The organism is Bradyrhizobium shewense, assembly GCF_900094605.1.
GTDB classification, from domain to species: domain Bacteria; phylum Pseudomonadota; class Alphaproteobacteria; order Rhizobiales; family Xanthobacteraceae; genus Bradyrhizobium; species Bradyrhizobium shewense.
In genome coordinates this window covers 1-54003 of the sequence record NZ_FMAI01000037.1, presented here as the reverse complement: position 1 = coordinate 54003, position 54003 = coordinate 1, and the positions used below count along the sequence as shown (strand labels likewise).

Sequence of the window (54003 nt, the reverse complement as noted above, 5' to 3'; positions counted from 1 at the left end):
CTCGGTGCCGTAGCCCGGAGGAGCCAACGGGTCGGCGCGGAGCGCCGCCCGATGATGACAGGCTCCGCGCAATCCGGGACGGTGCGAGACGCCGGGCGATCGGCCCCCGGATTACGCTTCGCTCCATCCGGGCTACAAGGGTACCGACGCATCAAAAAAAGGGCGGCGCAAAGCGCCGCCCTTTTCGCGCAACCCATTCCGGGCCGCGTTGAAAACAGCCGCTCAGTAGCCCGGATCGTAATAGAACGGACTGCCGCCGCCGTAATAGCCTTGACCGCCGTAATAGCCCTGACCGCCGTAGTAGGGACGCGAACCATAATAGCGGTTCTCGTAGTAGTCGCGGCGCCGCTGCTCGGCGATCACCCCGCCGATGATCCCCGCCGCGGCGCCCATGAAGGCGAGGCCAGCGGCGTTCGACCCGCGCCGATAATAGTGGCGACGACGGGCCGCGCTGAAATCGGTGACGTCGGATGAGCCCTGCCCTGCCGTGACGGGCTTCGCTGACACCGCCCCGGGGGACGCCGCAGCCGAGGGCGATGCGGAGGTTGCGACCAATGCCAGGCTTGCGAACGCGGCCAGCACCATGTTGCGGCCGGCTGCGGAAATCATGGGTCTCACAGTCATTTTGACCTTCCTATAATCTTGCCGATGCTCTTGCCAAACGTAGGGATCTGCAAACCGGATTCAATGCGCAAACCGTTGAGATGGTTTCATGTTCGCGGCAATCTGCCACGCTTTGAACGATTGTAAACCGAACGACCAACTCGCAGCTTGAACCATCGAACCTGAGCGGATAATGAACAGCCGCGCCGTTTTTCGGTCGCCGTAAGCGTTTCACGTGAACCAACGCATCAACCGACGCCGTCGGGATCGATGCCATTTGCAGGGTTCAACGTGATCGACGCGTCCTTTTCCAAGAGAAATCAGATGATTGTGGTTCGCAAACTGCCGGCGCGATATGCGCCGATCGTGATGCCGTTCGTGCTGTCCATCCTCATGACGGCCGTGGTGTCGGTCATTTCGACGCTCCGGAGCTTAGGGGCGACGCCGGCATTCCTCGCGACCTGGCCGGGCGCCTGGGCGCTGTCCTGGCTGGTCGCCTTTCCGACGCTGCTGCTGGTGCTGCCGATGGTGCGGCGGATCGTGACGCTCCTCGTCGCGGCCCCGCCCCAACCAGGCCGATAGCCAGGAGCGAGCGCCTACGACAGCGCCCCGAGCACGCCGCGCGTCGCCTTGTCGATCTCCTCGACATAGCGGCGGCGGGCGAAGTTTTCGGTGAGGAAGCCGACCACCTTGCGGCTGTCGGTGGAATCCACCACCGCCAGCATCTCGGCTTCGGCCTCGTCGAACACCGCCATCGCCGACTTCACGTTCATTTCCGGGATCAGCACGATGTCGATCAGGCGGGCAAGCTCGATCACCTGGATGTCGTCGGCGATGGTGTCGAGGTCGCTGGAGAACAGGTCCGGCAGCAGGACCAGGCCTACATATTCGTCGGAATTGTTGACGATGACGATACCGGGCCGCGATCCCAGCGCGAACTCGCTGCGGACGGCGGCGATCGTCGTGGTCGAGGGCACCTTGCCGACGTCGGAGCGCATCAGCCGCTCGACGGTGAGATTGCGCAGCCAGCCGACGTCATTGGCGCTGCGGATGGTCTCGCCGCGCAGATGCAGGCGCCATGTCGAGAAGGAGTGGCCGAACATGAAGCGGACGCAGATCGAGGTGACAATGCAGCCGGCCAGCACCACGGCGGTGACGTCGACATTGCGGGTCATCTCGAGCACCAGGAACGACATGGTCAGGGGGCCGCCGACGATGGCGACACCGAGCGTCGCCATGCCCGTCAGCATCGCCACCAGCGGATCGATCGCGAAGTTCGGGCTGATCAAGAGCAGCACCGCGGCAAAGAACTTTCCGATCAGGCTGCCGACGAACAGCGAGGCGAAGAACAGGCCGCCGCGGAAGCCGGAGGCCAGCGAGACCAGGCAGGCCGTCACCTTCAAGGCGATGATCAGCGCGATCAGGCCGATCGTCATGTCGTGAAAGAGATCGAGCACCATGGCGCCATGGCCGGCCGCCAGCACCTGCGGCGTCACGATGGCGAAGCCGCCGACGATGAGGCCCCCGATCACCGGCCGGAGCCAGATCGGCAGCCAGGCGAACAGGCGCTCAAACATCGGCGAGGAGCGCATCACGGCGATGCCGACGCCGCTGGTGATGAGCGCAAGCCCGATCAGGGCCAGATATTGCTCGACGCCGACGGCGCTGACCTTGGGTATCTCCAGCGAATATGGCGCGCCGCCGAGCCATTGCGCGGTCAACGCGCCGGCGAGCGAGGCCGCCAGGATCGGTGCCGCGCTGCCGACCGAATAGACGCCGACGATCAACTCACAGGCATAGAAGGCACCGGTGATCGGCGCGCCGAACGCCGCCGCGATCGCAGCCGCAGCGCCGCAGCCGACCATCAGGCGCAGATCGTTGCGGCGCAGATTGAAGAACTTGCCGAACAGCGAGGCGATCCCCGAGCCGATCTGGGTATAGCCGGCCTCGAGGCCGACCGAGGCGCCGCAGCCGTTGGAGATCAGCGTCTGGCTCGACACGATGACGCTGTCCCGCATCGACAGATTGCCGCCGCGCAGCGCGTTCGCCTCGATCGGATCGACCGCGTTCGAAATCTTCATCCGACGCCGCGACCACTCCATGATGCCAAGCGAAAGCCCACCCAGCGCCGGCGCGATCAGTGCCGCCCACGGGCTGACGCTCGCGTGGGCCGACAAGTGGACATCGACGGGAATTCCATAGATCACCACGTGCGCGATCTGCGCGATATGCGCCATCAGCGTCACCACCGCGCCGGCCAGCGTACCGATCACCAGCGACAGCGGGATCAGGTAGAACTCGTTGCTGCGCAAGAGGGCGCGCAGCCGAACCATGGTGCGGTTCGTCCCCTTGCGATCCACGAGATGCCTGATCCGCACGAACACCCTTCTGCCTGCCCTACCCTTCCGACAGGCCGTAGCCAGCCATGCGCTGGCGGACCCGCTCGATCTCGGCACTGGCGAGCAGCGGCGGCTGTCCGATCTGGAGGCAGCCGTGATATTGCCGTGCCAGCGTTTCGACCTCGACGGCGAGCCACATCGCCTTGTCCAGCGTCTTGCCGATCGCGATCATGCCGTGATGGTCCAGCAGGCAGGCAAGCCGCCCCTCCAGCGCCCGCACCGCATGTTCGGACAGCTCCGCGGTTCCGAACGTCGCATAGGGCGCACAGCGGATGCTGTCGCCGCCGGCCGCCGCGATCATGTAGTGCACCGGCGGAATCTCCATGCCCATGATCGCCAGGATGGTGCAATAGGTCGGATGGGCGTGCACGACGGCGTTGACGTCATCCCGCGACTTCAGGATGTCGCGATGGAAGCGCCACTCGCTCGACGGCTTCTGATCGGGCGCATGTGTGCCGTCCATGGCCATGAAGACGATCTGGTCCGGCGTCATGGCCTCATAGGGCACGCTGGTCGGCGTGACCAGGAGCCCGTCCACATGCCGGACAGAGATGTTGCCCGAGGTGCCCTGATTGATGCCGAGCGCGTTCATGCGCCGGCAGGCGTCGATGATGGCCTGTCTCTTGGCGAGCTCTTCCGCTGTCGTCGACATCCCGATTTCCTGACGATGGGCTTGTTAGACCGGGAGTACGTCAAAGCAATATGGCAGTGCAAGCGAAAGCGGCCCGGATCGGGTGCCACCTTGTCGCCCCTCCCGCCAAACCACGAAATCGACGGCAAAATCAACGAATTCACGGATTGTCGCAGCCCTATGGCAGACTGGTCCTGACCGCCGCAATCCCGTTGATCACGAACTGCACGGAATAGGCGGCGAGCAGCATGCCGAGGACGCGCGACAGCACCGCATTTCCGGTGCGTCCGAGGGTCTTCGCGATCAGGTGAGCCGAGACGAAGCACAGCATGCAGAGCAGGCAGACCGAGAGCACGACTGCGATGATGACCGCAAGCCTCGCCCCATAGCCGGCATCGCCCGAAAGCAGCAGCGTGGTCGCAATCGCACCGGGGCCGGCCATCATGGGGATGGCCAGGGGAAACACCGCGACATCGGAGGCGTGCTCGGACGTCGCCTTGTCGGCCTCGCGGGCCTCGCGATGCGGACGATCGCCGAAGATCATCTGGTACGACACGCCGAACAGCAGCAGCCCGCCGGCGATCTGGAAGGCGGGGACGCCGATCCCGAGCTGGCGCAGCAGCCAGTTTCCGACCAGCGCAATCACCACCAGGATCGAGGCCGCGATCAGCGGCGCGCGCAACGCGATAGTTCGTTTGACCTTGTCGGGCATGCCCCCGGTCGCGGCCAGGAAGGCCGGCGCAAGGCCGACCGGATCGACCACCAGCAGCAGCGTCACGAAGGCGGACAGGGCGAAGTCGAGCATGTGTCGGTGCGGTCCTTGGAGGCTGGAACGATGGCTGCCGGCCTGACTTAGCCCAGCAAAGCCGCTTTGGAAATCACTGGAGGCGACAATGAGCGACAGTGGAATCGGAATGCTTCTCGGCCAGCTCTCGGCCAACCTGCTCTGGCTCTGGTTCATCGGAGCCTTCGTGCTCGGCGGGGTCCTCGTCTATGGCGTGATGAAGGCCGGCCACCTCAAGCGCAGCGAGCGGGCGCAGCTCGATCGCAACACCGAGGCCCGACAGCGCCAGGAAGATCCCTACAAGCGCCCGACCTGAACGGTCGCCGCGCGCGCCGGTTGCAGTTTGGAACTTTCGTTCTCCAACCGGCTTTGATCGCCTGAGGATTGGGGAAGGAGATGCCTTCCCGTGTCACCTCAAGAGGAGGACATATGGCTAAACGAGCGAAGAAACGCGCACCCAAGAAGACCGCAGCGCGCCGACCGCGTCAGGCGCCGAAAATGCTCAGCGACCTGTTTCTGGAAACGCTGAAGGACATCTATTTCGCCGAGAACAAGATCATCAAGACGCTGCCGAAGATGGCCAAGGCCGCAAACTCGAAAGAGCTCGCGGCCGCTTTCAACAAGCACCTGCGTGAGACCCAGGGCCAGGTCAAGCGTCTGGACCAGATCTTCAAGATGCTGGGCAAGCCTGCACGCGGCAAGCCCTGCGAAGCCATCAACGGCATTACCGACGAGGGCGCCGAGATCATGAAGGAGTTCAAGGGCGCACCGGCGCTCGATGCGGGTCTGCTCGCGGCCGCGCAGGCGGTCGAGCACTACGAGATCTCCCGCTATGGCACCTTGCGCACATGGGCCGAGGAGCTCGGCATGCAGGACGCAGCAAGGCTGCTTCAGGCGACGCTGGAGGAAGAAGAGGCGACCGACCATACGCTGACCGAGCTCGCCACCTCGGTGATCAACCTCGAGGCAGAAGAAGATTACCGCGCCGCGGCCTGATGCGGTGCCCGCTCCATGACAGAACGCCGCGGCCAAAGCCGCGGCGTTTGCTTTTTGGGCCAAAGCCGCGGCGTTTGCTTTTGCGATCGCACGACGGCGCATGGCACGTCAGCGCCACTGCACTGGATTTCCCGGGAACCAGCCCCATATGCAGGCTTTCCCACCCCTGAGCCCGCATCATGCAACCGAAAAATCCCCTCGACTGGATGCTGTCCGAAGCCCTGGACCAGTTGACGCGCGCCGAGCGGCTGCGCCAGCAGTTCGGCCGCCAGGAAGCCTGCTGGGAGCCGCCGATCGATGTGCTCGAAACCGAGCACGAGCTGCTGATCCTGGTCGCGCTTCCCGGCGTCAATCCGGACAATGTCGAGACGGTCATTCATGACGGCGTGCTCGTCGTCTCCGGCCAGCGCACGCTTCCGCCGGAGCTTCGCAACGCCCGCATCCACCGGCTCGAACTGCCGCAGGGGCGTTTTGAGCGCCGCATTGCGCTTCCACTCGGCCGCTACGCCATCAGCCGCTTCGTGATGGACGGCTGCGTCGCGCTACGCCTCGCCAAATCCTGAGGTCGATCATGGCCACCGAACAGATGAACAACGAACAGACCAATAACGACGTGAAGATCCCCGACGACGCGCTGATCATCATCGCGGTACGCGACATGGTGCTGTTTCCCGGCGCGATCGGGCCGATCGCGATCGCGCGGCCGAAATCGATCGCGGCGGCGCAGCAGGCGCTGCGCGAGCAGCGGCCGATCGGCATCGTCCTGCAGCGCAATCCCGAAGTCGACGATCCCACGCCGGACGATCTCTATCGGGTCGCGACCATCGCCAACATCGTGCGCTACATCACCGCGCCCGACGGCACCCATCACATCGTCTGCCAGGGCGTGCAGCGCGCGCGCATCCTCGACTTCCTGCCGGGGACGCCGTTCCCGGCCGCGCGGATCCAGCAGATTCCGGAGCCGACCACCACTTCGCCGGAGATCGAGGCGCGCGCGCTGAATCTGCAGCGCCAGGCGATCGAGGCGATCGAGCTGCTGCCGCAGGCGCCGCCTGAGCTCGCCGCGATGTTCCAGGGCACCACCGCGCCCGGCGCGCTGGCGGATCTGGCGACCTCGTTCATGGACATCAAGCCGCTGGACAAGCAGGAGGTGCTAGAGACCATCGACCTCGCCTTGCGCGTCGAGAAGGTGTCCAAGCATCTGGCCGAGCGGCTGGAGGTGCTGCGCATCAGCAATGAGATCGGCCAGAAGACCCGCGCCAGCTTCGACGAGCGACAGCGCGAGGCGATCCTGCGCGAGCAGATGGCAACCATCCAGCGCCAGCTCGGCGAAGGCGACGGCAAGGCGGCCGAGGTCGCCGAGCTGACGTCTGCCATCGCCAAGGCCAACATGCCGCCGGAGGCGGACGCGCACGCCAAGAAGGAGCTACGCCGCTACGAGCGCATGCCGGAGGCCGCCGGCGAAGCCGGCATGGTCCGCACCTATCTCGACTGGCTGATCGAGCTGCCCTGGGCGCTGCCCGCGGAGAAGCCGATCGACATCAAGGAGGCGCGAGCCATCCTCGACGCTGATCATTTCGGCCTGGAGAAGATCAAGGGCCGGATCATCGAATATCTGGCGGTGCGCAAGCTCGCCCCGCAGGGCAAGGCGCCGATCCTGTGCTTCGTCGGCCCGCCCGGCGTCGGCAAGACCTCGCTCGGCCAGTCCATCGCGCGTGCGATGGACCGCCCCTTCGTGCGCGTCAGCCTTGGCGGCGTGCATGACGAGGCCGAGATCCGCGGTCACCGCCGCACCTATATCGGTGCGCTGCCCGGCAACATCATCCAGGGCATCAAGAAGGCTGGCAGCCGCAACTGCGTCATGATGCTGGACGAGATCGACAAGATGGGTCGTGGCGTGCAGGGCGATCCGTCAGCCGCCATGCTGGAGGTGCTCGACCCCGAGCAGAACGGGACGTTCCGGGACAATTACCTGGGCGTGCCCTTCGACCTGTCGCGGGTGGTGTTCATCGCGACCGCCAACATGCTGGACCAGATCCCGGGTCCGCTGCTGGACCGCATGGAGCTGATCAGCCTCGCCGGCTACACCGAAGAGGAGAAGCTGGAGATCGCGAAGCGCTATCTGGTGCGGCGACAATTGGAGGCCAACGGCCTTTCGGCCGAGCAGGCCGAGATCGAGCCGGAGGCGCTGAAGCTGGTGGTCAAGGGCTACACCCGCGAAGCCGGCGTGCGTAACCTCGAGCGCGAGATCGGCAAGCTGTTCCGGCATGCCGCGGTGCAGGTCGCCGAGGGCACGGCCACGAAGGTCGTGGTGGGGGCGAAGGACATCGCCACCGTGCTCGGCCAGCCGCGCTTCGAAGGCGAGATCGCGCAGCGCACCAGCATTCCGGGCGTGGCCACCGGCCTTGCCTGGACGCCTGTCGGCGGCGACATCCTGTTCATCGAGGCGTCGCGTGTGCCCGGCCGGGGCGGCATGATCCTGACCGGCCAGCTCGGCGAGGTCATGCGCGAGAGCGTGCAGGCTGCGCTGACGCTGGTGAAGAGCAAGGCCACGCAGCTCGGCATCGATCAGTCGGTGTTCGAGAAGAGCGACATCCACGTTCACGTTCCGGCGGGCGCAACCCCGAAGGACGGACCGAGCGCGGGCGTTGCGATGTTCACGGCGCTGACGTCCCTGCTCACCAACCGCACGGTGCGCAGCGACACCGCCATGACCGGCGAGATCTCGCTGCGCGGCCTAGTGCTGCCGGTCGGCGGCATCAAGGAGAAGGTGGTGGCGGCTGCGGCCGCCGGCCTGAAGCGGGTGATGCTGCCGGCGCGCAACAAGCGGGACTATGACGACATCCCGAAGAGCGCTCGGGACAGCCTCGAATTCATCTGGCTGGAGCGCGTCGACGAAGCCATCGCCGCGGGGCTCGAGCCGGCCGAGGTCAAGGTCGAAGCGGCGGAGTGAAGGCCATGAAGAAACTTCTGGAGAAGGCGAAGAGATCGCGGACGGCGCAGCGGCTGCGCCAGTTGCTCGATCGCGCGATCGACCGGGTTCGCGATCGGATGCCGGCGCCAGGACTAGGTTCATGGCCGCAGCTTCAACCCATTCCGGTCCGGGTGAAGCGCCGCAAGGGTTGAGCCCTCCGTCTCAGGCCCTCGCGGCTGCCCCAATCAAAAGGCCCCCTCCGACCGAGGGGGCCTTTGCGTTGTTAGCCCACGGCGTCCTTGGCCGCCTTGACCGGGCGGGCGCGGACGATCTTGCGGGCCGGCTTGGCCTTGAACATCATCTCTTCACCCGTGAACGGGTTGGTGCCCTTGCGCGCCTTGGTCGCGGGCTTCTTGATGACCACGAACTTGGCGAAGCCCGGCACCAGGAACAGGCCGTTCTTCTTGAGCTCCTTGTGACCGACGTCGGTCAGCGTCTCCATGACGTTCTTGACGTCGCGCTTGGAAAGCTCGGTGGCGGTCGCAATCTTTTCGATCAACTGCGATTTGGACATTTGGGTTGGCATCGTGTCTCCTCTGATTCGTTGCCGGTTGCATATTAGACCAACCGGCGAAGGCCTATAGCCTTCTGCACAGTTTTGTCGCGGTTTTACGGGCTTTTTTGGCCCTCAGCGGCAAAAAACCCTGCTTTTTAGCTACTTCCGGAGCGGGAGAAGCCTCGGGCAGCGGATTTTACCTTGTTTCAAAGGCCCGCACGCAACCTTGCTAAAGCTGATTCGCCGCTTTCGACAAGCGACGAGGTGCCTCTTTGTGCGCGGAGAAGCGCGTTTCGCCCTAGAAAATAAGGCTAGATCGTCGCGTTGTGGCGTCTCACCTGCTCCCTCACCCTATTCCCACAGGGGGCGCGGCGAGCTTCGCCCGCGCTAGATACGCTCGATGATGATGGCCGGAGCCATGCCGCCCGCGGCGCACATGGTGACGAGACCACGCTTGAGGTCGCGCCGTTCGAGCTCGTCGAGCACGGTGCCGATCAGGATCGAGCCGGTGGCACCGATGGGATGGCCGAGCGCGATCGAGCCGCCATTGACGTTGACCCTGGCGCGATCGAGCTTGAGGTCGCGGATATATTTTTCCGCAACCACTGCAAACGCCTCATTGATCTCGAACAGGTCTATGTCGTCGACGGTCAGGCCGGCCTTCGCCAGCACCTTGCGCGTGGCCGGCACCGGCGCGTTCAGCATCAGGGTCGGCGAGTCCCCCATGTTCGCCATCGCGACGACACGGGCGCGGGCTTTAAGGCCATGCGCCCTGGCGTAGGCGGGCGAGGCCAAGAGGATCGCGGCGGCGCCGTCGACAACGCCGGACGAGTTGCCGGCGTGATGCATGAAGTCGATCTCGAGATCAGGATATTTCTGCAGGATCAGGCCGCGATAGGTCGTGCCCTTGTCGTCGAGCGCATAGTCGGCGATCGCCGGGAAGGCCGGCTTCAGGCTGCCGAGGCCCTCCATCGTGGTCTGCGGCCGCGGATACTCCTCGTGGTCGAGCGCGAGGCTGCCGTCTTCGCGATGGACGGGCACGAGGCTCTTATTGAAGTGGCCGTTCGCCATAGCATGCGCTGCGCGCTTCTGGCTCTCCAGCCCGAGCGCGTCGACGTCCCTTCGCGTGATGCCTTCCAGCGTCGCAATCGCATCCGCGCAGACGCCCTGATGCGATTGCGGATGCCGCGCGCGCAGGCGCAGATTGCCGCCGTCCATCATCATCGGGCCGCCGCCGCGGCGTCCTTCCATCGACATCATCTCGCAGCCGCCGGCAATGACGAGGTCTTCCGCGCCCGCCATGATCGAGGATGCCGCCATGTTGACGCTGGTGATGCCGCTTCCGCAGAACCGGTCGAGCGTCACGGCGCTGGCGCGCACGTCATAGCCGGCATCGAGCGCCGACATCCGCCCGAGATCGCCGCTTTGGGTCGCGACCTGCGCGCTGCAGCCCCAGACGATGTCGTCGACATCGGCGGTGTCGATGCCGGTGCGCGTCGCGAGCGCGCGCAGCACGGTGGCGCCGAGCTGCTGCGGATGAATTCCCGAAAGTGCGCCCTTGCCGGCCTTGCCGACGCCGCGCGGGGTCCGGCAGGCATCGATGATCAGCGCGTCAGCCATTGGCGTTGTCCTCTTGTTGTGGGTTGTTGAGGACGGTTCTGAATAAGGGGAAGAGGAGAGTCAATGCGCGGCTGCTGCACTCCCTCTCCCCGTTCTTACGGGGTCGGGACGAGCTACGCTCGCCCTGAGAGGGTTGGGGTGAGGGGCTGCCTCGGCAAAAACGGTAACAGACGGACTCGCGGAGGCTCCCCCTCACCCGGATTTTCCGCTCCGCGTAAAATCCGGCCTCTCCCCGCACGCGGGGGAGAGGCGAGGACATCACGCCCCCGCCGCGTTCTTCGCGATCACGTTGCGATAGAAGCTGGCGCTGAGTTTCGGCGTGCGGACCTGGGTGTCGAAATTAACGTGGTACAGCCCGAAACGCTTGTTGAGCCCATACACCCACTCGAAATTGTCCATCAGGCTCCAGAGGAAATAGCCGCGCACCGGCACGCCCTCGGCGGTCGCCCGCTGGAGCTGGGCGAGATAGTTGCGCAGGTACATGATGCGGTCGGTGTCGTAGATCTTGCCGTCCGGCGTGACGACGTCGTCGCCGGAGGCGCCGTTCTCGCTGATATAGATCGCATCCGTTTTCCAGATCTTTGCCGCCAGCTTCGGCACCCAATAGAGCGTCTCCGGCCCGACGCGCAGCCAGTCCGAGTTCATGTGCGGGAACGATTTCGGGATCGGCAGCGGCATGAAGCCCGCGCCCTGGTCGGAGGCCACCACATAGTTCTGCGGTGCGTAGATGTTGAGGCCGAGGAAATCGACCGGCGAGGAGATGATCTTCAGCTCCGCATCGGTGTATTTCGGTGCGTTGGGGCCGGCGAATTTCAGGAAGGCGTCGGTGTAGCGGCCCGTCATGATGACGTTGAGATAGCCGGCATTCATCTCGCGCAGCGCGATCTCCGCGGCACGGACGTTCTCCGGCGTGTCGATCGCGGGCGCGCAGGCATCGATGTTCTCGGCCGGCCCCACTCTGGTGCCGCGGCGGCCGTGGGCGCGCACCGCCTGCACCGCGAGCCCGTGCGCCAGCGCGCTGTTGTGCCTGATCTGGTTGACCTCGGCTTGCGGCAGCGTCTCACCCGGCGCGTCGATGCCGATGCCATAACCGAAATAGACGAAGCGGCCGCTCTCGTTCAGCGTGAACACGTTTTTGACGCGGTCGGTCAGATGCTCGGCGACGTAGGCGGCGTAGTCGCCGAAGATCTTGCAGGTTTCGGTCGAGCGCCAGCCGCCGAAGCGATCCTGCAGCGATTGCGGCAGGTCCCAATGATAGAGCGTCAGCCACGGCTCGATGCCGTTCTTCAGGAGTTCGTCGATGAGACGGTTGTAGAAGTCGAGCCCTTTCGGATTAGGCTTGCCGTCGCCGTCCGGAAACAAGCGCGGCCAGGCCACCGAGAAGCGGTAGGCCTTGCAGCCGAGCGCCTTGATGAGCGCGATATCCTCCTTGTAGCGGTGATAGTGCTCATTGGCGCGGTCACCATTGGTGCCGTCCTCGATCTTGCCGGGGATGCGCACGAACTTGTCCCAGATCGAGGCCCCTCGCCCGTCCTCGTTGACCGCGCCCTCGACCTGATAGGACGAGGTCGCCGTGCCCCAGACAAAGCCCGCCGGGAAACCGCTGCCGCTGCGCGGCGGCGATGCCGGCCTGGCGTCGACGAGATCAAGCGGGCTTGTCACCCCCGCTGCGGACAACCCCGCGAGCTTCGCGAACCGGCGACGCGAGACCTTGTCCGACATTGATGCTGCTCCTGAGATGATTGCTGCGGCCGCACAATGGCGGGTGGCGAGCGGTTTGAGAAGCGAGGTTTCAGGGTAGCAGAATGCGGAATTGCGGTGTCAAACCCGTCGAACGACCGGACACCTGCAATTGGGCTTCGCAGCCGAAAGGGCGTGGCCACATCCAGTATCGATATGCCTGAAGAGGCACGGAAAGGCCCACCCCGATCTACAGGCCGGCGCGTGCTGCGTCATGCCGCGTCCAGCGCCTTCAACTCGTCAGCCGCAGCGATGATCGCACCCCGAATCTTGACGAAATATTCCGCATCGATCCGCGACGCGAGCCAGTCCAGCTCGCCCGTATGGCCGTGCTCATTCACCTTGCGGACCACGCCTTCGCTGATCAGCACGTTGAGGCAGCGCCGGACGTTCGAGCGCGGGAGCCCGAGATATTTGGAAACGTCGGAAGCCGTACGCGGCGGTGCGCCGAGCTCGTCGCTCACGCGAATCATCATCGCGACCAGCAGCTCTTCAAACACCGCGCCGAGGTGCTTGCGAGGATAGCCGCTGCGCATCGCCACGAAGCACGTCACCAACAACCTGCCGACAATCGCCGATTGCTTCTCGCGCTTCGTCACTGCTGCATCTGAATTGCTTGGGATTTCTCCGGCCATTTTCGCCACCATTGTCTTCGCTCGCGATTGTGTTTAGCTGGCGCATGCTTCGGTCGCAAATGAAGCTCTGTTAAGCTGGGAGCACATGGCTCATGCGTCGGCGTCTCAGACAGACTTTCGCGAACGAAACGGTCTTTACGGTTATTGTGACCTGTTTCGGGCTTTTGCCGGTCGCCGTATTGCTGGTCGCTCTCTTCGTTAGGTAATCCTCCAATCCTACTCTTCGGTAAGGCGCGGATCGGCAGACACAATAGCGTCACTTTCGGCGTCGGATGAAACCCTTTCGGGCTTTAGGGCCGACCTGCTCCGATTGCGCTGACCACGACCTGCATGAGCCACGCGATGCCGGCGTCTCTCATCGCCGCCTTGGTTGCGATCGCGCGGATCGCATCCGGTTTACGCGCAAAAGGCAGCTCGACGAACACCAAGCCGAAACGGCCGGCGTGGTGCTCCACCAATCGGCGCGGCAATGCTGCGATCAGATCAGATCCTGAAAGCTGGACGAGCGCCATCATGAAATTCGGGACGGTCAAGGCGATGCGGCGCTCGAGGCCCCGCTTTGCCAACATCTCATCGACAAAGCCGCGCGCCTCGCCGCTGAGAGACACCAGCAGGTGCTGTGAGTGCGAGAATGCAGCACGGGTGGGCGCTTTTGCGAGGGGATGTCCCTTGCGCATGGCCAGCACGAAATCCTCGTCGTAGAGCCTGCGCGCCTCGAATCGCGGCGATACCGCCGGCAGCGGCAGCATTGCGACATCGAGCTCGCGTCTTTCGAGCATATCGAGGCTTTGGTGCCAGGGCTCCCCGATCGCGCCGCCGCGCGGCGCAGGCATCAGGTGGATCAGGGCGAGGTCGATATGGGGGGCCGCAGTCGCGATCGATCGCAGGAGCTGAACGGATGTCGAGACCAGTACGGCATCGGGGGCGCCAATCGTGAACCGGCGGCGGCTCTTCGCGGGGTCGAACGGTGCAGCCGAGCCGATCAGCTGTTCGATGCGCGCGATGATCTCGGTCACGGGCTCCTCGAGCTCCAAGGCCCGCGCCGTTGGAACGACGCCCTTGGGTGTCCGCAGAAACAGCGGATCGTTCAGCAGGAGACGGAGCCGGCCAAGCGCATGGCTGACAGCCGACGGCGTCAGGCTCAGCCGGCCCGCAGCACGCGCGACATGACGTTCTTCCAGAACCACGCGGAAGAGCACGAGGAGATTCAGATCGATTCTGGATAGATCAATTTGGTTCAGCATGATGCTGAAATCATATCGCTGGATTCATCAAGTTCAAGGTCTCATGGATGGGTCGCTCGTCGTTCGATCAGGAGACCTGAAATGACCAAGAGACCGCCCGGTGTGAACAATTGGCCAGACCGGCAGGAGAAGATGTCGCGGCGCTCGATGATGGCCGCCACGGCTGCAATTCCGCTGTCCGTTCAGCTTTCAGGCGATGAGGCCGTCGCAAACGACGCGATAGCCAGCCTCGTCGAACGCGCTCGCGCGAAGAATGCCGCGTTCATGCGTGGCGACATGGATCGCTGGCTCCGGCTCGTCCGCATCGCGCCGGATTTCACGTTGATGCAGCCCTTCGGCGGGCCTGCCAGTCGCGGATTCGACGCGAGCCCCAAACGCCTGGCCGACCTGTCACGATACTTCAGGGAAGGCGAAACCGAGCTCGAAGTCTTGCAAACCTATGCATCGGACGCGCTCGTCGTTCTCGTCATGATCGAACACCAGCGGGCCGAAGTGGGCGGATTGCCGGCTCAAGACTGGTCGCTGCGCGTGACCGAGGTCTACCGCAAGGATGGCACGGATTGGCAACTCGTGCACCGTCATGCCGATCCGCTGGTCCGAAGCATCACCTTGCAACAAGCCGCGATACTCGCCCGGGGCTGGCTGGAGGACAAATGATGTCCCTCGCTTCGCTGGAGCCAGCCGGCCAGCTGGCTCGTGACGTCACGCATCGCGATCCAAAATTTTCAGCGCGAACGCTTCGGCAGCTTTGGCAGCTTGTCGGGATTGAATGCCGGGAACTGCTCGGCTCGTTCACTTGCCGGCGGCTGCTGTTCGGTCAGAATGAGCGTGCCCTTGAGGATCATTCCCGGCACTTGTTGGGCCGTCGCGGTGTAAGTCGCGATCTTGCCGGGGCAGTTTCCCTCGATGTCCAGGGTGAGTTCGTCTTCCACGCCGAAGACCGTTGCACGTCCGTCGGTGTGACGCTTCGTTGATACGGTGGCGGTGAAGCGATCTCCGTCGACCCGGCACGAGCCGTGATAAGTCATCAGGCTGTCACGGCCCCAGATCTGCCCGTCTGCGACATGGACGATCCCAGTGCCTTGGTCGATCGGCGTCTTGTACCACGCCGCATATGTGCCGTCCTTCAGCATGGGAGCAGTCTCCTAGACATTCCCACGCAACAATCCGCATGATTAGCGCTAAGAAACCGTTAATCACGCGGCCCGTGCCAATCCGGCCTTTCCTTGCGCAGCTCGGCTTCAAGCTCCTCGACGATGCCGTGAAGCAGGCACGCGGCAAGCGGATCCGTCACCTCCCGCTCCAAGCGCCGATAACGTGCGATCTGGCACTCCTGCTCCATCAATTGGCGCTCTGTCATCACACGGGCCCTCCGACGAACTGACGCGGAGACAGCCAAGCAGTTGCATTAAAATTTTCAGATCATTTGACATGGTTTCCGGTTGGTAAAGACGACGCAGCCGCGGGCCAACCTCGCAACGGCGGCCCTCCTCTAGGAGACCAGACGAAGCCAGACGTCTCTGCTTGCCAGCGTGCCGTTCGGCGTGGCGATCTCCATATCCACGACGTGGAGGGAGCCGGGCTCGTCTCCATAGATGTACCTGAGGTGCCACACGGGACCCAGGTCTGGTGAAATGACAAAATCGTCCAATCCGTCGGTGATATCTCGAACGGCCTCGCGATGCGTCAAAGGCCCAGAAAACATCGCATCGATCAGGTCGGCGAGGCTCATGCCCTCGACGAGCATAAGTCGCGCGACCTCGTCACCGTAGACGTGCCGAAGCGCTGAAACGATAGCAGCGACGGCATCCGGATTCTTCAACGCCACAGCAAAGCGAGCCTCCGAGCCCATCATGCCGGAGGCGGGATATTCTGCAAGCTCAGCGTGCGCTATCGCGGAACAGGAGGCGCTGCCTCCGGCCGCGGCGCTCGGAGCCGATGCTTCAGCCGCTGGCCTTGCACGGCGCCCGTGCCTAGAACGTCACCCGCATCCCCGCGTAGAACGCACGGGGCCTTGCCGGGCTCAGCGAGCGCGGGTCGGTAAACTCGGCACCGCCGTTGGTGAAGTTGGGCAGGGCGTCACGGTCGAAGAACTGTCCGTAGGTCGCGTAGCGCTTGTCGAAGATGTTGTCGATCTTGCCGTAGAGCTGGATGTTCTTCGCCACCTGGTAGGAGGTGTGGAGGTTGAACACCGTATAGGACGGCAGCTTCGCGAACTGGTTCGACTCGTCGCCGACCAGGTATTGGCTGGAGACGAACAGCGCGTTGCCGCCGACCTTCCAGACGTCGGTCACGGCATAGTCGATGCCGACCTTGATGCGGTGGCGCGGGATCGCGGGAAGCTGGTTGCCGGGTGAGACCCGGATGGTCTCGGTGGTCGGATCGGCAAACGGGCTTTCGGAGCCAAGCTCGAGCGGGTCGAGGAAGCGCGCGTCGACGAACGCATAGCTCGCCTGGAACTGGAGCGTGGGCGACTTGATGTTGACTTCGGCCTCGAGGCCCTGCCGCCTGGTACGGCCGACATTGGAGAAATAGCCGAAGCCGGTCCGTCCGACCGCGGGTATCGCGACGATGTCGTCGTTATTGGTGGCGCGGAAGCCGCCGATCTTCCAGCCGAGCGTGCCGATGTTCAGTTCCTTGGTGCCGCGCAGGCCGGCTTCAACGGTCCTGGATATGACCTGCTTCAATGGCGGATCGGAGACCAGAAACGCCGCGATGAGACAGGGGCGGGCTGGATCGGAGCAGCCGAGCTCGAGCGGCGTCGGCACGCGGTTGGCCTCGGAATAGCCGGCATAGGCGGTCAGCCCCGGCGTGATCCTGTAAGTGCCCCCGATCACCGGATTGAAGCGGGTGAAGGTGTGATCGCCGTTGAGATCGGTTCCGAGCTGATCCTCCAGCGTGATGCGCGCGACATTGAAACGGCCGCCGCCGGTGATGGCGAAGGCGTCCGTGACGTTGAACGTGTCCATCGCATACAAGCCGTTATATTGGTTGACGGTCCGCAGCGAGACCGGACCGGCAACTGTTTCCGGCTGACCGGTCGGCCCCAGGAAGAGGCCGCTGCCGCTGACGACGTAGTTTTCACCGATCGAGCCGATCTCGGCGGTGGCGTTGTAGCGCGTCACGCTGGCGTCGTAAGTCGCGCCCATCACGAAGCGATTGTCATGCCCGAACAGTTGATCGGTGTTGGTGGCCTGGCCTGACACACCGAAACTGGTCGAACGGATCGTGCTGCGGTCGATCTCGCCGAGGATGGTCCCCAACGGATACGGATTGACGAGCTGCGCGCCGTTGGTGCCATTCGCCGGCGTCGTATCGTCGCCGAAGCACAACAGCCCCAAGGCGGCGCATTCCTGCACGTCGGTCGGATTGCCGTCGACGAGCTTCTGCTCGTACCTGCGCACATGCGCGGTGCCTTCGAGCGTCCAGGTCGGCGTCGGATCGGCCTTTCCGGTCAGGTTGAGATAGCCGACGCGGTTGGAGGTGGTCTGCGGCGTGGTGTAGGTCGCGCCCCAATATTTGTCGAGCAGCTCGGCTGGAACGGTGGCGCTGGCGCCGAAATCGTTCTTGGCGACGCCCATATTGGCGTGAAATTCGCTGTCGCCTGCCTTGTAGCCGACATCGCCATAGAAGCGCCGCACGGTTGATTGCGAAAAATTGCGGAAACCGTTGTCGCGCAAGCCTTCGAGCGCGGCATAGACGCCGTAGTTCTTGTCGACCTGCTTGCCCCATTGCGCCGAGCCCTGGACGCGGCCGAACGAGCCGCCCATCACGTCGATCTCGGCGCCCTGATAGGTGAAGCCGTCCTTCATTTGCAGGTTGATGGCGCCGCCCAGCGCGTTGAGGCCGAAGGCGGGATTGTTGGTCACCAGCGTCACCGACCTGATGGCGGCGGTCGGGATCAGGTCCCAATTGACGGCGTCCGAGAAGGCTTCGTTGATGCGGACGCCGTTCTGGTACACGGCAAGGCCTTGCGGCGTGCCGGTCACGGGCGAAGCCACAAAGCCGCGGAATTCGACATCGGGCTGGAACGGATTGCCGGTGACCTCGGTGATGTTGACGCCGGCGATGTTGTCGCGCAGCGCGTCGGTGACGTTCAGCGAGCCGGTGCGCTTGATCTGGCTGGCATCGACGGCGTTGATCGCCGACGGGACCTTGTCGACATCGAGACCCCTGCCGGTGCCCGGCGCGGTCGGATAGACATAGATGCGGGTCCGGGGACTGGCGGACGAGGCTGCCCCGATATGCGCAACCGGTCGCACCGGCGCAGTACGTCTCGCCACCGACGGCGGCGGCGCCGCCACTTCGACCGGCGGCAGATTCTGGACGTTGGTCTCCTCGTCCTGCGCGGCCCCGGCGGGGCTCGCCAAGACCACCCCGGACACCAGACCGGTCGACACCGAGGCCATCAACAAACGACGCTTGAACGAAAGAACCTTGCCCATCCCCGCCTTCCCATCCGTGACCACCGGCTGTTTTGATTTTCGCCGATTGGTCGGAACGAGTGTATTCGGCAGTCGCAATCCCGCCAGCCACAAAAGGTCGGGCAATATCGGCTCCCGTTTTCCCGACCAAATCGGGAATTATTCCCGATCGCTTCGGGAGCGGTCAGGCGGCCGCGGTCGGAACCAGCGCTTCCACGGTCAATCCGCCGTCGCCGGAGACAACGTTGAGCGTGCCGCCCAGCGCCAGAATCCGCTCGCGCATGCCGACGAGGCCGAAGCCGAGCTTCTGGCCCGGCTCCATGCCACGGCCATTGTCGCTGACCCGCACCCGGGCGCAAAAGCGACCGTCCTGCGCCATCTGCTGCGCCGGCTCGATGACGACATTGACCGAGGTCGCGCCGGCGTGGCGGAACACGTTGGTGAGCGCCTCCTGCACGATGCGATAGATGGTGAGATCGGCGGTCTCCCCGGTGACCCCCAGCGACGGCGAGATCACGGTCTCGATGGCGACATCGGGATGCGACTCCCGCCACAGCCGCGACAGCGATTCGAGCGCCTGGCGCAGCCCGAGCTCGGCAAGGCCGACGGGGCGGAGGCGCTCCAGCACGCGGCGGTTAAACTGCTGCAGCGCGTTGATCTGCTCCAGCATGGCGCTGCCATGTTTTCGCACCGCCTCCGCATTCGGGACGCGTCCATCCGCCTGCTTCGCCAGCGCGCCGGCATGCGCCCGCAGCGAGAACAGATACGGCCCGAACTCGTCGTGGAGCTCGCGCGCGATCTCCTTGCGCTCGATGTCCTGGAGCGACACCGCCCGCTCGGCGAGGCGCCGCTTGTCCTCGACCGCCTCACCGAGGGTTGCGGCAAGGTGGTTGAGCTTGGTGCAGATTGCAGCGAGCTCCGGCGCGCCGCCCGGTGCGACGCGGGCCTCGTAATGTCCGCCTTCGAGCTTCCCCATTGCCTCGGCCAGAGACTGGAGCGGGGCCAGCGCCCGGCCGACCACTTTCATCATCAGGAAAAACAGCGCCAGCGCGATCGCCGTGCCGACCTCGAGCTGAGTCACGATGCCGTCCCAGATCTCCGCGATCTCGTCATCGGGATGCGAGGTGATCAGGAGCGAGCCGGGCTTGCCACGGATCGAGACCGGCACGCTCACCGCGGTCTGCTCGGGATGGACCAGGCTGACGAACCAGGCCGGCGGCCCGCTTGTGTCGCTATCGGCATCAAGCCGGGGCGGCGCCTGCGCATTGCCGCCGGTGTCCCGAAGCGTGATGCTGACATGGCGCAGGCGGCTGAGATCGCGCGCGATCTGGTTCAGCCTCGCATCCGGATCTGGCGCCTCGTTGAGATCGGCAACGATCATCTCGATGAATTCGCGCGCGAGCCGGATCACGCTCTGGTCCTCGGCCTGCACGCGGGGACCTGCCTCCGCGACCTGGCGGCCGATATTGACCGCGAGCCCCAGCGCCAGCAGCAGTGCCAGCAGAAGGTTGATGCGCCCGCGCAAGGATAGATTTTGCCACATTGGTGTCGCCCGTGCCTCGCGAAGCCTCGCCCGCCGCTGTCCGATGACGTTGACAGCGGCGAAGCGGCGGATATCTAATCGGAAGCGTACAGCAATCCCGGCCGGGCGCGAAACAGGCCGGTGCTGTCACAAGGAAACGCCTATGCGCATTCTGATCGTCGACGATCATCCCATTGTCGCCTCCGGCTGCCGTGCCGTGCTGGCCGACGAGGGCGAGATCGAGATTCTCGAGGCCGCCGACGCCGAGGACGGCGAGTGCGTCTTCATCGTCGAGCGCCCCGACCTCTGCATCATCGACATCAACCTGCCGACCGTCTCCGGCTTCGAGCTCGCACGCCGCATCCTCGAGCGCGCGCCCGAGGCCCGCATCATCATGTTCAGCATGAACGACGATCCGGCCTTTGCCGCGCGCGCGATCGAGTGCGGCGCCAAGGGCTACGTCTCCAAGACCGGCGACCCCGACGACCTCGTCGAGGCGATCCGTGCTGTCGGCGGCGGCGGCACCTACCTGCCGAGCGCGATCGCGCGCAGCATCGCCTTCGCAGGACCGACGCTGGCGCAAAGCCCGCTGTCGAAGCTGAATGCGCGCGAGATGGAGATCCTGCGGCTGCTCAGCGCCGGCAAGAGCCTGTCCGAGATCGCCTGGCTGGTGCAATCGTCCTATAAGACGGTCGCCAACACCTCGTCCATCATGCGCCAGAAGCTCGGGGTGAAGACCTCGGTCGAGCTGGTGCGGCTGGCGATCGACAGCGGTGTTGCCTGACGCAGGCAGCTGCCACAAATTCGGTCACACAAGCGTTGCAATATTGATGTGGTGAGATGCCACGGAGTGAAGGCATGACGATTCAGACTGTCTCGACCAACAAATCCTACGGCGGCGTGCAGGGCGTGTATCGCCATGCGAGCCAGGCGACCGGAACCGACATGGTGTTCTCGGTCTATGTTCCGCCCCATGCCGACGGCGCCAAGCTGCCGGTGGTCTGGTATCTGTCCGGGCTCACCTGCACCCATGCGAACGTCACCGAGAAGGGCGAATTCCGCAAAGCCTGCGCCGAGCTCGGCCTGATCTTCGTCGCGCCCGACACCTCACCGCGCGGCGCCGACGTGCCGGGTGATGCCAACAACGCCTATGATTTCGGCTTAGGGGCCGGCTTCTATGTCGACGCCACGCAGGAGCCGTTCGCGCGCAATTATCGGATGTGGAGCTATGTGACCGAGGAGCTGCCAAAGCTCGTGGCGGGAAATTTTCCCGTCGACGCCAAGCGGCAATCGATCATGGGCCATTCGATGGGCGGCCATGGCGCGCTGACGGTGGCGCTGCGCAACCCGCACCGTTTTCGCGCCGCGAGCGCGTTCGCGCCGATCGTGGCGCCCTCGCTCGTGCCCTGGGGCACCAAGGCGCTGACCGGCTATCTCGGACCGAACAAGGACGCCTGGCGCGGCCACGACACGGTGGCGCTGATCGAGGACGGCGCGAAGTTTTCCGGCTTCCTGGTCGACGTCGGCGAGGCCGACAATTTCCTGAAAGAACAGCTCAAGCCGGAGCTGCTCGAAGCCGCCTGCACCAAGGCGGGCATCCCGCTGACGCTGCGGCGGCAGGCGGGTTATGACCACAGCTATTATTTCATCTCGACCTTCATGGGCGATCATCTGCACTGGCATGCGGAGAAGCTGAAGGGGTGATCTCCCTTCTTCCTTCTCCCCTTGGAGAAGGTGGCGCGAAGCGCCGGATGAGGGGTATCTATCCGCTCGCGCGACTGTTCGTGAGGACAGTATCGTAGGGTGGGCAAAGCGAAGCGTGCCCACGATTTCTCTCGAATCATTGATTGATCGTGGGCACGGCGCAAGTGCGCCTTTGCCCACCCCACGATTCCCAACTCGCTGAGAGAATATCCTACTCCCGCTTGCCGTAATTCGGCGCCAATAGCCGGTTGCGGATCAGGTAGCTCATCGTGCGGGTCCAGGCTTCATCCGTGTTGCCGCGCATGTCGGCGCTGGCGGCGGCGATCATGTTGCCGGTCTTCACGTCGCGCAAATAGATGTTGAGATTGATGATCAGGTTCGAGACCTTCTGCACCATGCCGGTGATCTCGAGGTCAGCGCCCAATTCGCCCGCGAGCTTGAGATCGCAGCCGCCGCAGGCCTGTAAGTTGGCGTGACGGGCGGCATCCCTGACCGGCGCGATGTCAAGCACCTGGAACCTGCCGGACTCCGTCAATTCCTTGCGCAGTTGCTCGCTGATAAGCACGAGCCGCGCCTCTTCGGGCCTGGAGCCGTAGAACTCCCCGGGCAGGCTGGTATCGATCAGCTCGAAATCGAACACGGCAAGCTTCGGTGGATCGGCGCGCGCGAGCGAAGGCGTCAACAGCAAAGCGGCGATCATCATCAATGCTCGCATGATCGTGATTCCAGGCCTCGCGCGCGCAGGGACGAAATGCGGGGTTGCATGCCCTGCCAAATCGGTCATGTTTGAAGCAGAGACAATTCTCCACCTGCGGTCAAGCCGGGGAGATCGTTCGGAGGAAACATGATCCGATGGTTGGTCGGCCTGATTGGCTTAGGTCTTGCTGCGACGAGCGCGCTCGCGGCGGAGCCTGCCCTGATCGGCGTCGGCTATCTCGGCCTCGCCGGCACCAGATCCACACTGTCGCTGGTCGAGCAGCCCGCGGAGAATGACGGCGTCGCCGGCGCGCGCCTCGCGATCGAGGACAACAACACCACCGGTAAATTCCTGGGCCAGCGGTTCGCGCTGGAAGAGCGCCGGATCAAGGAAGGCGAGGACGTCGTCCAGGCTGCGACCGCGCTCGCGGAGAAGAACGGCTTCATCATCACCGACCTGCCGGCCGACGCGCTGCTGAAAATCTCGGACGCCTTGCGCGACCGTGGCACGCTTCTGTTCAACGCAGGGGCGATCGACGAGCGGCTGCGCGAGGCCGATTGCCGTGCCAACGTGATCCACACCGCGCCGACACGGGCGATGCTGGCGGATGCGCTCGGGCAATATCTGGTCTGGAAAAAGTGGTCGCGCTGGCTGCTCGTGGTCGGCTCGCATGACGAGGACAAGCTGTTCGCGGACGCGCTCCGGCGCACCGCCACGCGGTTCGGCGCCAAGATCGTCCAGGAGAAAACCTTCGAGGACAAGGGCGGCGCGCGCCGCACCGATAGCGGCGTGACGCTGATCCAGCGCCAGATGCCGGTGTTCACGCAAGGCGCGCCTGCCTATGACGTGCTGGTCGCCGCCGACGAGAGCGAGGTGTTCGGCGCCTACCTGCCCTACCGCACCTGGGATCCCCGCCCCGTCGCAGGCTCGGCCGGCCTCGTGCCGCGCAGCTGGGACGCCGCGCAGGACCAATGGGGCGCGATCCAGATGCAGAACCGCTTCATGAAGCTGAATTCGCGGCGCATGACCGCGCTCGACATGCAGGCCTGGACCGCGGCCCGCATGATCGGCGAGGCCACCTCGCGCACCAATTCCAGCGACGTCAAGAAGGTGACTGATTTCATCAAGGGCCCGGACTTCTCGGTCGCCGCCTTCAAGGGCACGCGATTGACCTTGCGCGACTGGAATCTGCAGCTGCGCCAGCCGATCCTGCTGGTCGATGGCCGCATGGTGGTGTCGGTCTCGCCGCAGGAGGGTTTCCTGCACCAGGTCTCCGAGCTCGATACGCTCGGCTACGACCGCCCGGAGAGCAAATGCAAGCTGAAGTGAGAACGCAAATGTTGCGCATGTGGCGTGTGGGGCTCTTGTCCGGACTGGCGCTGGCGGCGGCACCCGCGCATGCGTTCATCGCCTATGTCTCGAACGAGAAGAGCAATACGGTCACGGTGATCGACACCGAGAGCTGGACCGTGACCAAGACCATCAAGGTCGGCCAGCGCCCGCGCGGCATCGATTTCACGCGCGACGGCAAGTTCGTGATGGTCGCCGTCGGCGACGACGACACCATCCAGGTGATCGACGCCAAGACGCAAGCCGTGGTGGACAGCCTGCCCTCCGGCCCCGACCCGGAATTGTTCGCGCAGGATGCCGCCGGCAAGTTCCTCTATGTCGCCAACGAGAACGACAATACAGTGACCGTGATCGACCTCGAGAAGCGCGCCCGGCTCGGCGACATCCAGGTCGGCGTCGAGCCCGAGGGCATGACCATCAGCCCCGACGGCAAGACGCTGATCAACACGTCGGAAACGACCAACATGGCGCACTTCATCGACACGGCGTCGCGCCAGATCGTCGCCAACGTGCTGGTCGATGCGCGGCCGCGCTTTGCCGAGTTCAAGCACGATGCTTCCGAAGTGTGGGTCTCCTCCGAGATCGGCGGCACGGTCTCGGTGATCGACCCGAAAAAGCATGAGGTGATTGGCAAGGTCACGTTCGAGATCCCGGGCCTGCGGAAAGAGGCGATCCAGCCGGTCGGGATCGGCATGACCAAGGACGACAAGACCGCCTTCGTCGCGCTCGGCCCCGCCAATCGCATCGCCGTCGTCGACGTCGCCTCGCGCAAGGTGACGAAATATCTGCTGGTCGGTCAGCGGGTCTGGCACATGGCGTTCACGCCCGATGAAAAATACCTGCTCACCACCAACGGCGTGTCGAACGACGTCTCCGTCATCGACGTCGCCGCGCAAAAGGTGATCAAGACGATTCAGGTGGGCGAACTGCCCTGGGGCATCACGATCGCGCCATGACCAGCTCTGCCCCGAGTCCCGAACCACAGGAGGCGCCGAAGCCCAACACGGCGGCGGTGCCGGCGCTGTCGATCGACGGCGTCAGTCATTCCTATGGGCAGCGGCGTGCGTTGATCGACGTTTCCTTCAACGTGCAGCCGGCGAGCTTTACCGCCCTGCTCGGCCTCAACGGCGCCGGAAAGAGCACGCTGTTCTCGCTGATCACGCGCCTGTTCGGCATCCAAAGCGGCCGGGTCGGCATTTTCGGCCATGACATCAGCAAAAGCCCCGGCGAGGCGCTGCGGCTACTCGGCGTTGTGTTCCAGCCGCGCACGCTCGATCTCGACCTGTCGCTGACGCAGAACCTGCTCTATCACGCCGCGCTCCACGGCATCAGCCGGAGCGAAGCCGCCGCACGCAGCGCCGAGCTGCTCGGCCGCATCGGGCTCGCTGATCGCGCCGGCAGCAAGGTGCGCGATCTCTCCGGCGGACAGATGCGGCGGCTGGAAATCGCCCGTGCGCTGCTGCACCGGCCGCGGCTGCTTTTGCTGGACGAGCCGACCGTCGGGTTGGACGTCAAGGCGCGCGCCGACATCATCAGCCAGGTCCGCCAGCTCGTGACGGAGCAAGGCATCGGCGTGCTCTGGGCCACGCATCTGTTCGACGAGATCATGCCCAGTGACGACCTCGTGGTGCTGCACCAGGGCAAGGTGCTGGCGCAGGGGCCGATGAACCGCGTCGTCACCGCAACAGGCGCGCAGGATGTCAACACCGCCTTCATGCGCCTGACCGGCGCGCAAACCCTGCCGGGAGGCGGCGCATGAGCAGCATCACCACGCGTGACGCCCCGCGCGGCTTCTCGGCCCAGCAGTACCTGACCTGCCTCACCGGAATCGTCTGGCGCGAGGGGTTGCGCTTCCTGCATCAGCGCGAACGCTTCGTCTCGGCGCTTGTGCGGCCACTGGTGTGGCTGTTCATCTTCGCCGCCGGCTTCCGTCAGGTGCTCGGCATCTCCATCATCCCGCCCTACGAGACCTACATCCTCTACGAGGTCTATATCGCGCCCGGGCTGATGGCGATGATCCAGCTCTTCAACGGTATGCAGTCCTCGCTCTCGATGGTCTACGACCGCGAGATGGGCAACATGCGCACGCTGTTGGTGAGCCCGCTGCCGCGCGGGTTCCTGCTGTTCTGCAAGCTGCTGGCGGGCACGGCGGTGTCGCTGCTCCAGGTCTATGCGTTCCTGCTGATCGCCTGGTTCTGGGACATCACCCCGCCGTCATCGGGCTATCTGACCGTGCTGCCGGCGCTGATCCTGTCCGGGCTGATGCTGGGCTCGCTCGGTATGCTGATCTCCTCCGGCATCAAGCAACTCGAGAACTTCGCCGGGGTAATGAATTTTGTCATTTTCCCGATGTTCTTCGCCTCGTCCGCGCTCTACCCGCTGTGGCGGGTGCAGGAGGGCAGCCCTTATCTGTACTATCTCTGCGAGGCCAATCCGTTCACCCATGCGGTCGAGCTGATACGCTTTGCACTCTACGGGCAAATCAACTGGATCTCGCTGGCGGTGGTCGCAGCTTGCACAATCGTCTTCATGATCGGCGCGATTTTGGCCTATGATCCCTCGCGTGGGCTGGCGCGACGGGGGCCCGCAGGAGGCGAAGGATGAAGGTTCTGGCGATGGCTGTAGTGGCGCTGGCGCTGTCGGGCACGGCCGCGCGCGCGGCCGATCCGCGCTATCCCGACTGGCCCTGCACGCAAGCCAAGGTGCCGGAGATTTCGCTTGCCGCCGTCTGGGCCGGCCCGGCGCTCGACGACGTCCAGAACAAGTGGAAGGACGACGCCAAGGTCAGCGCGCTGGTCGCAAAATTGTCGGCGCGCAAAACGCCGCTCGATGAGGCCGAAAAGTCCGTGAAGGAATTTCTGGCCGCCTCCGCCACTGACAAGACCGCGAAGGCAAAGCTCCTGTTCGCCGGCCTGTTCGACACGCTCAATGCCCAGCGCTCCCAGGTGATGGCCGGGCTCGAACGCGTCAGCCGCAAGCAGCGCGAGTCCGCCGACAAGATTCGCGAGGAGACGATCGCCCTTCACGAGCTGCAGGGCGCGACGCCGCGCGACGAGGCCAAGGTCGAAGCGCTCGGCAACGAACTGATCTGGAAGACCCGCATTTTCGAGGACCGTCACAAGGTCGTGCGATTCGTCTGCGAGGTTCCAACCACGATCGACCAGCGTCTGTTCGCGCTTGGCCGCGTGATCCAGCAGGAAATGGAATAGCGCCCGCCTCGCTGGCGGGCCAGGACAGGTTCCCGGATCGGCCCGGTTAACCTTTGGCCTGCTATCTGCCGGAACCAAATCGATCTAGGATGGCTTGTCGAAGTGAACTCCAAGACGTCGGGAGGCCTCGATGGGAACCACAAGATTCATATTTGCGGGCGCTGCGGCCCTCAGCATGCTCGCAACCAGCGCTCTTGCTGACGACATGACCGGAATGGTCATGCGGATCGATCGGCTCAATGGCACGATCTCGATCCAGCAGACGCAGAAAGGCACCGTCGGTGGCAGCGCTGGCGGCGCCGGCGCGCTCCAGGAGTACAAAACCAAGGACGCCGCGATGCTGGAGGCCGTTCATGCCGGCGACAGGGTGAACTATTCTGCAACGGACAACAACGGCACGGGCACGCTGACGAAGCTGCAGAAGCAGTAGGGCTGAGTCTCACCTCGTCATTGCGAGGAGCTCTTGCGACGAAGCAATCCAGTCCCTCCGGGGAAAGATTCTGGATCGCTTCGCGGAGCCTGTCATCGGGCCGCGCTTCGCGCGGACCCGTTGGCTCGCAATGGCGAGGGGAGGCTGTGCGCCTCTCATCGAGACAGCTACTGCTCCGGCCGCGGCTCCGGCTGGGATTCGTCGGTGGGAAGCTTGGCGCGCTCCCAGCCGTCGGTGCCGTCGGGGTACCAGGCGATGTTGGAATAGCCATACGCCAGCGCGCGCTTGGCGGCGTTCCAGGACATCCAGCAGTCGGCGAGGCAATAGATCACCAGTAGCGCGGCCTTGTCGCCACGCGAGGCCTGTGCGAGGCCACGCTGGAGATAATCGTCCATGGCCGGGGGCAAACTGCCGTAGCCGGTATCCGGCAGCCAGATGCTGCCCGGAATGTTCTTGCGCGGCGCATCGCGCCACACCGTGCCTGCGGGAAGGTTCTTCGGCTTCGGCGGGCGCGGCAGCACGTCGACGAACGCACCGCTCTTGGCGCGCCAGATCGCTTCGGCTTCCACCGTGTTAAGCACGCGCGCGCCGACGAGCGTCGCCGGCACCGGTGCGCGATAATTGTCGGCGCGATAACCCTCGGGCTCGAACGGCTCCTGCTGCTGCGCGGATGCCGGCACCGCCAACGCGGCAACGACGAGCGCAGCGGCAAGACGCCGCCTCATGGTGACTTCTTGGCCGTCTCCGCGCTGAGCGGCCGATCGCTCTCGTCGAGCAGCGGTATACCGAAGTCGACCAGGATCTTGTTGATCTCGCCCTGGTTCTCCTGGATCAGCTTGTTGAGCTGTCGCTTCCAGTTCTGGTCGGCGGGGCGCACGCCCATGCCGATGCGATAGACCAGCTTCGGTCCCGTGGTTTCCTTCACCAGCGGCGTGACGTGAAGCGAGCCGACCTTCTTCGCGTAGTAGCCGGCCATGGGTCCCCACAGCACCCCGGCGTCGATCTTGCCGGCGGCGAGGTCGTCGATCATCGCTTGCGCCGAATTGTCGTAGCGCGTGTCGATCATCAGCGGATAGGGTTTTGCATCGCTCATCAGGCCGGCAATGGCCATGTTGGTCGCCGGCGGCGTTCCGGCGACGATGCCGACGTGCTTGCCCTTCAGCTTCGGGTCCTCGAGCGTATCGACCTCCTCGAGCCCGCTGCCGGCCTTGGCGACCAGCGCGTAGGACGTGCGGTAATAGGGGTTGGTGCCCTGCACGACGTCATCGCCTTGCGGAAAGCCCATGATGACGTCGCAGCGATGCGCGCCCAGCGTCATCCGCACGAAGCCGGTGGCCTGCGGGAAGAAGACGTAGTCGAGTTTCTTCTTGAGCTTGTCGGCAAACAGCTCGGCCAGCTTGTTCTCGAACCCCTCGCCCTTCTCGTTCGAGAACGGCAGATTGCGCGGATCGGCGCAGACGCGCAGCACGTTCGGGTCGACCAGCTCGAACGAGAGGTCGCCGCTGTCATTGGTCTGCGCGATGGCGACATCGCCGAACGCACAGGACGCAACCAGGACCCCCAGTGAAAACAACCAGCGACGATGTCGTCCGGCCTCCGTCATCGCGCTTCCTCCTCGTTTTGTTTGAATGCTATCCATGCAACGCATGACGCGCCATGTTTTGCCAGACTTTGCTGGCTTTGCTTTGTTGCAGTGCAATGCAGCAACCCTTTGAACTGAGGCGGAAAAGTGTCTCGCATCGCTCGAGTGATCGCAGCCTTGTCCCTGCTGGGGATCGTAACGCTAGCACGGGCCGGGGCGGCCGAATTGCCTGTGAGCGAAGTCGCACCGGGAATCTTCGTACACTCCGGGACCATTGCCCTGATGACCCGCGAGAACGAGGGTGACATTGCCAATGTCGGCTTCATCGTGGGCGATGATGCCGTGGCCGTCATCGACACCGGCGGCAGCCTCCGCGAAGGCGAGGCCCTGCTAGCCGCGGTGCGGGCCCACACGCCCAAGCCGATTCGCTACGTCATCAACACCCACGGCCATCCCGACCATGTCTTCGGCAACGCGGCCTTCGCCGCCGGAGACACCAGCTTCGTCGGTCACAGCAAGCTGCCGCAGGCACTCGCGACGCGCGGCCCCTACTATCTCGATAATTTTCGCCGCATCATGGGCAGCGCGTTGATCGATCCCGTGAAGATCGTTGCCCCGACCCTCTTGGTTTCGGACACGATGACGCTCGATCTCGGGTCGCGCCGCCTCGTCTTGCGCGCCTGGCGGACCGGGCACAGCGACAGCGACGTCACCGTGTACGACGAGACGACGAAAACCCTGTTCGCGGGCGACCTCGTCTTTCTTCGCCACATTCCGGTCATGGACGGCAGCATTCGCGGCTGGCTCGACACGTTGAAGGAATTGGAGACCGTCCCGGCGCAACGCGTCGTTCCCGGTCACGGCCCCGTGAGCGACTGGCCTGCCGCGCTGGCCGATGAGCGGCGTTACTTGTCAACGCTGCTGTCTGACGTCCGCACGCTGAACAAGAACGGCGAGCCGATCCGAGCCGCGGCCGACAAGGCGGCTGCGCAGGAGCGGCCGCGCTGGGAGTTGTTCGGCGATTACAACGCCCGGAACGCAACTGCAGCATTTTCGGAAATTGAATGGGAGTAGCAGGCGCGCTACGATAGGTGAAGGAGATCAGCTTCGCTGACTCCGGGGACCATGACCATGACCCGATGGACACGCCACCTGCCCTTGATCGCCCTACTGCTCGGCATCGCCTTCGCCGCGCCGGCGCGGGCTGAAGAGGCTGACGATCCCTGGCCGGGCCTGGTGCAGGACATCTTCAATAGCCGTGCGATGAACGACGGCAGCGCCGTCATCGGCATCGAGATGCCGTATCGCGCAGAGGACGCGGCGATCGTGCCGGTGACCCTGCGCAGCAAGCTGTCACCCGCAGATAGCCGCCGTATCCGTTCGATCACGCTCGTGATCGACCGTAACCCGGCGCCGATGGCGGCGAAGTTCGAGCTCGGCTCCGACGCCAATGTCACCGAGATCTCGACGCGCGTGCGTGTCAACAATTACACCGATGTGCACGCGGTGGCCGAGCTCAGCGATGGCCAGCTCTATGTCTCGAAAGTCTATGTGAAAGCCTCCGGCGGCTGCTCGGCACCGGCAGGAAAGAACGCCGAGGAAGCGCAAAACCGGCTCGGCCAGATGCGCTACCGGCAGTTCGCGCGCGAGGAAGCGCCCGCGAGCCGCATCCGCGAAGCGCAGATCATGATCGGCCATCCCAACAATTCCGGCCTGCAGATGGACCAGGTCACGCAGCTCTACATTCCCGCCTTCTTCGTCAACCAGCTGAAGCTGACGCAGGACGACAGCCCCGTGCTGTCGATGGAAGGCGGCATCTCGATCTCGGAAGATCCCAATCTGCGCTTCACCTATGTCTCCAACGGCGCCAAGCGTTTCCGCGCGGAAGCAAAGGACACGGATGGGCACGTGTTCCGGAATGAGTGGGATGTAGAGAAGCCGGGGACGTAATAGTCAGGCCGCCGTTCCGGGCCGGTCCGCAGGACCGAGCTATTGTGCGCAATTGCGCACCTGAGAATCTCGAGATTCCGGGTCTGGTCCTTCGGACCATCCCGGAATGACAGCACTAAATCAAAAACACCTCACCTCGGCTTCCGCCTGCGCGCGCCGCAAATCGTTCACTGCCGTGTTCGCCTGCTCGGAGGTGCGGAACTGGACGCCGAGATTGCCGCGGACCTGGGACATGCTGAGCGCGGTCTCGGCGGTCACGTAGCGCTCATAGGTGACGATCGAGGCGACCACGTCGATCGAGCAGGAACATTGCTCGATCGACTGCCGACTCTCGCCATTGGCCTTCATGCAGCCATAGACGTACTCCGCGCGCGCCGACGTCGGATAATCATTGGCCTCCTCGGCCCGCGCCACGCACGCGGTCGCCGCCAGCACCGTCAATGCGGCGACAATCGGTCGTAGCTGTCCGGCCAGTTTCATGCGCATCCTCCCGCGGGTTGCGACCAAAGCTATGCTATGCGTATTGTCCTGAAAAGCACTCTGTCAGAGGAAACGGCTCACAAGGTGATGAGAGCATTTGGCGTGATAAGGGCATTTGGTCGGACATTTGCGCTCGCGACGACGCTGGCGCTGACATTGGCCGCGCCCGGCCGCGCCGCGGATACGATCCGCCTTGCGGTGCAGAAAACCGGGACATTTTCCTGGGAGCTGGCCGCGATCCGCGCGAGCGGCCTCGACAAGGAGGCGGGCCTTTCGCTCGAGGTCACCGAGCTCGCGAGCACCGAGGCCGGCAAGATCGCGATGCGCGCAGGCAGTGCCGACATCATCCTGTCAGACTGGCTGTGGGTGTCGCGCGAGCGCGCGCTCGGTGCCAAGCTCACCTTCTATCCCTATTCCAGCGCGCTCGGCGCAGTGATGGTACCCGCATCCTCTCCGATCAAGACGCTCGCCGACCTGAAGGGGCGCAAGCTCGCGGTCGCCGGCGGGGCGATCGACAAGAGCTGGCTGCTGCTCCAGGCGAGCATGAAGCAGGATGGCATCGACCTGAAGTCGGAGGCGACCATTGCCTACGGCGCCCCACCCCTGATCGCCGCCAAGGCGCTCGACGGCGAGATGGAGGCGAGCCTCAATTTCTGGAATTTCTGTGCCCAGCTCGAGGCCAAGGGATTTCGCCGCCTCGCCGGCATCGAGGACATTCTGCCGAAGCTCGGTGCCAAAGGCGCGGTCTCCGCCGTCGGCTACGTCTTCGACGAGAATTGGGCCGCGAGCCATCGCGACGCCGTGGCGCGCTTCATCGCAATGACGCGCAAGGCCAAGGAGCTGCTGGTGACCTCGGATGCGGCCTGGGACAAGATCGCGCCGCTCACCGGCACGAGCGATGCAGCCATGCTCAAGACCTATCGCGACCGCTATCGCGACGGCATTCCGCGCCGGAGCATCGACGACGAGGAGAAAGACGCGCGCGTGCTCTACCGCGTCCTGGCCGAGATCGGCGGCCGCGACCTCGTCGGCCCGGCGGCCGAGCTCGATCCGGGCACGTTCTATCACGCGGTCCCCGGAGATTGAGGTGCTGCGTCTTCTGTCGTTCGCCCTGTTTCTCGCGACCTGGTGGATTGCCGCGCTGTTCGTCGGCGGCGCGAAGCTGCCCCCCCCGCCGGCCGTGCTCGAGGTGATGATCGCGGAAGCCTCATCCGGCGCGCTGTTCCTGCATCTCGGCGCCACGCTGGCGCGCGTCACCCTCGCCTTCGTGCTGGCGATGTCGCTCGGCAGTGCCATCGGCTACCTGATGGGACGGGTCAGGCTCGCGGATAAGCTCGGCGATCCCTGGCTGATCCTGCTACTCAATTTGCCGGCGCTGGTCGTGATCGTGCTGGCCTATATCTGGGCCGGTCTGACCGAGGCCGCCGCGATCGCGGCGATCGCCATCAACAAGCTGCCGACCGCGGTCGTAACCTTGCGCGAGGGCACCCGCGCGCTCGACCGCTCGCTCGACGAAATGGCGAGCGTGTTCGCGATGCCGCGCTGGCGCGCGTTCCGCCATGTCGTGCTGCCGCAGCTTGCGCCCTATATCGCGGCGGCCGCCCGCTCCGGACTGTCGCTGGTGTGGAAGATCGTGCTGGTCGCCGAGCTCTTGGGACGTCCGAACGGCGTCGGCTTCGAAATCGGCGTCGCCTTCCAGCTGTTCGACACGCCGCGGCTGCTGGCCTATTCGCTGACCTTCGCCGCGGTCGTGCTCGTGATCGAAACCTTGCTGGTGCAGCCGTTCGAAGCCCGCGCAACAAGGTGGCGGCCCCGTGCGGCTTGAGGTCGAGATCACAGGCAAGACCTTCAGGAGTGCCGCGGGCGGAACGCACGAGGTGCTGGCGCCGGTCAGATTCGCGCTTCAATCCGGCGAGGTCGGCGTGCTGATCGGCCCGTCCGGCTGCGGCAAGAGCACGATGCTGCGCATCATCCTGGGATTGGACCACGACTTTGCAGGCCGTGTCGCGCGGCCGCCGGAGGCGCGGATCGGCATGGTGTTCCAGGAGCCACGACTGCTGCCGTGGCGCTCGGTCGAGCAGAATGTGCGGCTGGCTGCGCCCGACGTGGCTGATGCCAAGCTCGCCGAGCTGTTCAAAATCCTGGAGCTGGAAGCGCATCGCAATCACTATCCCGGTGAGCTCTCGCTGGGTTTGGCCCGGCGCGTGGCGCTCGCCCGCGCCTTTGCCGTCGAGCCGGATATTCTGGTGCTCGACGAGCCCCTCGCCTCGCTCGATGACGCTCTCGCCGGACGCCTGCGCGATGAGATTGCAACGCTCGTCGCGAGCCGGCCGGTGATGACGCTTTTGGTGACACACAGCCTGGACGATGCAGTGCGCCTCGGCGACCGGCTGTTGTTCCTGTCGCCGCGGCCAGCGCGGATCGTGGCCGAGGTGCCTATCGGCATCCCGCGCGACAGACGCGGCGAAGCCGAGATTGCGGCGATCAAGGCCGGCCTCGCCCAACGAACTCAAGGCGACCGCACTGAGCGAGATGTCTCATAGCCGGTCGCCTGGCGGACGTGCTAGACTGGGCCGGCGGCGGAGTCGATGATGACGCGGACGGTCGCCCTCTCAACGCTGGCAACGCTTGGTCTTGCACTCGTCACGATGACGGCGGGCGCGCAGGACATGATGCGCGACGTCGACCTCACCTCCCCCGCGATGGTCTCGTCCGAAATGACCAGGCCAGAGGTCGAGGCCGTGCTGGCCAAAGCGAGCGCCGCGCAGCCTGCCGATTTCACCGGCAAACGCCTGTCGGGCCTCGATCTCTCGGGGCTGGACCTGTCCAACGCGGTCTTCCGCGCCGCGCGGCTCAACAAGACAATACTCCGAGACGCCAGGCTTGACCGTGCAATCCTCGATCAGGCGTGGCTGCTAGATGCGGATCTTACCGGCGCAAGCCTGAAGGGCGCCAATCTGTTCGCCTCGCAAATGGCCCGCGCGCGTCTCGACGGCGCGAACCTGTCAGGAGCGCGCATCGCTGCCGATCTCACCGGCGCAAGCCTGGTCGGCGCTTCGATCGCGGACGCGCATCTGGGCGCCGATATGCGCAACCAGTCGATGGGGCTGATGCGCGCGGTGCTGAGATCCGCCAATCTGGAACGGCTGAACGCGCGCAACGCCGATTTGTCGCGCGTCGACCTCGAATTCGCAGTCCTCAGGGGCGCCGATCTGAGCGGCGCATCACTGAAAAACGCCCAACTCGGCGGAGCCGATCTGACGGGCGCCAACGTCATCGACGCTGATTTCGACGGCGCCGATCTCGCCTCGGCGAAGCTGATCGCACTGAACGGCCTTGACCGCGCCAAAAATTTCGACAAGGCAAAGAACCGCGAGCGCCTGATCAGGGAATGATGGCCCGCCTTTGGGAGGACTGGCTGATGCGTTGGGTTCTAGCTTTGATCGCGTCGTTGACGCTTGCCGGCGATGCCGCCGCGCAGGCCAAGGGCAAGGGCATCCGGCTCTGGAATCTGACGACGGAGACGATCTCCGGATTCCAGCTCTCACCCGCCGGCAAGACCGATTGGGGACCGAACCAGTGCTTGAACGACAAGGACAAGGAGGTCGACCACGACGAGCGGCTGCGCATCACCGGCGTCGAGCCGGGCCGCTACGATGCCAAGGTGAGCTATCCCAATGCGAGGCAATGCGTCGTTCGCGACATCGAGATCAGAGCGGATGCGGTATTCTCGATCGCCGACAAGGATCTGAAAGACTGCAGCAAGTAGCGAGACGCCTTACGCCTTGTCGTTCGGGTGCGGATATTCGCAGCGCCACCGCACCGCCTGCCACTTCGGATGATCGCCGACCCATTGCGCGATATAGGGGGGCGCGGCCATCGCGCATTGCCGCGGCGACCCACCATAGTTGAACATCAGATGCTGTTCCTCGCAGGTCGCAGGCGAGAGCACCGCACACACAGTCACCACCAGGTCAATCGGGTTCATGCCGGGATCCTCTCGCAAGGGGCGGTCAAGATTAGCACGAAAGGTTACGTACCACGGAAGCGGAAGTTTCAAATCCGGGCGAGAAATGGGGCCGGAACTGGGTTCTTCCCGTGCTCCTAGGCAAGGCAAAGCCCGGGCATGACGACGCTCTCTGCTAAAAATTAACGCCGAACACCATCCGGGCCTGGTGGCGCTCGAAATTGACGAGGTCGAGATTGCCGCCCGCTCCGGCCGGCCGGCCCCAGGCCTGCATGCTCCAGCTCAAGGTCAGCCGCGAGCGCTCGGAGAGCTGGAAATAGGCGGTCGGGCCGACGAACAGGGCCTGGCCTGAAAACTCGCCGAGGCCGATGCCTTCGTATTGCCGGAAATAGCGCAGCTCGCCGCCGAGCAGCATGTTGGGCCGCACGCGCACCATGCCGGCGAACGCCGCACCGATCGTCGAACTCTTCTCGGACTGCCCCGCCACCTCGAAGCGCGCCCATTCCGGCTGATAGATCAGGTTGAGGGCGCCGATGGCAAAGTTCGGGATGAGCTCGCGGTCGATGGCGAGGGTGAATTCCGTGCCGTACATCCGCCCCTTCGCGCCGCTGGTCTCGTCGATGCGGTCGCCGTGGAGCTCGGCGGCGATGGTGAGGCCGAACGGCGCGTGCTCGCGGTCGAGCAGGCGGTAACGCAGGTCGAGCGAAGCGCCCTGGAAGTTGAGCTGGCGGCGGTCGTCGATGTCGGGGACGCCGGTGATGTCGTGCAAGCTGGCCGCGGCGCCGACCTCGATGCGGAAGTTCGGCAGCGGCACGATCTCGATCTCGACCTCTTTCTCAAGAGCGCGATAGGTCCCGCCGCCCTTGCCGAAGCGCCCCGTCGTCTGGCTCTGGAATTCGCGCTCGCCGGGATTGCCGACATCGGTGCCGATCATGAAGCCGAAGATGTGCTCGGTATCGAAGCCCTCCTCGGCGTGCCCATGCGTCGGTGTCAGCGCGACCGCGCCTGCAATCACCATCAGAAATCTGCGAACTCCGCCGCGCATCCCCGTGCCCCGAAGGCGCGCGCCGCTTTGATGCGGCAGCAGCGCTGACCGGCCATCAGCGTAACACACTGCAGCAAGAGCGTGGTCTAGATTTTGATGGAAGATGATTGAAGCCTGCGCAGGTGCTTCATCGCGTCGATGGCAAAAGCACGAAGCAAGCGATACCCGGCTCGAGATCCGACACTGCCACGGCTTCGACGGGATTCACCGTCAAAGCCGTGGCAGGTCGTCAGTCTTACTTGCGCGCAGCGCAGGCGTACATGTTGATTTCCATGCCGACCGGCACTTCCACGATCTTCGGAGCTTTCCAAGCCATTCGGGGTCTCCCCAAGGTATTGAGCGCGACATCGCGCGGCGCAAAACCTAGGGCTGCGTCAGTTGCAGTTCAAGCCTCGATTCGCCTGCCGAGCGCGTCCGTGTCGATTCTTCGCGGCTGCATTTCTCTCTCGGACAAAGCCAGTTCCCTCTTGGTCAAACACGACCTGCGAGACACCGTCTTGTGCGACGCACCGCACGTCGAATCGACACGAATGGCACCGTCGCCGTCAGCAGCCCTTGTCGGCCATTGCAGCGTCCGGCTTGGCACCTTCGGCGCGCTGAGCCGCCGTCGGCTGGCTCTGCATCTGCCGCTGCGCATCTTCGGCTGAAGCCGGCGTTTCGCCACTTGCACGATTCATCGTGCTGGTCGGTGGATGCTGGCTGGTGTCGCCCGCTGAACTGGACGAGTGCGACTGCGCTGCGCCCACCGTCACGGGACCAGAACCAGCATCCTTGTCAGTGCTGGCGCTGCCCGTGTTGCACGGGCCGGCGACCGCGACGCCGGCGCTCAACGCCAGGATCGCGCAGGCAGCAAGAACGGAACGTTTCGTGTTCATCTGAATCTCCTCTTCTCCCGCGGCGCTGCCCCGGCGCCGAGCAGGACATCGCGAAGAGAACAGGCCGAACAGCCTGATGTTCCGAGTGTTCGGAGCGGAACTGCTCGCAAACGCCACCTCGTCACGTCTGTTCCGATCGCACCGCTCACCGCAACAATCGCAGCAGCAACCGGCCGGCGCGCGAGTTCAGCTCCTTCGCATCCAGCGTTCCGTCCTTGTCGGGATTGGCCGCGTTGAAGCGCTGCTCGACCACGGAGAGATATTCGTCGAGCGTAAGAGTCCCGTCGCGATCGGGATCGGCCGCGGCGAGCTCTTTCGCCGTCAACCGTCCGCGCAATTCGCGCGCATCGAGCGTGCCGTCATGATCGGGATCGAGCTTTGCGAATAATACCGCGGCCGCCTTCTTCACCTCGGCAAGATCGAGCGTGCCGTCATTGTCGGTGTCGAACAACTTGACCGCGTTGCCGGAGGCCGACCACGCCGGACCGGACAACAATGCAATGGTGAGCGCAAGCGCAACTGAGCGACGCGAAATCATTAAGACCTCCCAGATGAAGAGCCCCGGTTCGGGCGGGACACAACGACATAAATCCACAAGTGGTCCCAGGTTCAAGTCCGGAATTGCAACTTGCGCGCGCGACAACCCCGGGGACCCCCGCTTGCGCCCTCGAACGACCGAGGCCCGGAGCAGCTTCGCGTTGCGGGAATTTTTTTAGCGTCTCCACGCAAGTGGGAGTCTACGGCCGTCAGGTTTCCGTAAGGTGACCGGCGCCTGTTCAACGATATCGACACGACACTTGCGACTTTCGTATTGACGCGTTTTGGTTTCCGACGGAGTGTTGCTCCCGCAGCGTCAAAAGGCGCGCATATTGGGAGGAACGGATGAAACGCTTTGCGATGGCCGCGAGCCTCGTCATGCTTGCATCGACTTGTGCAAGCGCACAGACCACCGAGCAACTGGTCAAGGGCGCGACTGATACATCGAACGTTCTCAATTACGGGATGGGCTACAATCTGCAGCGCTTCTCGACGCTGAACCAGATCAACAAGGACAGCGTCAAGAACCTCGTCCCGGTCTGGAATTACTCTTTCAACGACGATCGCAGCGAGGAATCGCAGCCGCTGGTGTACCAGGGCGTGATCTACGTAACCTCGCACAACGCGACCATGGCGGTCGACGCCAAGACCGGCAAGCAGATCTGGAAGACCAAGGTCGAATATCCCGCCGAGACGCCGCGCATCGTCTGCTGCGGCATCATCAACCGCGGTGCGGCGCTCTATGACGGCAAGGTGTTCCGCACCACGCTCGACGCCAACGTGATCGCGCTCGACGCCAAGAACGGCAAGGAGCTGTGGCGGCAGAAGGCGGCCGACATCAAGGAAGGCTATTCGATGACGGTGGCCCCGCTGGTTGCCGACGGCGTCGTCATCACCGGCATCTCCGGCGCCGAGTTCGGCACCAGGGGATTCATCGACGGCTGGGATCCCGCGACGGGCAAGCATCTCTGGCGCACCCATTCTATCCCCTCGCCGGAAGAGCCCGGCGGCGACACCTGGAAGGGCGATACCTGGAAGCTCGGCGGCGGCTCGACCTGGATCACGGGGTCTTATGACCCCGAGCTGAACACCGTGTATTGGGGCATTGGCAATCCCGGACCGTTCAATTCGGCGGTGCGTCCCGGCGACAATCTCTACACCTGCTCCGTGCTGGCGATGGATCCCAAGACCGGCAAGATCAAATGGCACTACCAGTTCTCGCCGAACAACCCGTTCGACTATGACAGCGTGGCCGAGATGGTCCTCGCCGACATGAATGTCGAGGGCAAGCCGACCAAGGTGCTGATGGACGCCAACCGCAACGGCTTCTTCTACGTGCTCGACCGAACCAACGGCAAGCTGCTCGCGGCCAACCCTTACGTGAAGGTCAACTGGGCGACCGGCATCGACATGAAGACGGGACGTCCGATCGAGACCGACGTGTCGAAGGACGCACGCGAGGGCAAGAAGGTCACGGTCTATCCGTCGATCCTCGGCGGCAAGAACTGGGAGCCGATGTCCTTCAACCCGCAGACCGGCCTTGCCTATGCCAACACGCTCGCCTTCGGCGGCAGGTACAAGACGGAGCCCGTCACCTTCAAGCAGGGTGAATGGTATCTCGGGATGGACCTGACCGACCTCTGGGAGTACGGCGACGGGCCACGCGGTCATCTCAAGGCGATCGATCCCATGACCGGCAAGTCGAAATGGGAAGCGCCGAGCGACATTCCACGCTTCTCGGGCGTGCTGTCGACCGCGGGCGGCGTCGTGTTCTCGGGTGCCCTAACCGGCGAGTTCGAGGCCTTCGATGCCGACACCGGCAAGAAGCTCTGGCAGTTCCAGACCGGGTCCGGCATCGAGGGCCAGCCGGTGACCTGGCAGCAGGATGGCGTGCAGTATGTCGCGGTGACCAGCGGCTATGGCGGCGTCTACTCGCTGTTCTCGGGTGACGAGCGGCTTGCCAACGTGCCGCCCGGCGGCTCGCTGTGGGTCTTTGCGGTCAAGCAGTAATCCACGGCATGATGCTGAGAAAACCATCTCACAAGACGGCGGCGGTCCTCGCCGCCGTCGCGGGGCTGACGGTCGCGCTTGCGGCGACCGTTCGCGCCGCGGACGATGCAACCGGCAATCCCATGCAGGCACAGATCGACCACGGCAAGTCGACCTATGCTTCGAAATGCTCGCACTGCCATGGCCCCAATCTGATGAACTCCGGCACGATCACGCCGGACCTGCGCGCCATCCCCGACGACAAGACCCGCTTCGTCACCACGGTGAAGAACGGCAAGAACAACAAGATGCCGCCGTGGGGCGATATCCTCAACGACGAGGAGATCGGCTCCCTCTGGGCCTTCATCTCCAGCCGGAGGAAGCCATGAGGGGCCGGCGTGCTGCATGGAGCATTGCGGCCGTTCTTTCGACGATGGCGACGGTCGCTGTTGCGGCCGACGATCCCCTGAAGATCTGTCTCGACGAGGACCGGCCACCGTTCTCGATGCACCACCGCGGCAAGCCGGATGCCGGCTTCGACGTGCTGCTTGCGCAGGCAATGGCGGAGCGGCTCGGACGGAAGCTGACGATCCAGTGGTTCGAGAGCAAGCTGGACGAGGATTCGAGCCCCCAGCTCGAAGCCAACGCGTTGCTCTCGGATGGCCGCTGCTCGCTCGTCGGCGGCTACGCGCTGACGCAGGATTCGCTCGTCGCCCCCGGGATGAAGACGGCGCGCTTGCCTGACTTCGCCGGGGCCACGCGCGACGATCGGAGGCGCCGCGTCGCACTCGGCGTGCTCGCGCCGAGCCAGCCTTACGTCTATTCGCCGATGACGGTCGTGCTCGGGCCGAAGGCAAGCGGGCGCAAGATCGGCGACATCGGCGATCTCGCAGGCCTTCGTCTCGTCATCGAAAGCGGCTCGCTCGGCGACGCCATCCTGATGACCTTCGACAAGGGACGGCTGATCGACAACATCACCCATCTCGTCCCCGGCCGCGACGATCTGCTGGGCGCACTCCAGCGCGGCGACCATGACGCGACGCTGATCGACCTCGGCCGCTTCGACGCCCATCGCGCCGCGCATCCGGACACGGCGATCGCCGCGTCGGGCTACTACTACCCGATCGGCGCCAATCGCGGCTATGTCGGACTGGCCAGCGATGGCGCGCTGATCGACGCCGTCAACAAGGCGCTGACGGGGCTCGCGGCCGAAGGCAAGATCGCAGAATTCGGCAAGGAGGCTGGGCTCACCTACCTGCCACCGCGCGAGCCTGCGATCCTGGGCGATGTCTGGATGAAGATCATTCAGCGGTGAGGGCTCTCGTGTCCCGGACGCGCTGCAACGCGCGAGCGTTGCTGCGCAGAGCCGGGACCCAGCAGGCTACGCAACTCGCGGCTACATGGGCCCCGGCTCTGCAGCGCACCGCTGAAGTAGCGCTGCGCCGCGTCCGGGGCATGAGACCAGGTTCGCACGCAATTGCATCGTCATTGCGAGCGCAGCGAAGCAATCCAGGGTTTTTCCGCAAGTAGCAGTCTGGATTGCTCCGCTGCGCTCGCAATGACGGAGTGCGGAACGTATACTGCTCGCATTTTCCTTCGCCCCTTTGGTGCCCCCGTGAATCCTCCCACGATCACCGCCACCAGCCTGCGTGACGTCCTCTCCCGCGAGGTCAAGACCGCCGAGCTGCTCCGCGCGCTGATCGTCGTCGGCCCGATGGTGGCCGCCTATTTCATCGCGCGCGAAACGGCGCTGCTCAATCTCGGGCTGGTCGCGGTCTCGTTGCTCATTCCCGCGCTCAGGCAGCACTTTCCGCCGAAAGTCATCGTCTGGCACTACCTCGCCATCCTCGTGACCTTTGCCGCACTCTTCCTGGCAGCCCCGATCAAGCCGCTATTCGCAGTGCTGACGGCGCTTGCCGGATTCCTTGCAGTGGCCGGGACCCGCTATGGCGAGCATTTCCGCACGCTGGGCAATTGGGTGTTCATCCCAGCCGTCTATCTCGCCTGCGAGGTGTGGGAGGGCGTGAGCGCCGCCGAAGCGCTACGCCATGCCGGCGTGATCATCGCCTCCTCGCCGGTCGCGCTGGCGCTGGTCTGCGCCATCCGGATTTACGACCAGCGAGGGCAAGACGATACCGCGACCTCGTTCGGACCGCCCGCGGCCGAATGGTTCCTGCCCGCGCTGGCAACCGCCATGGCGGTGTTCGCCGCGGCGGCGCTGGTCGAAATCCTGAACCTTGCGCAGGGGCAATGGGTGATGTGGTCGGCCGCCAGCGTCGTGGTCGGCGATCTCTCGTCGTCCACCGACAAGCTGAAGCAGCGTGCGATCGGCGCCTTCGTCGGCGTGCCGCTGGGCTTCCTCGCCGGCATCGTATTGCCGCAGAGCCGCGTCGGCTACGCGCTCGCGGTGCTGGCGGCCACCCTCACGCTGATCTCGTTTTCCCGCTACATCCTCGGCTTCGGCCTGCGCTGCTTCTTCATCGCGCTGGCGGCCTCCTTTGCCGGCGGCGCCAGCGGCATCGCCGAGGAGCGCATCGTCAACGTGCTGATCGGCGGGAGCTTTGGCCTGATTGCCGTGGCCCTGACCGAGATCGTCTGGCTGCGCGTCATGCGTAAGGCGCGCTCACCCGGGTGAGGCGCGAATGGGCACCTCGCCGCTCTGTCGAATGCGCCAATCTGTCTCGCTCGCCGGCCATGGCGGCGCCAGCCTGATGCGGTAGGTTCGGCCAAAATCAGGAGGGAATCATGACCGCCAAATTCGATCGCCGCCACTTCGTCGCCGCCGGTACCACCGCACTTGCGATGCCCTTCGTCATGCGCAGCGCCTCGGCGCAAGCCGCGTGGCCGTCGCGGCAGATTCGCATGATTTGCAGCTATCCCGCCGGCGGGCAGACCGACCTGCTCGCGCGCGCCTATGGTGAGTTCATCTCCAAGCAGGTCGGCAAGACCGTCGTCGTCGAGAACAAGCCCGGCGCCTCCGGCGCGATCGGCACGGCCGAGGTCGCCCGCGCCGAGCCCGACGGCCACACCATGCTGTGCTCGATCTCGACCACCTACATCATGAACCGGGTGGTGATGAAGAATCCCGGCTACGACATGGACAAGGATTTGGCGCTCGTCAGCGTCATTCCGGGTGCCGGCCTGTTGCTGGTCGCGAACCCCAAGACCGGGGTCAAGACGTTGGAGGATTTCGTCGCGTTCGCGCGCAAGAGCGGCAAGGTGAATTTCGGCACCTATAGCGCGGGCTCGGCCCCGCACATGACGATCAACGAGCTCAACAAGCAGTATGGCCTGTCCATCGAGCCGGTCCATTACCGCGGCGAGGCACCAATGTGGACGGGGATGCTCGAAGGCACGCTGGATGCCGCGATGGGCAGCTACACGGCGGCGCAGTCGGTCCTGCAAAGCGACCGCGGCACCGTGTTCGCGGTGCATTCGAAGAAGGTCGACGCGATCCCTGCTATCAAGACCCTCCCGGAGCAGGGCGCGACCTCGAAATTCTTCACCGTGAGCGGCTTCTCCGGTTGGGCCGTGCCGAAGGCGACGCCGCAAGCGGTCGTCGACCGCCTGGCTGAGCTCTGCGTTGCCGCCAACAACGATCCGAAAGTGAAGGAAGTTCTCACGACCTTCGTGCTCGAACCCGCAATCGGCTTCAAGGAGAGCAACGCCCTGTATCAGCGCGAACTGCCGATCTGGATCGAGAGCGCGAAGTCACTGGGCCTCGAGCCGGCTTGAGCCTCGAAGCGCGGCGCAGCGCCCACCGCCCTTCCCGGCCCGGCTTCCGACCAAAGCCTAGTGTCGGAAACGCAATTTCACGCTATGATTGTGCGCCACCGCTGAAAGCCTTCATCGGGGCGGACAAGAAGGGCCGATTGCATGACACCGGATGGAGTCGCTGTCGCCGTCATGGTCATCCTGCTCTTTCCGATGGGCTATTTCACGCTGGCATCGCCCGCCTTCCTCCTGGTGAAGCTCGATATCCAGCCCGTCGGCCAGCTGCTGCGCGGAATGTTCAACGCCCATTTTCTGGTGATGCGGGTCGCCGCCGTGATCGGAACGGTGGCCTTCCTCCTCGACGGCCGCCTGGCGGCTGCGATGGGCGTCGGCATGCTCGCTGCCCTGGCAATCTGGGGGCGCAGCTGGTTCATGCGGCGGATGGACGACCAGCTCAGCGCGAGGGACGCCGGCGATGCCGAAGCCCCGCGTCGATTGCGCAGGCTACATTGGAGCGGAATGCTAGGTAACGCGGTGCTGCTCGTCGCTCTCGTGGTCAGCATTCCCTACATTGCGACGTCGGCGTGAGCGGGATCGCAATCGCTGGAAGCCCCTTGCGCCCGGCCTAGTGCTCGCCCGAACTCGCGGCGCCCTGCTGCGCCTTGTGGATCGAGGACGGCACCACGCCGAAATATTTCCGGAACACCCGGCTGAAATGCGATGAGCTGGAGAAGCCCCAGGAGAACGCGACGTCGGTGATGGTCTTGCCGGCGTGGGCCTCGAGCTCCTGGCGGCAGTTCTGCAGGCGCGCCTGCCAGATGTAGTCGCTCACCGTGGTGCCGCGCTCCGAGAACAGCATGTGCAGATAGCGCTTGGAGCAGCCGAGCTCGGTCGAAATCTGGTCAATGCACAGATCCGGATCGCGCAGGTGCTCGCGGATGAAGAACTGCGCGCGCACATACATCGCTTCCGGTCCGACACGGTCGAACATCGTGTCGGCTTCGCGCAGCGGCAGCAGCAACAGGTCGATCAGCGAATCGGCGACGCCGACCGCGCTGTTTGCCGACAGCTTTGCCGCCTCGTCGAAGGTCGCATGAACGAAATCGTGGGCGATCCGCCCCGTCCCTGTCTTCGACGACAGCTTGCAGGCGGGCATCCGCTGCGACGGGAATCCGCGGTCGCGCAACAGCGCCTTCGGCACGATCACGACGTCGTGACGGGTGAAGGCCGGGCTGATGATCGAATGCGGGCAGGAGACGTCATAGGCGATGATGTCGCCCGGGTTGATCTCGATGTGGCGGCCTTCTTGTTCGAAATAGGACACGCCGTAAGTCTGGAAGTGAATCTTGATGTACGGATGCTCGTTGGCCTTGGCGCGCGCCAGCGTGTGGGCAATGCGATGCTGACTGACTTCGATCTGGCAGAGCTTCAGGCGCGAGACGCTGGTGTAGTCGATGCGGCCCTCGAGCGAGGACGCCTCCAGCGGATCGACGTCGAAATGCCCACACAGACTCGTCAGCCCGTCGATCCAGCTCTGGATCTGGCGCTTCGGCGTCATGCCGGTCGTCGAGAGCGTGTGAATGGTGTCGGACATTAATCCAGCCACTGGTTTGATCCGGAGAGACGCGAATCGCGACCAGCGCTGCCGGAGCCCTCAGCCGTGATTGCGTGACGTTTACCTCGAATTTGAGCGGTCTTTTGGTACGAGCGCCATCGTTCCATTGCCACCCTTGAAACTTAATCCTCCGCCTTAGTTGCAGCGCCGTCAAGGGGAACCTGAGTGTTGAAAGCGCTGTCAAAGCGATGCGAAGCCGCTGAATTCGCTACTGCAAAATCAAAATCTTCGCGTCCGTGCGCTATCAAGCAAACCGGCTTCTCTCTTGGGCAAGTTTCCCGATGACGAAGTCGTTAGGGATTGCGGCAGGAACAACAAGAACGGGCCGCTCCTGCACGTGGACCCGTGGCTCTCATCAGGAGGAGGAAACAGCACAGCATCGTTTCTGGTCCCAATCGTGACCGCCCTGCACGAGCAGACGCCGGACGAGAAGCCCGGTGAATCAGTATTGCTTCGGAAACAATAAACGAGACCAACGGAGGAATAACTATGCGCAAGGTGCTACTGGCGACCTTTCTTGGCTCCGCGGCGGCGCTCGCCGTCGGGGGCGCCTCAGCCAATGACGAGCTGGTCAAGATGTCGCAGAACCCGAAAGACTGGGTGATGCCGACCGGCGACTACGCCAATTCCCGCTATTCCAAGCTCAACCAGATCAACGCACAGAACGTAGGCAAGCTCCAGGTGGCCTGGACCTTCTCGACCGGCGTGCTGCGTGGCCATGAAGGCGGCCCGCTGATCATCGGCAACATGATGTACGTCCACACGCCGTTCCCGAACAAGGTCTATGCCATTGACCTTTCCAACGAGAACAAGATCGTATGGAAGTACGAGCCAAAGCAGGATCCGAACGTCATCCCGGTGATGTGCTGCGACACCGTCAACCGCGGCCTGGCCTTCGGCGACGGCAAGATCTTCCTGCATCAGGCCGACACCACCCTCGTCGCGCTCGATGTCAAGACCGGTCAAGTTGCATGGACCGTCAAGAATGGCGATCCGAGCAAGGGCGAGACCGGCACGTCGGCCCCCATGGTCGTCAAGGACAAGGTGCTGATCGGCATCTCCGGCGGCGAGTTCGGCGTCCAGGCCCATATGTCGGCTTACGATATCAAAACCGGCAAGCTGGCATGGCGCGGATATTCGGAAGGACCGGACAACCAACTCCTGGTCGACGACAAGACCACCGCGCTCGGCAAGCCGATCGGCAAGGATTCCAGCCTGAAGACCTGGCAAGGCGATCAGTGGAAGATCGGCGGCGGTGCCACCTGGGGCTGGATCTCCTACGATCCCGAGCTGAACCTCGTCTACTACGGATCGGGCAACCCCTCGACCTGGAATCCGAAGCAGCGTCCCGGCGACAACAAATGGTCGATGACGATCTGGGCGCGCAACCCGGATACCGGCGTCGCCAAGTGGGTCTATCAGATGACGCCCCACGACGAATGGGACTATGACGGCGTCAACGAGATGATCCTCTCGGACCAGTCGATCAACGGCCAGCCGCGCAAGCTGCTGACGCATTTCGACCGTAACGGCCTCGCCTACACCATGGACCGCACCAACGGCGAACTGCTGGTCGCCGAAAAGTACGATCCGAAGGTGAACTGGACCTCCGGCGTCGACATGGACAAGAACTCGCCGACCTACGGCCGTCCGAAGGTGCTCGACGCAGCTTCGACCGACAAGGCGGGCGAGGACGTCAACGTGAAGGGCATCTGCCCGGCCGCGCTCGGCACCAAGGACGAGCAGCCGGCAGCCTACTCGCCGGACACGCAGCTGTTCTACGTTCCGACCAACCACGTCTGCATGGACTACGAGCCGTTCAAGGTGAGCTACACCGCGGGCCAGCCCTATGTGGGTGCGACGCTCTCGATGTATCCACCGGCGGGTGAAACCCACATGGGCAACTTCATCGCCTGGGACGGCAAGACCGGCAAGATCGTCTGGTCGAACAAGGAGCAGTTCTCGGTCTGGTCGGGTGCGCTCGCAACCGCCGGCGGCGTGGTGTTCTACGGCACGCTCGAAGGCTACCTGAAGGCGGTCGACGCCAAGTCCGGCAAGGAGCTCTACAAGTTCAAGACTCCCTCCGGCATCATCGGCAACGTCACCACCTATGAGAACGGCGGCAAGCAGTATGTCGCAGTGCTCTCCGGCGTCGGCGGCTGGGCTGGCATCGGTCTGGCGGCAGGCCTGACCGATCCGACCGCAGGTCTCGGCGCGGTCGGTGGCTATGCGGCCCTCAGCAACTACACGGCACTCGGCGGTACGCTGACCGTGTTCGCGCTGCCGAACTAGGCCCATCAGCATCGCTCCGGCGCGTGGAATAAACTCCACGCGCCGGCTCGTCTCCCCCGGGCTCCTTCGAGGATGAATCTCTTGCGTAAAATCTGCTCTGTCATTGCTGCGATGATCTTGGTTGCGTCCGGAGGAATTGCGGTCGCGGACGGTCCGGGCGATCCGACCGCCGTGAAGAAGGAAGACGATGGAAAGTGGCTCGATAAGGAAGGCACTCCGACCTACAAGATTTCCGACGGCACCGTGGACTGGTTCACCTATTCCGGATACCGCCGCTATCACTCTGACTGCCACGTCTGCCATGGGCCTGACGGCATGGGCTCCACCTACGCGCCGGCGCTCAAGGATTCCGTCAAGTCCATGAGCTATGGCGACTTCCTCGGCGTGGTCGCCTCCGGTCGCAAGAACATCTCGACCGCGCAGGAGAACGTCATGCCCGCCTTCGGCGATAATCCGAACGTCGCCTGCTACATGGACGATCTGTACGTCTATCTGCGCGCCCGCTCCACCGAAGCATGGGGCCGGCAGCGTCCCTCCAAGAAGGAGGAGAAAACGGAGGCCTACACCAAGGCGGAAGACGCCTGCATGGGCCATAAATGAACGTTGCTGAGGCTGCCGAGACCACCTCTTGGCATCTTGCGAGAATTTGAGGAGCTACCAATGAAGACACGTGCCGCCGTCGCTTTCGAAGCCAAGAAGCCGCTCGAGATCGTCGAGCTCGATCTGGAAGGACCGAAGGCCGGCGAGGTCCTGGTCGAGATCAAGGCGACGGGCATCTGCCATACCGACGCCTATACGCTCGACGGCTTCGACAGCGAGGGAATTTTCCCGTCGGTCCTGGGGCATGAGGGCGCGGGCATCATCCGCGAGATCGGTCCTGGCGTGACCTCGGTGAAGCCGGGTGACCACGTCATCCCGCTCTACACGCCGGAATGCCGGCAGTGCAAAAGCTGCCTCAGCCAGAAGACCAATCTCTGCACCGCGATCCGCGCGACGCAAGGCAAGGGCGTGATGCCCGACGGCACCAGCCGCTTTTCCTACAAGGGCAAGCCGGTCTATCACTACATGGGCTGCTCGACCTTCTCGAACTTCACCGTGCTGCCGGAGATCGCGGTCGCCAAGATCCGCGAGGACGCCCCCTTCGACAAGAGCTGCTACATCGGCTGCGGCGTCACCACCGGCGTCGGCGCCGTCGTCAACACCGCGAAGGTCACGCCGGGCTCCAACGTGGTCGTGTTCGGCCTCGGCGGCATCGGCCTCAACGTGATCCAGGGCGCCAAGATGGCCGGCGCCGACAAGATCATCGGTGTCGACATCAACGACTCCAAGGAGGATTGGGGCCGCAGGTTCGGCATGACCGAGTTCGTCAACCCCAAGAAGATCACGGGCGACATCGTCCAGCACCTCGTCGGCCTCACCGATGGCGGCGCCGACTACACTTTCGATTGCACCGGCAACACCACGGTGATGCGCCAGGCGCTGGAAGCCTGCCATCGCGGCTGGGGCACCTCGATCATCATCGGCGTTGCCGAATCCGGCAAGGAGATCGCCACCCGCCCGTTCCAGCTCGTCACCGGGCGCAACTGGCGGGGCACGGCCTTCGGTGGCGCCCGCGGCCGCACCGACGTGCCGAAGATCGTCGACTGGTACATGAACGGAAAGATCCAGATCGATCCGATGATCACCCACGTGCTCAAGCTCGAGGAGATCAACAAGGGCTTTGACCTCATGCACGAGGGCAAATCCATCCGTTCAGTCGTCGTGTTCTAGCTCGAAAGCGTCACCCCAAGGAGGATCGACCCATGACTGTTGCACTCCATCCATCGATCGACAACGGCCTCAAACAAGGCAGCGGCAGCTTTGCCGGCGGCACGCTGGCCTGCAAATGCAAGGACCACCAGGTCAAGGTCGGCATCAAGGGCGACGTCGCCCACAATCACGCCTGTGGCTGCACCAAATGCTGGAAGCCGCAGGGCGCGACGTTCTCCGTCGTCGCCGTGGTGCCGCGCCAGAACGTCACCGTGCTCGAGAACGGCGACAAGCTCCAGATCGTCGATCCCTCCGCAGTGATCCAGCGCTATGCCTGCAAGGCGTGCGGCACCCACATGTACGGCCGCATCGAGAACAAGGGCCACCCGTTCTACGGTCTCGACTTCATTCATCCCGAGCTGTTCCAGGAGCAGGGCTCGCAGGCGCCGCAATTCGCCGCCTTCGTCTCCTCGGTGATCGAAGCGGGCGTGAAGCCGGAGCAGATGGCGGGCATCCGTTCGCGGCTGAAGGAAATTGGGCTCGAGCCCTATGATTGCCTGTCACCGGCGCTGATGGACGCGATCGCGACCCACGTCGCCAAAGCCAAGGCCGCCTAACAGGGCCGCCTGAGCAAGGCCGCCTGACCAAGGCGGTCGGACGTTCGCCGTGCCCTATCCGCTCGCTGGCCTCGATCAGCGCCAGCGAGCCGGACGGGCCCGGCCCCGGGACAGTCGCGGCGATGCCGCCGCCTCTGCAAGCTACGCGTATGCGAGCGTGATTGGCTCCCTCAGTCCTGGTCTCTGAATGACTGCGCAGCGCCGCCAACTTCCGTCTTGAAGTTCCCGGCCCCTGCGTTTCTCCCTCCCTCGACTGAGGCACCTTGCTTCGTCCGCGCAGTCTTTCTGGCGGACGAAGCTTTTTTCATCGCAACCTCTGTTTGCGAACGCGCGGTCCACGCGGCGCGATGACGCGCCCTGCTTTTGACAAACCATCGATGCAATCTTTTCCCGGTGAGAACACCCGGCTGTGAACGCCGGGCCGGCGCGACCTCTGCTACGATCGCGCCGGTCACGATGCCGCACGACGTTCGATCAATTAAAAACAAAAACGGGAGGTATCGAGCACATCCAGACATCGCCATCGGCGTTCCTGCTCCCTCCGGGATTTGCCCGCGCGGGACGAGGGCGGGATGTGGCGCGACCAGGCACGAACCGGCGCCGACCGGCGTCTGCAAGTTTTGAATTTGGCATGCTTATGAAGAGCGAGGGACGATCATGATCAAGGTGAAGATCAACGGCCAGGAACAGAACTGGGACGGCGACCCGGATCTCCCACTACTCTGGTTCCTGCGTGACGAGGCCGGACTGACCGGCACCAAGTACGGCTGCGGCCAGGCCCTGTGCGGCGCCTGCACCGTCATCGTCGACAAGCAGGCCGTGCGCGCCTGCATCACGTCGGTCAATGACGTCGCCGGACGCGAGGTCACCACGATCGAAGGGCTGCATCCAACTGGCGATCATCCGGTGCAGAAGGCCTGGCGGCAGGTCAACGTGCCGCAATGCGGCTTCTGCCAAGCCGGCCAGATCATGCAGGCTGCGGCCCTGCTGATGGACAATCCGAAACCCTCGCACGACCAGATCCGCGAAGGGATGGCGGGCAACATCTGCCGCTGCGGCTGCTACCAGCGCATCGAGAACGCGGTCCATCTCGCATCGACGGGGGTGTGACATGAATTTCATCGACAATCCCGGCAAGCTCCGTGGCTTCGAAAAGAACATCAAGGTCGAGAAGGTCTCACGCCGCAGCATCCTGAAAGGGCTCGGCATCACCGGCGGCTTCGTGCTCGCCGCACCCGTGATGTCGCGCCAGGCATTGGCCTACGAGACCGGTGCCGGCAAGATGCCGCACGGTGTCGTGGTCGATCCGCGCGTGTTCGTTTCGGTGGGCTCGGACGGCATCGTGACCATCGTGGGTCACCGTTCAGAAATGGGCACCGGCGTCCGCACCAGCCTGCCGCTGATCGTGGCCGAGGAGATGGAGGCCGACTGGTCTAGGGTCAAGGTGCAGCAGGCCCATGGCGACGAGGTCAAGTTCGGCAACCAGGACACCGACGGCTCGCGCAGCACGCGGCATTATCTGATCCCGATGCGCCAGATCGGCGCCTCGGCCCGCACCATGCTGGAGCAGGCCGCGGCGAAGCGCTGGGGCGTTCCGGCCACCGAGGTCAAGGCCGTCAATCACGAGGTCGTCCACAGCGCCAGCGGCCGCAAGCGCGGTTTCGGCGAGCTCGCCGCTGATGCGGCCAAGGAATCGGTGCCCAGCATCGAAGGCCTCAAGCTGAAGGACCCCAAGGATTTCCGGTATCTCGGCAAGGGCCAGGTCGGCATCGTCGATCTCCACGACATCACCACCGGCAAGGCGCGTTACGGCGCCGATGTGCGGCTGCCCGGCATGAAATATGCCGTGATCGCCCGCCCGCCCGTGACCGGCGGCAAGCTGGTCTCGTTCGATCCCGATGCGGCGCTGAAGGTCCCCGGCGTCGAGAAGGTGCTGAAGGTTCAAGGCTGGCCGTGGCCGTCCAAATTCCAGCCGCTCGGCGGGGTCGCGGTGATCGCCCGCAACACCGGCGCGGCGATCAAGGGCCGCGACGCGCTGAAGCTGGTCTGGGACGATGGTCCCAACGGCAAATACGACTCCGTCGCCTACCGCAAGGAGCTCGAGGAGGCCTCGCGCAAGCCGGGCCTCGTCTTGCGCAAGGAGGGCGATGCGGACGCTGCCCTGAAGGGCGCGGACAAAGTGATCGTCGGCGAGTACTACGTCCCGCATCTTGCTCATGTCAGCATGGAGCCGCCGGTGGCGGTCGCCGACGTCAAGGGCGACAAGGCGGAGATCTGGGCGCCGGTGCAGAGCCCCGGCGGCACCCGCGAGGACGTCGCCAAGACACTCGGCATTCCCGAGGGCAACGTCACCGTCAACGTCACGCTTCTTGGCGGCGGTTTCGGACGCAAGTCGAAATGCGACTTTGCGCTCGAGGCCGCGCTGCTCTCGAAAGAGCTCAGCGCACCGGTGAAGGTGCAGTGGACGCGCGAGGACGACATCCACAACGGCTTCCTGCACACGGTCTCGGTCGAGCGGATCGAGGCCGGCCTCGACAAGAGCGGCAAGGTGGTTGCCTGGCGCCATCGCAGCGTGGCCCCCAGCATCGCCTCGACGTTCGCTGCCGGGACCGTGCACCAGGCCCCGTTCGAGATCGGCATGGGCCTCGTCGACATGCCGTTCGAGATCGCCAACATCTCGTGTGAGAATCCGGAAGCCGCGGCGTTCACCCGCATCGGCTGGTTCCGCTCGGTCTCGAACATCCCGCGCGCCTTCGCGGTGCAATCAATGGTCGGCGAGATCGCGCAAGCGACCGGCCGCGACCAGAAGGAGACGCTGCTCGCGCTGATCGGAAGCCCGCGCATCGTCAAACCGGAGGTGAAAGACCTCTGGAACTACGGCGAGCCCCAGGACAGCTACCCGATCGACACCGCGCGCTTGCGCAAGGTGGTCGAACTGGTCGCCGAGAAGGGTGAGTGGGGACGCAAGGTACCGAAGGGTCGCGGCCTTGGCATCGCAGTGCACCGCAGCTTCGTCAGCTACATCGCGACCATCGTCGAGGTCGCCATCGACGACAAGGGCAAGCTGACGGTGCCACGGGTCGACACCGCGATCGATTGCGGCACCTATGTCAACCCCGAACGTATCGCCTCGCAGATCGAAGGCGCGGCGATCATGGGGCTGAGCCTCGCCAAATACGGCGAGATCACCTTCAAGGACGGCAAGGTGCAGCAGAAGAACTTTGACGACTTCCAGGTCGTCAGGATGGATGACTCTCCTGTGGTGACCAACGTCTACATCGTGCCGCCAGGACCCGACACGCCGCCGAGCGGCGTCGGCGAGCCCGGTGTTCCGCCGTTCGCACCGGCGCTGATCAATGCGATCTTTGCGGCGACCGGAAAACGCATCCGCTCGCTTCCGATCGGCAAACAATTGGAGGCGTGAGACGGAACAGAGGCGCGAGACGGAACACAAGCGGTCTCGCGCCGTTTCCATCGATCTGACAGGAGCAGATCGATGACAAATATCTCAAAGGCGCTCGCAGTCTCGTTGCTGTCGGGCGCCTTTCTTGTGACGGCCTCCGGCGCATTCGCCCAGAGCAACACGACGCCGCCCGCCACCGCGACACGCCCCACCGCGCCGGACCAGAACTCACTGCCCAACGCCAACGCCCCGCCCGCCTCCACCACCCAGACCACCGGACAGCACAATCCGGATCCCAAGGTTCGCGAGATGAACCAGAAGGAAAAGGATAAGGTGGAGCGTCAGGGGAAGTAGCCTTCGCGTCTGCGCATTGATGCGCCCTCTCCCCTTGTGGGCCTGTTGCGTTATCGGCTTTTGAAGTTGAGGACGGCAGGAGAAGGGCCGTGGTTACGGCAATTGCCAGCCAAGTCTGTAGTGGTCGCCCTCGGCGGGCGGCTCAGGCCGCGATCGTGGCCCACCGCCTCATGTTGAAGGCGATCGAGGCGAGCAGGACCTGCCCGCTTGCCTTCATCAGACCAACGTAGCGGATGCAAGTCAGTCGCATGCGGCGTTTGAGAGTGGCGAAGGTGGTCTCAACCTGGGCTCGTCGGCGCGCGATGAGGCGGTTGTAGCGTTTGAGCCTTGGCGGCAGTTCCGGATGATGTCTGTTGGGACGGAACGCGATGCGGGG

60 protein-coding genes and 1 pseudogene are annotated in these 54003 nt (G+C 64.3%); 35 read left to right on the top strand and 26 right to left on the bottom strand.

The genetic code is table 11. The features are described 5' to 3' along the window. Window positions 1–222: 222 nt before the first annotated feature. Window positions 223–624: a hypothetical protein gene (locus GA0061098_RS38670; protein WP_091966683.1), complete on the bottom strand. Its 402-nt coding sequence runs from the start codon at window positions 622–624 to the stop codon at window positions 223–225. Between the two features lie 303 nt (window positions 625–927). On the opposite strand from GA0061098_RS38670, the gene GA0061098_RS38665 reads away from it, so the two are divergent. Next, window positions 928–1185 carry a DUF2798 domain-containing protein gene (locus tag GA0061098_RS38665; protein WP_038949196.1) on the top strand — a complete coding sequence of 86 codons (258 nt, stop codon included), beginning with the start codon at window positions 928–930 and terminating at the stop codon, window positions 1183–1185. 14 nt (window positions 1186–1199) lie between these two features. On the opposite strand, the gene GA0061098_RS38660 is transcribed toward GA0061098_RS38665, so the two are convergent. From GA0061098_RS38660 to GA0061098_RS38650, 3 genes are all read right to left on the bottom strand, one after another. After that, entirely contained in the window at window positions 1200–2987 is a 1788-nt protein-coding gene (locus GA0061098_RS38660; protein WP_091966681.1) for a chloride channel protein, read from the bottom strand. A 13-nt stretch (window positions 2988–3000) separates the two neighbouring features. Beyond that, window positions 3001–3654 carry an L-fuculose-phosphate aldolase gene (locus tag GA0061098_RS38655; RefSeq protein WP_091966679.1) on the bottom strand — a complete coding sequence of 218 codons (654 nt, stop codon included), beginning with the start codon at window positions 3652–3654 and terminating at the stop codon, window positions 3001–3003. A 157-nt stretch (window positions 3655–3811) separates the two neighbouring features. Then, a complete protein-coding gene (locus GA0061098_RS38650; RefSeq protein ID WP_091966677.1) occupies window positions 3812–4438 on the bottom strand; it encodes a MarC family protein in 627 nt (208 codons plus the stop codon). An 88-nt stretch (window positions 4439–4526) separates the two neighbouring features. Here GA0061098_RS38650 and GA0061098_RS38645 point away from each other — a divergent pair, with 88 nt between their 5' ends. From GA0061098_RS38645 to GA0061098_RS45435, 5 genes are all read left to right on the top strand, one after another. Next, complete coding sequence (locus tag GA0061098_RS38645) at window positions 4527–4733, top strand: hypothetical protein (RefSeq protein ID WP_091966675.1); 207 nt, start codon at window positions 4527–4529, stop codon at window positions 4731–4733. Between the two features lie 113 nt (window positions 4734–4846). After that, entirely contained in the window at window positions 4847–5413 is a 567-nt protein-coding gene (locus tag GA0061098_RS38640; protein WP_091966673.1) for a YciE/YciF ferroxidase family protein, read from the top strand. 179 nt (window positions 5414–5592) lie between these two features. Further along, window positions 5593–5976 (top strand): Hsp20/alpha crystallin family protein, encoded by a 384-nt coding sequence (locus tag GA0061098_RS38635; RefSeq protein WP_028142669.1) that lies wholly within the window; start codon window positions 5593–5595, stop codon window positions 5974–5976. 8 nt (window positions 5977–5984) lie between these two features. After that, window positions 5985–8366 carry an endopeptidase La gene (lon, locus tag GA0061098_RS38630; protein ID WP_091966671.1) on the top strand — a complete coding sequence of 794 codons (2382 nt, stop codon included), beginning with the start codon at window positions 5985–5987 and terminating at the stop codon, window positions 8364–8366. A gap of 5 nt (window positions 8367–8371) precedes the next feature. Further along, on the top strand, window positions 8372–8539 hold the full coding sequence (locus GA0061098_RS45435; RefSeq protein WP_165637888.1) for a hypothetical protein: 168 nt from the start codon (window positions 8372–8374) through the stop codon (window positions 8537–8539). A gap of 71 nt (window positions 8540–8610) precedes the next feature. Here GA0061098_RS45435 and GA0061098_RS38625 read toward each other — a convergent pair whose 3' ends face one another. The 6 genes and pseudogenes from GA0061098_RS38625 to GA0061098_RS47310 form a co-directional block, all read right to left on the bottom strand. Next, a complete protein-coding gene (locus GA0061098_RS38625; RefSeq protein ID WP_018320691.1) occupies window positions 8611–8913 on the bottom strand; it encodes an HU family DNA-binding protein in 303 nt (100 codons plus the stop codon). A 357-nt stretch (window positions 8914–9270) separates the two neighbouring features. Next, a complete protein-coding gene (locus tag GA0061098_RS38620; protein WP_091966669.1) occupies window positions 9271–10503 on the bottom strand; it encodes an acetyl-CoA C-acetyltransferase in 1233 nt (410 codons plus the stop codon). Window positions 10504–10761: 258 nt separating this feature from the next. Next, on the bottom strand, window positions 10762–12225 hold the full coding sequence (locus tag GA0061098_RS38615; protein ID WP_091966667.1) for a GH1 family beta-glucosidase: 1464 nt from the start codon (window positions 12223–12225) through the stop codon (window positions 10762–10764). A gap of 230 nt (window positions 12226–12455) precedes the next feature. After that, window positions 12456–12890: a helix-turn-helix domain-containing protein gene (locus GA0061098_RS38610; protein ID WP_091966665.1), complete on the bottom strand. Its 435-nt coding sequence runs from the start codon at window positions 12888–12890 to the stop codon at window positions 12456–12458. A gap of 278 nt (window positions 12891–13168) precedes the next feature. Further along, window positions 13169–13894, bottom strand: coding sequence for a LysR substrate-binding domain-containing protein (locus GA0061098_RS38605; RefSeq protein WP_347337557.1), 726 nt, complete (start codon window positions 13892–13894; stop codon window positions 13169–13171). A 78-nt stretch (window positions 13895–13972) separates the two neighbouring features. After that, a pseudogene (locus GA0061098_RS47310) lies at window positions 13973–14122 on the bottom strand (LysR family transcriptional regulator); the annotation flags it as partial. 81 nt (window positions 14123–14203) lie between these two features. Between GA0061098_RS47310 and GA0061098_RS38600 the strand changes: the two are divergent. After that, window positions 14204–14779 carry a YybH family protein gene (locus tag GA0061098_RS38600; protein ID WP_091966661.1) on the top strand — a complete coding sequence of 192 codons (576 nt, stop codon included), beginning with the start codon at window positions 14204–14206 and terminating at the stop codon, window positions 14777–14779. Between the two features lie 68 nt (window positions 14780–14847). On the opposite strand, the gene GA0061098_RS38595 is transcribed toward GA0061098_RS38600, so the two are convergent. The 5 genes from GA0061098_RS38595 to GA0061098_RS38580 all read right to left on the bottom strand — a co-directional run bounded on the left by GA0061098_RS38595 (window position 14848) and on the right by GA0061098_RS38580 (window position 20089). Next, the gene (locus GA0061098_RS38595; protein WP_091966659.1) at window positions 14848–15255 is read right to left on the bottom strand and encodes a hypothetical protein; all 408 of its coding nucleotides are present in this window, start codon (window positions 15253–15255) and stop codon (window positions 14848–14850) included. Between the two features lie 59 nt (window positions 15256–15314). Then, the gene (locus tag GA0061098_RS45430; RefSeq protein ID WP_165637887.1) at window positions 15315–15482 is read right to left on the bottom strand and encodes a hypothetical protein; all 168 of its coding nucleotides are present in this window, start codon (window positions 15480–15482) and stop codon (window positions 15315–15317) included. A 132-nt stretch (window positions 15483–15614) separates the two neighbouring features. After that, window positions 15615–15977 carry a hypothetical protein gene (locus GA0061098_RS38590; RefSeq protein ID WP_091966657.1) on the bottom strand — a complete coding sequence of 121 codons (363 nt, stop codon included), beginning with the start codon at window positions 15975–15977 and terminating at the stop codon, window positions 15615–15617. 118 nt (window positions 15978–16095) lie between these two features. Beyond that, a complete protein-coding gene (locus GA0061098_RS38585; RefSeq protein WP_208610727.1) occupies window positions 16096–18567 on the bottom strand; it encodes a TonB-dependent receptor in 2472 nt (823 codons plus the stop codon). 163 nt (window positions 18568–18730) lie between these two features. Beyond that, window positions 18731–20089: a histidine kinase gene (locus tag GA0061098_RS38580; RefSeq protein WP_165637886.1), complete on the bottom strand. Its 1359-nt coding sequence runs from the start codon at window positions 20087–20089 to the stop codon at window positions 18731–18733. 142 nt (window positions 20090–20231) lie between these two features. Here GA0061098_RS38580 and GA0061098_RS38575 point away from each other — a divergent pair, with 142 nt between their 5' ends. Further along, entirely contained in the window at window positions 20232–20852 is a 621-nt protein-coding gene (locus tag GA0061098_RS38575; RefSeq protein WP_018320706.1) for a response regulator, read from the top strand. A gap of 74 nt (window positions 20853–20926) precedes the next feature. Continuing rightward, on the top strand, window positions 20927–21772 hold the full coding sequence (gene fghA, locus GA0061098_RS38570; RefSeq protein WP_091966650.1) for an S-formylglutathione hydrolase: 846 nt from the start codon (window positions 20927–20929) through the stop codon (window positions 21770–21772). 211 nt (window positions 21773–21983) lie between these two features. On the opposite strand, the gene GA0061098_RS38565 is transcribed toward fghA, so the two are convergent. Continuing rightward, window positions 21984–22556: a DUF3280 domain-containing protein gene (locus GA0061098_RS38565; RefSeq protein WP_091966648.1), complete on the bottom strand. Its 573-nt coding sequence runs from the start codon at window positions 22554–22556 to the stop codon at window positions 21984–21986. Window positions 22557–22616: 60 nt separating this feature from the next. Between GA0061098_RS38565 and GA0061098_RS38560 the strand changes: the two genes are divergently transcribed. The 6 genes from GA0061098_RS38560 (at window position 22617) to GA0061098_RS38535 (ending at window position 27458) form a co-directional block, all read left to right on the top strand. After that, window positions 22617–23798 carry an ABC transporter substrate-binding protein gene (locus tag GA0061098_RS38560; protein ID WP_091966646.1) on the top strand — a complete coding sequence of 394 codons (1182 nt, stop codon included), beginning with the start codon at window positions 22617–22619 and terminating at the stop codon, window positions 23796–23798. Window positions 23799–23806: 8 nt separating this feature from the next. Next, entirely contained in the window at window positions 23807–24775 is a 969-nt protein-coding gene (locus GA0061098_RS38555) for a YVTN family beta-propeller repeat protein (RefSeq protein WP_165637885.1), read from the top strand. Further along, on the top strand, window positions 24772–25578 hold the full coding sequence (locus tag GA0061098_RS38550) for an ABC transporter ATP-binding protein (protein WP_091966642.1): 807 nt from the start codon (window positions 24772–24774) through the stop codon (window positions 25576–25578). Before GA0061098_RS38555 ends, GA0061098_RS38550 begins: the two co-directional genes overlap by 4 nt. Continuing rightward, window positions 25575–26423, top strand: a complete 849-nt coding sequence (locus GA0061098_RS38545; protein WP_091966640.1) for an ABC transporter permease — start codon at window positions 25575–25577, stop codon at window positions 26421–26423. Before GA0061098_RS38550 ends, GA0061098_RS38545 begins: the two co-directional genes overlap by 4 nt. Then, window positions 26420–27028: a hypothetical protein gene (locus tag GA0061098_RS38540; RefSeq protein WP_091966638.1), complete on the top strand. Its 609-nt coding sequence runs from the start codon at window positions 26420–26422 to the stop codon at window positions 27026–27028. The genes GA0061098_RS38545 and GA0061098_RS38540 overlap by 4 nt, the downstream gene beginning before the upstream one ends. Before the next feature lie 130 nt (window positions 27029–27158). Then, window positions 27159–27458 carry a copper-binding protein gene (locus GA0061098_RS38535; RefSeq protein WP_028142690.1) on the top strand — a complete coding sequence of 100 codons (300 nt, stop codon included), beginning with the start codon at window positions 27159–27161 and terminating at the stop codon, window positions 27456–27458. 167 nt (window positions 27459–27625) lie between these two features. Here GA0061098_RS38535 and GA0061098_RS38530 read toward each other — a convergent pair whose 3' ends face one another. Both GA0061098_RS38530 and GA0061098_RS38525 read right to left on the bottom strand, forming a co-directional pair. Then, window positions 27626–28183: a PQQ-dependent catabolism-associated CXXCW motif protein gene (locus GA0061098_RS38530; RefSeq protein WP_091966636.1), complete on the bottom strand. Its 558-nt coding sequence runs from the start codon at window positions 28181–28183 to the stop codon at window positions 27626–27628. Continuing rightward, window positions 28180–29061 carry a substrate-binding domain-containing protein gene (locus GA0061098_RS38525; RefSeq protein ID WP_165637884.1) on the bottom strand — a complete coding sequence of 294 codons (882 nt, stop codon included), beginning with the start codon at window positions 29059–29061 and terminating at the stop codon, window positions 28180–28182. The genes GA0061098_RS38530 and GA0061098_RS38525 overlap by 4 nt, the downstream gene beginning before the upstream one ends. Window positions 29062–29187: 126 nt before the next feature. Here GA0061098_RS38525 and GA0061098_RS38520 point away from each other — a divergent pair, with 126 nt between their 5' ends. Continuing rightward, window positions 29188–30114, top strand: a complete 927-nt coding sequence (locus GA0061098_RS38520; RefSeq protein WP_091966634.1) for a quinoprotein relay system zinc metallohydrolase 2 — start codon at window positions 29188–29190, stop codon at window positions 30112–30114. Window positions 30115–30171: 57 nt separating this feature from the next. Next, a complete protein-coding gene (locus tag GA0061098_RS38515) occupies window positions 30172–30990 on the top strand; it encodes a quinoprotein dehydrogenase-associated SoxYZ-like carrier (RefSeq protein WP_165637883.1) in 819 nt (272 codons plus the stop codon). Between the two features lie 120 nt (window positions 30991–31110). Here the strand turns inward: GA0061098_RS38515 and GA0061098_RS38510 are convergent, their stop codons facing one another. Continuing rightward, window positions 31111–31470: a hypothetical protein gene (locus GA0061098_RS38510; protein ID WP_026202407.1), complete on the bottom strand. Its 360-nt coding sequence runs from the start codon at window positions 31468–31470 to the stop codon at window positions 31111–31113. Between the two features lie 87 nt (window positions 31471–31557). On the opposite strand from GA0061098_RS38510, the gene GA0061098_RS38505 reads away from it, so the two are divergent. The 5 genes from GA0061098_RS38505 to GA0061098_RS38485 are packed head-to-tail and all read left to right on the top strand — an operon-like array spanning window position 31558 to window position 35239. Next, window positions 31558–32556 carry an ABC transporter substrate-binding protein gene (locus GA0061098_RS38505; protein ID WP_165637889.1) on the top strand — a complete coding sequence of 333 codons (999 nt, stop codon included), beginning with the start codon at window positions 31558–31560 and terminating at the stop codon, window positions 32554–32556. Window position 32557: 1 nt separating this feature from the next. Next, window positions 32558–33295, top strand: a complete 738-nt coding sequence (locus GA0061098_RS38500; protein ID WP_091966628.1) for an ABC transporter permease — start codon at window positions 32558–32560, stop codon at window positions 33293–33295. Beyond that, on the top strand, window positions 33285–34013 hold the full coding sequence (locus tag GA0061098_RS38495; RefSeq protein WP_091966626.1) for an ABC transporter ATP-binding protein: 729 nt from the start codon (window positions 33285–33287) through the stop codon (window positions 34011–34013). Before GA0061098_RS38500 ends, GA0061098_RS38495 begins: the two co-directional genes overlap by 11 nt. A gap of 48 nt (window positions 34014–34061) precedes the next feature. Then, complete coding sequence (locus tag GA0061098_RS38490) at window positions 34062–34865, top strand: pentapeptide repeat-containing protein (protein WP_165637882.1); 804 nt, start codon at window positions 34062–34064, stop codon at window positions 34863–34865. A 26-nt stretch (window positions 34866–34891) separates the two neighbouring features. Continuing rightward, complete coding sequence (locus GA0061098_RS38485; RefSeq protein WP_091966702.1) at window positions 34892–35239, top strand: hypothetical protein; 348 nt, start codon at window positions 34892–34894, stop codon at window positions 35237–35239. 9 nt (window positions 35240–35248) lie between these two features. On the opposite strand, the gene GA0061098_RS38480 is transcribed toward GA0061098_RS38485, so the two are convergent. The 5 genes from GA0061098_RS38480 to lanM form a co-directional block, all read right to left on the bottom strand. Then, window positions 35249–35458, bottom strand: coding sequence for a hypothetical protein (locus GA0061098_RS38480; RefSeq protein WP_018320724.1), 210 nt, complete (start codon window positions 35456–35458; stop codon window positions 35249–35251). Window positions 35459–35612: 154 nt separating this feature from the next. Further along, complete coding sequence (locus GA0061098_RS38475; RefSeq protein ID WP_091966622.1) at window positions 35613–36455, bottom strand: DUF6662 family protein; 843 nt, start codon at window positions 36453–36455, stop codon at window positions 35613–35615. Between the two features lie 262 nt (window positions 36456–36717). Further along, window positions 36718–36798: a pyrroloquinoline quinone precursor peptide PqqA gene (pqqA, locus tag GA0061098_RS38470; protein WP_012029362.1), complete on the bottom strand. Its 81-nt coding sequence runs from the start codon at window positions 36796–36798 to the stop codon at window positions 36718–36720. Window positions 36799–37027: 229 nt separating this feature from the next. Then, entirely contained in the window at window positions 37028–37357 is a 330-nt protein-coding gene (locus tag GA0061098_RS38465; RefSeq protein WP_245323898.1) for a hypothetical protein, read from the bottom strand. Window positions 37358–37502: 145 nt separating this feature from the next. Beyond that, complete coding sequence (lanM, locus tag GA0061098_RS38460; protein WP_165637881.1) at window positions 37503–37895, bottom strand: lanmodulin LanM; 393 nt, start codon at window positions 37893–37895, stop codon at window positions 37503–37505. Window positions 37896–38239: 344 nt separating this feature from the next. Between lanM and GA0061098_RS38455 the strand changes: the two genes are divergently transcribed. The 6 genes from GA0061098_RS38455 to GA0061098_RS38430 all read left to right on the top strand — a co-directional run bounded on the left by GA0061098_RS38455 (window position 38240) and on the right by GA0061098_RS38430 (window position 44185). Beyond that, window positions 38240–39904 (top strand): methanol/ethanol family PQQ-dependent dehydrogenase, encoded by a 1665-nt coding sequence (locus GA0061098_RS38455; RefSeq protein ID WP_091966620.1) that lies wholly within the window; start codon window positions 38240–38242, stop codon window positions 39902–39904. Between the two features lie 11 nt (window positions 39905–39915). Beyond that, the gene (locus GA0061098_RS38450) at window positions 39916–40272 is read left to right on the top strand and encodes a c-type cytochrome (protein ID WP_091966698.1); all 357 of its coding nucleotides are present in this window, start codon (window positions 39916–39918) and stop codon (window positions 40270–40272) included. Beyond that, a complete protein-coding gene (locus GA0061098_RS38445; RefSeq protein WP_091966619.1) occupies window positions 40269–41198 on the top strand; it encodes a substrate-binding periplasmic protein in 930 nt (309 codons plus the stop codon). Before GA0061098_RS38450 ends, GA0061098_RS38445 begins: the two co-directional genes overlap by 4 nt. Before the next feature lie 300 nt (window positions 41199–41498). Continuing rightward, window positions 41499–42518 carry an FUSC family protein gene (locus GA0061098_RS38440; RefSeq protein ID WP_091966617.1) on the top strand — a complete coding sequence of 340 codons (1020 nt, stop codon included), beginning with the start codon at window positions 41499–41501 and terminating at the stop codon, window positions 42516–42518. Window positions 42519–42628: 110 nt separating this feature from the next. Further along, complete coding sequence (locus tag GA0061098_RS38435) at window positions 42629–43618, top strand: Bug family tripartite tricarboxylate transporter substrate binding protein (RefSeq protein WP_091966614.1); 990 nt, start codon at window positions 42629–42631, stop codon at window positions 43616–43618. A 141-nt stretch (window positions 43619–43759) separates the two neighbouring features. Further along, window positions 43760–44185, top strand: coding sequence for a hypothetical protein (locus GA0061098_RS38430; protein ID WP_091966612.1), 426 nt, complete (start codon window positions 43760–43762; stop codon window positions 44183–44185). A 37-nt stretch (window positions 44186–44222) separates the two neighbouring features. On the opposite strand, the gene GA0061098_RS38425 is transcribed toward GA0061098_RS38430, so the two are convergent. Beyond that, the gene (locus tag GA0061098_RS38425; protein WP_091966610.1) at window positions 44223–45191 is read right to left on the bottom strand and encodes a helix-turn-helix domain-containing protein; all 969 of its coding nucleotides are present in this window, start codon (window positions 45189–45191) and stop codon (window positions 44223–44225) included. A 510-nt stretch (window positions 45192–45701) separates the two neighbouring features. Between GA0061098_RS38425 and xoxF5 the strand changes: the two genes are divergently transcribed. The 7 genes from xoxF5 (at window position 45702) to GA0061098_RS38390 (ending at window position 53627) form a co-directional block, all read left to right on the top strand. Further along, entirely contained in the window at window positions 45702–47504 is a 1803-nt protein-coding gene (gene xoxF5, locus GA0061098_RS38420) for a lanthanide-dependent methanol dehydrogenase XoxF5 (protein WP_028142707.1), read from the top strand. A 111-nt stretch (window positions 47505–47615) separates the two neighbouring features. Further along, a complete protein-coding gene (locus GA0061098_RS38415) occupies window positions 47616–48104 on the top strand; it encodes a c-type cytochrome, methanol metabolism-related (protein WP_018320735.1) in 489 nt (162 codons plus the stop codon). 60 nt (window positions 48105–48164) lie between these two features. After that, window positions 48165–49274: an S-(hydroxymethyl)glutathione dehydrogenase/class III alcohol dehydrogenase gene (locus tag GA0061098_RS38410; protein WP_091966608.1), complete on the top strand. Its 1110-nt coding sequence runs from the start codon at window positions 48165–48167 to the stop codon at window positions 49272–49274. 32 nt (window positions 49275–49306) lie between these two features. Continuing rightward, on the top strand, window positions 49307–49870 hold the full coding sequence (gfa, locus tag GA0061098_RS38405; protein WP_018320737.1) for an S-(hydroxymethyl)glutathione synthase: 564 nt from the start codon (window positions 49307–49309) through the stop codon (window positions 49868–49870). Between the two features lie 657 nt (window positions 49871–50527). After that, a complete protein-coding gene (locus GA0061098_RS38400) occupies window positions 50528–50980 on the top strand; it encodes a (2Fe-2S)-binding protein (protein WP_091966606.1) in 453 nt (150 codons plus the stop codon). Window position 50981: 1 nt separating this feature from the next. After that, entirely contained in the window at window positions 50982–53294 is a 2313-nt protein-coding gene (locus GA0061098_RS38395) for a xanthine dehydrogenase family protein molybdopterin-binding subunit (protein ID WP_091966604.1), read from the top strand. Between the two features lie 72 nt (window positions 53295–53366). After that, entirely contained in the window at window positions 53367–53627 is a 261-nt protein-coding gene (locus GA0061098_RS38390) for a hypothetical protein (protein ID WP_091966602.1), read from the top strand. A gap of 142 nt (window positions 53628–53769) precedes the next feature. Here the strand turns inward: GA0061098_RS38390 and GA0061098_RS38385 are convergent. Beyond that, window positions 53770–54003, bottom strand: a 234-nt coding sequence (locus GA0061098_RS38385) for a transposase (RefSeq protein WP_143109109.1), incomplete at its 5' end; no start/stop codon positions are given.

What these genes read in the sequence shown, in the direction of transcription:
- GA0061098_RS38670 (WP_091966683.1), bottom strand. Translation starts at nt 624, where the DNA reads ATGACTGTGAGACCCATGATTTCCGCAGCCGGCCGCAACATGGTGCTG.
- GA0061098_RS38665 (WP_038949196.1), top strand. Translation starts at nt 928, where the DNA reads ATGATTGTGGTTCGCAAACTGCCGGCGCGATATGCGCCGATCGTGATG.
- GA0061098_RS38655 (WP_091966679.1), bottom strand. Translation starts at nt 3,654, where the DNA reads ATGTCGACGACAGCGGAAGAGCTCGCCAAGAGACAGGCCATCATCGAC.
- GA0061098_RS38650 (WP_091966677.1), bottom strand. Translation starts at nt 4,438, where the DNA reads ATGCTCGACTTCGCCCTGTCCGCCTTCGTGACGCTGCTGCTGGTGGTC.
- GA0061098_RS38645 (WP_091966675.1), top strand. Translation starts at nt 4,527, where the DNA reads ATGAGCGACAGTGGAATCGGAATGCTTCTCGGCCAGCTCTCGGCCAAC.
- GA0061098_RS38640 (WP_091966673.1), top strand. Translation starts at nt 4,847, where the DNA reads ATGGCTAAACGAGCGAAGAAACGCGCACCCAAGAAGACCGCAGCGCGC.
- GA0061098_RS38635 (WP_028142669.1), top strand. Translation starts at nt 5,593, where the DNA reads ATGCAACCGAAAAATCCCCTCGACTGGATGCTGTCCGAAGCCCTGGAC.
- lon (WP_091966671.1), top strand. Translation starts at nt 5,985, where the DNA reads ATGGCCACCGAACAGATGAACAACGAACAGACCAATAACGACGTGAAG.
- GA0061098_RS45435 (WP_165637888.1), top strand. Translation starts at nt 8,372, where the DNA reads ATGAAGAAACTTCTGGAGAAGGCGAAGAGATCGCGGACGGCGCAGCGG.
- GA0061098_RS38625 (WP_018320691.1), bottom strand. Translation starts at nt 8,913, where the DNA reads ATGCCAACCCAAATGTCCAAATCGCAGTTGATCGAAAAGATTGCGACC.
- GA0061098_RS38620 (WP_091966669.1), bottom strand. Translation starts at nt 10,503, where the DNA reads ATGGCTGACGCGCTGATCATCGATGCCTGCCGGACCCCGCGCGGCGTC.
- GA0061098_RS38615 (WP_091966667.1), bottom strand. Translation starts at nt 12,225, where the DNA reads ATGTCGGACAAGGTCTCGCGTCGCCGGTTCGCGAAGCTCGCGGGGTTG.
- GA0061098_RS38610 (WP_091966665.1), bottom strand. Translation starts at nt 12,890, where the DNA reads ATGGTGGCGAAAATGGCCGGAGAAATCCCAAGCAATTCAGATGCAGCA.
- GA0061098_RS38600 (WP_091966661.1), top strand. Translation starts at nt 14,204, where the DNA reads ATGACCAAGAGACCGCCCGGTGTGAACAATTGGCCAGACCGGCAGGAG.
- GA0061098_RS38595 (WP_091966659.1), bottom strand. Translation starts at nt 15,255, where the DNA reads ATGCTGAAGGACGGCACATATGCGGCGTGGTACAAGACGCCGATCGAC.
- GA0061098_RS45430 (WP_165637887.1), bottom strand. Translation starts at nt 15,482, where the DNA reads ATGACAGAGCGCCAATTGATGGAGCAGGAGTGCCAGATCGCACGTTAT.
- GA0061098_RS38590 (WP_091966657.1), bottom strand. Translation starts at nt 15,977, where the DNA reads ATGATGGGCTCGGAGGCTCGCTTTGCTGTGGCGTTGAAGAATCCGGAT.
- GA0061098_RS38585 (WP_208610727.1), bottom strand. Translation starts at nt 18,567, where the DNA reads ATGGGCAAGGTTCTTTCGTTCAAGCGTCGTTTGTTGATGGCCTCGGTG.
- GA0061098_RS38580 (WP_165637886.1), bottom strand. Translation starts at nt 20,089, where the DNA reads ATGTGGCAAAATCTATCCTTGCGCGGGCGCATCAACCTTCTGCTGGCA.
- GA0061098_RS38575 (WP_018320706.1), top strand. Translation starts at nt 20,232, where the DNA reads ATGCGCATTCTGATCGTCGACGATCATCCCATTGTCGCCTCCGGCTGC.
- fghA (WP_091966650.1), top strand. Translation starts at nt 20,927, where the DNA reads ATGACGATTCAGACTGTCTCGACCAACAAATCCTACGGCGGCGTGCAG.
- GA0061098_RS38565 (WP_091966648.1), bottom strand. Translation starts at nt 22,556, where the DNA reads ATGACCGATTTGGCAGGGCATGCAACCCCGCATTTCGTCCCTGCGCGC.
- GA0061098_RS38560 (WP_091966646.1), top strand. Translation starts at nt 22,617, where the DNA reads ATGATCCGATGGTTGGTCGGCCTGATTGGCTTAGGTCTTGCTGCGACG.
- GA0061098_RS38555 (WP_165637885.1), top strand. Translation starts at nt 23,807, where the DNA reads ATGTTGCGCATGTGGCGTGTGGGGCTCTTGTCCGGACTGGCGCTGGCG.
- GA0061098_RS38550 (WP_091966642.1), top strand. Translation starts at nt 24,772, where the DNA reads ATGACCAGCTCTGCCCCGAGTCCCGAACCACAGGAGGCGCCGAAGCCC.
- GA0061098_RS38545 (WP_091966640.1), top strand. Translation starts at nt 25,575, where the DNA reads ATGAGCAGCATCACCACGCGTGACGCCCCGCGCGGCTTCTCGGCCCAG.
- GA0061098_RS38540 (WP_091966638.1), top strand. Translation starts at nt 26,420, where the DNA reads ATGAAGGTTCTGGCGATGGCTGTAGTGGCGCTGGCGCTGTCGGGCACG.
- GA0061098_RS38535 (WP_028142690.1), top strand. Translation starts at nt 27,159, where the DNA reads ATGGGAACCACAAGATTCATATTTGCGGGCGCTGCGGCCCTCAGCATG.
- GA0061098_RS38530 (WP_091966636.1), bottom strand. Translation starts at nt 28,183, where the DNA reads ATGAGGCGGCGTCTTGCCGCTGCGCTCGTCGTTGCCGCGTTGGCGGTG.
- GA0061098_RS38525 (WP_165637884.1), bottom strand. Translation starts at nt 29,061, where the DNA reads ATGACGGAGGCCGGACGACATCGTCGCTGGTTGTTTTCACTGGGGGTC.
- GA0061098_RS38515 (WP_165637883.1), top strand. Translation starts at nt 30,172, where the DNA reads ATGACCCGATGGACACGCCACCTGCCCTTGATCGCCCTACTGCTCGGC.
- GA0061098_RS38510 (WP_026202407.1), bottom strand. Translation starts at nt 31,470, where the DNA reads ATGAAACTGGCCGGACAGCTACGACCGATTGTCGCCGCATTGACGGTG.
- GA0061098_RS38505 (WP_165637889.1), top strand. Translation starts at nt 31,558, where the DNA reads ATGAGAGCATTTGGCGTGATAAGGGCATTTGGTCGGACATTTGCGCTC.
- GA0061098_RS38490 (WP_165637882.1), top strand. Translation starts at nt 34,062, where the DNA reads ATGACGCGGACGGTCGCCCTCTCAACGCTGGCAACGCTTGGTCTTGCA.
- GA0061098_RS38485 (WP_091966702.1), top strand. Translation starts at nt 34,892, where the DNA reads ATGCGTTGGGTTCTAGCTTTGATCGCGTCGTTGACGCTTGCCGGCGAT.
- GA0061098_RS38480 (WP_018320724.1), bottom strand. Translation starts at nt 35,458, where the DNA reads ATGAACCCGATTGACCTGGTGGTGACTGTGTGTGCGGTGCTCTCGCCT.
- GA0061098_RS38475 (WP_091966622.1), bottom strand. Translation starts at nt 36,455, where the DNA reads ATGGTGATTGCAGGCGCGGTCGCGCTGACACCGACGCATGGGCACGCC.
- pqqA (WP_012029362.1), bottom strand. Translation starts at nt 36,798, where the DNA reads ATGGCTTGGAAAGCTCCGAAGATCGTGGAAGTGCCGGTCGGCATGGAA.
- GA0061098_RS38465 (WP_245323898.1), bottom strand. Translation starts at nt 37,357, where the DNA reads ATGAACACGAAACGTTCCGTTCTTGCTGCCTGCGCGATCCTGGCGTTG.
- lanM (WP_165637881.1), bottom strand. Translation starts at nt 37,895, where the DNA reads ATGATTTCGCGTCGCTCAGTTGCGCTTGCGCTCACCATTGCATTGTTG.
- GA0061098_RS38455 (WP_091966620.1), top strand. Translation starts at nt 38,240, where the DNA reads ATGAAACGCTTTGCGATGGCCGCGAGCCTCGTCATGCTTGCATCGACT.
- GA0061098_RS38450 (WP_091966698.1), top strand. Translation starts at nt 39,916, where the DNA reads ATGCTGAGAAAACCATCTCACAAGACGGCGGCGGTCCTCGCCGCCGTC.
- GA0061098_RS38445 (WP_091966619.1), top strand. Translation starts at nt 40,269, where the DNA reads ATGAGGGGCCGGCGTGCTGCATGGAGCATTGCGGCCGTTCTTTCGACG.
- GA0061098_RS38435 (WP_091966614.1), top strand. Translation starts at nt 42,629, where the DNA reads ATGACCGCCAAATTCGATCGCCGCCACTTCGTCGCCGCCGGTACCACC.
- GA0061098_RS38430 (WP_091966612.1), top strand. Translation starts at nt 43,760, where the DNA reads ATGACACCGGATGGAGTCGCTGTCGCCGTCATGGTCATCCTGCTCTTT.
- GA0061098_RS38425 (WP_091966610.1), bottom strand. Translation starts at nt 45,191, where the DNA reads ATGTCCGACACCATTCACACGCTCTCGACGACCGGCATGACGCCGAAG.
- xoxF5 (WP_028142707.1), top strand. Translation starts at nt 45,702, where the DNA reads ATGCGCAAGGTGCTACTGGCGACCTTTCTTGGCTCCGCGGCGGCGCTC.
- GA0061098_RS38415 (WP_018320735.1), top strand. Translation starts at nt 47,616, where the DNA reads ATGATCTTGGTTGCGTCCGGAGGAATTGCGGTCGCGGACGGTCCGGGC.
- GA0061098_RS38410 (WP_091966608.1), top strand. Translation starts at nt 48,165, where the DNA reads ATGAAGACACGTGCCGCCGTCGCTTTCGAAGCCAAGAAGCCGCTCGAG.
- gfa (WP_018320737.1), top strand. Translation starts at nt 49,307, where the DNA reads ATGACTGTTGCACTCCATCCATCGATCGACAACGGCCTCAAACAAGGC.
- GA0061098_RS38400 (WP_091966606.1), top strand. Translation starts at nt 50,528, where the DNA reads ATGATCAAGGTGAAGATCAACGGCCAGGAACAGAACTGGGACGGCGAC.
- GA0061098_RS38395 (WP_091966604.1), top strand. Translation starts at nt 50,982, where the DNA reads ATGAATTTCATCGACAATCCCGGCAAGCTCCGTGGCTTCGAAAAGAAC.
- GA0061098_RS38390 (WP_091966602.1), top strand. Translation starts at nt 53,367, where the DNA reads ATGACAAATATCTCAAAGGCGCTCGCAGTCTCGTTGCTGTCGGGCGCC.